This window comes from Pseudomonas sp. FW305-70 (assembly GCF_058783925.1).
On record NZ_JBYSYZ010000014.1, the window covers coordinates 51,197 to 106,916 of the forward strand.

The following is a 55,720-nucleotide window of genomic DNA, read 5'->3' on the forward strand; positions in this document are numbered from 1 at the left end:
CCCGCCAAGCGGAGTCGCAGCCGCTAGACAGAGACGATCACTGGATCAGGCCGAACTCTTTGGCCAGCACTTTGTAGTCCGCGACCTGCTTCTTCACATAGGTGTCCAGCTCCGGGCCGGTCATGGCGAACGGGAACAGTTCACGCTGGTCGCGCAACTTGGCGAACTCCGGTGAAGCCAGCAGTTTGTCGAAGGAATCCTTCCACCAGGCGTAGTCCTCGTCGCTGACCTTCGGCCCCAGGTAGAAACCGCGTACCACCGGCCAGACGATGTCGTAGCCTTGTTCGCGGGCGGTCGGGATGTTCTTCATTTCCGGCTCGTCCAGACGCTTGTCGGAGAACACCGCCAGCAGGCGCATATCACCACTGAGGATGTGTGGCATGGAGTCGGAAATGTCGGTGCTGCCAACCTGGATGTGACCGCCGAGCAGGGCCGTGGCGATCTCGCCGCCCCCTTCGAGGGCGACGTAACGCAGGTCACGCGGATTGATCCCGGCGGCCTTGGCGATCAACGCGGTCTGCATCCAGTCCTGGCTGCCGACGGTGCCGCCGGAACCGATCACCACTTTGCTCGGATCTTTCTTCAGGGCCTGGACCAGATCGTCGAGGGTCTTGTAGGGCGAATCGCTCTTCACCGCGATAGCGCCGTAGCTGGTGCCGACGGCGGCCAGCCAGCGCACATTGCTTTCATCAAAACGACCGAACTTGCCTTGGGCCAGGTTCAGCAGCGAACCACTGGACCAGGCCACCAACGTACCGGCATCGGCCGGACGCTGGGCGACCACCGCGTTGTACGCCACCGCACCGACACCGCCGGGCATGTAGGTCACCCGCATCGGTTTGGTCAGCAGTTTTTCGTTGACCAGCGCGCTTTGCGCCAGTTTGCAGGTCAGGTCGAAACCACCACCTGGCGAGGCCGGGGCGATGCATTCCGGGCGTTTAGGCTCGGCCATGAGTTGGCCGGCGAACAGCACACAGCTGGCGGCGAGGGCGAAACGGCGCATTGAACGATTCATTTTTGTCTCCAGTGGAGTTTTTGTTTTTGAGGATGATTCAGGTGCGACGATTTCGCGCGGTGCTGGCGTGTTCGAATCCGCACGGATCGAACGACGGGCAGCCGGCTTCGGCGCTGGCAAGCGTAAACATCGGGGAGCAAGAGAAAGGGCGGGGCGGGCAAGCCTGAAGCTGTGTGGACAGCATGGTGCAGTACCTCGTTTATTGTTCTTATTGGCGAAAACGCTTCGAGGCGTTTTTCGGTAGTTACATGTCAAAGCACGTTTTCAAACTACGATTCGATGGTCGGCAGTCGAAACCATCCGTGGGGCGACTCTAACCACCCAACCTTTCGCTAACCTTTCAGCGGGCTTTCACGGTTTTTCGGGCTTCACAGCGGTGATTGCGGCTGTAAACTCCGCGCCAAAGAATGGCGTCGGCCATCCCTGAACGAGGTATAGATCCATGCGTGTCCTGCTCGTCGAAGACCATTTGCAGCTCGCCGAAAGTGTCGCCCAGGCGCTCAAGAGCACCGGGCTGACCGTGGACGTCCTGCACGATGGCGTGGCCGCCGACCTGGCGCTGGGCAGCGAGGAATACGCCATGGCGATCCTCGATGTCGGCTTGCCGCGCATGGATGGTTTCGAAGTGCTGGCGCGCCTGCGGGCGCGGGGCAAGAACCTGCCGGTACTGATGCTGACCGCCCGCAGCGACGTCAAGGATCGGGTCCATGGCCTGAACCTCGGCGCCGACGATTACCTGGCCAAGCCGTTCGAACTGACCGAACTCGAAGCCCGGGTCAAGGCGTTGCTGCGCCGCAGTGTGCTGGGCGGTGAACGTATCCAGCGTTGTGGTGTGCTGGCCTATGACCTGGAAACCCGGCGTTTCACCCTCGGTGATGAATTGCTCACCCTGACCTCCCGCGAACAGGCGGTACTCGAAGCCCTGATCGCGCGCCCCGGGCGGGTGATGAGCAAGGAGCAACTGGCGTCGCAAGTGTTCGGTCTGGATGAAGAGGCCAGTCCCGATGCGATCGAAATCTACGTGCACCGCCTGCGCAAGAAACTGGATGGCCAGCCGGTCGCCATCGTGACCTTCCGTGGCCTCGGTTACTTGCTGGAAAGCCGCGATGCATAAGCCCAGCAGCCTGCGCTGGCGGTTGTTGTGGAACCTGGCGCTGTTGCTGGTGGTGTTGATGCTGGCCAGCGGGTTGAGCGCCTACTGGAACGGTCGTGAAGCCGCCGACACGGCCTATGACCGGACCTTGCTGGCCTCGGCGCGCACCATCGCCGCCGGCGTCTCCCAGCGCGACGGCACCCTGAGTGCCGACGTGCCCTACGTGGCCCTCGATACCTTTGCCTACGACAGTGCCGGGCGAATTTTCTACCTGGTCAACGATATCAATCAGAAGCTGATTTCCGGTTACGAAAACCTGCCCGCGCCACCGCCGGGAACGCCGCGCACCGACGACTACCCGGCGCTGGCACGTTTCTACAACGCCCAGTACCGCGGGCAGAACGTGCGCGTGGTGAGCCTGCTCAAGCCCGTGAGCGAGCCCAACATGAACGGCATGGCGGAAATCCGCGTGGCCGAAACCGATGAGGCGCGCGTCAGCATGGCCCGCAGTCTGGCGGCGGATACCTTGCTGCGTCTGGGCATGCTGGCAATCGGTGCGTTGATGCTGGTGTGGTTTGCGGTGAGTGCCGCGTTGCGCCCGCTGGAGCGCTTGCGCACGGCGGTGGAAGAGCGCCAGCCGGACGATCTGCGCCCCTTGCCATTGGTGGAAGTGCAGCGCGAATTGTGGCCGCTGGTGCGCGCCCTCAATCACTTTACCGAGCGTCTACGAGGACAGTTCGAGAAGCAGGCGCAATTCATAGCCGACGCCGCCCACGAGCTGCGCACGCCATTGGCAGCCCTCAAGGCGAGACTGGAGCTGGGCATGCGCTCGGGCGAGCCCGAGACCTGGCGCAGCACGCTGGAGACCGCCGCCCAGGGCACTGATCGCTTGACCCATCTGGCCAATCAGCTGCTTTCCCTGGCACGGGTCGAAAATGGCGCCCGGGCGATTGCCGAGGGGGGCGCGCAGTTGCTCGACCTCAGTCAATTGGCCCGGGAACTGGGCATGGCCATGGCGCCGTTGGCCCACAAGCGCGGCATCGCGCTGGCGCTGGAAGCGGATGAACCGGTCTGGTTGCGGGGCGAGCCGACGCTATTGAACGAACTGCTGAGCAATCTGGTGGATAACGCCCTGGCTCATACCCCGCCAGGCGGCAACGTGATTCTGCGGGTCTCGGCCCCCGCCGTGCTGGAAGTCGAAGATGATGGCCCCGGCATTCCTCTTGAGGAGCGCGACCGGGTATTCGAACGCTTTTACCGGCGCAATCAGCAAGTGGCCGGTTCAGGGTTGGGGTTGGCGATTGTCGGCGAGATCTGCCGCGCGCATCTGGCGCAGATCAGCCTGCACGATGGAGAGCGGGCGGGGTTGAAGGTGCGGGTGAGCTTTGTTGCAGGGGAGTGATGCAGCGTCTGTTCAGGCCCCTTCGCGAGCAAGCCCGCTCCCACAGGGATTTGTGGTGTTGCATAGATCCAATGTGGGAGCGGGCTTGCTCGCGAAGGGGGCGACGCGGTCTTTGATCAGTAAAACATCGACCGTGTTTCTTCCAGGTCGGCGCACATCGCCCCGTCGTCGATGTCGATGCCCAGTGCATTGAAGGCCGGCACGCTCAACGGATCAATACGAGCGAACGGATGGTCGGTGTCCTTGTGGCAATACAGGCTGGCCACCTGCACCAGATCCACATAGTCGACCTGCGCCGACTGGCGTTTGAAATTCAGGTAGAGCTGCGGTACCTGCACCAGCATGTCGGGAAAGTCCCAGACCTTGAGCAGTTTTTCGCCGATCAGGGGATGAATCCGGTCGATCACATGGTTGAGGCTGACCGGGTCGGACAGCAGTTCATAGTGATCTTCGGCGTAGGTCAGGATCGGCAGCACGCCGATCTGATGCACCAGCCCGCCAAGGGCGGCCTGGTCGGGCTTGAGCCGGGTGTAACTGCGGCACAGGGCATAGCTGACGCCGGCAATTTCCAGGCTTTTGCGCCAGACTTCGCGCATTTTCTGTTCCACCACGTCGGAGCGGGCGTGGAAAATCTGCTCCATGACCAGGCCGATCGCCAGGTTGCAGCTGTAGTTGATGCCCAGGCGAGTGATCGCGGTGTGCAGGTCAGTCACTTCCTGGGTCGCGCGCAACAGCGGGCTGTTGACCACTTTGATCAGGCGCGCCGACAGCGCGGTATCACGGCCGATCACTTTGCTCAGGGTACTGACGCTGACTTCCGGGTTTTCCGCGGCCTTGCGAATTTGCAGGGCCACTTCCGGTAACGTTGGCAGAACCAGGTCATCGTTGTTGATGGCCTCAACCAAATCCTGTTGGACCTTTTCCGCCAGTTCGCTCATTGAGTCTCTCTAGTGCTGCCGTTATTGCTGGATTTCGCGATCGCGATCCAGTTCATAAGGCAGGTCGAGCAGCTGCAAGGACGGCCCTTCGAGCGCCCCCAGGTGGATGTCTCCACTGTCTGCCGCTTCGGCTTGCAACACCGCCAGAAGCTCAATGCCTTGCCCGGCGCGGGCAGCCAGCACCACTTCGCCGATAGAGCTGCCATGGGTCGGGGAGAACAGCGCCATACCCGGTTCCGGCAGCTCGCCAGCAGCCAGTTGCAGGCGATACAGGCGACGCTTGAGTTTGCCCAGGTACTGCATGCGCGCGACGATTTCCTGGCCGGTGTAGCAACCTTTCTTGAAACTCACGCCACCGACCGCTTGCAGGTTGAGCATCTGCGGGATGAACAATTCGCGGGTGCCGGGCATGACCTGGCCGATCCCGGCACGGACCTGGCCCAGCAACCATTGATTCAGGTCACCTTCGCTCAGCACCGCCGACAGCTTGCCTTTGACTGCATCGGCAAGACTGGCGGCAACCCACAACTCGGCGCGTTGCGGCGAAACACGGATGGCGATCAGCCCGTCGTTGCGCACCACGCTGTCGGTTTCTGCCGGCAGGTCCAGGCCGAGGCTGGCCAGTGCGGCGTCGCCATGGTCAATGCCGAAGCGGACCCAGGCGGCACTTTCGTCGGTCAGTTTCGATTTGGAGAACACCGCGTACTTTTTCAGGTCCGCCAGTTGCGGTTCGAGCAATTCGCTGGCCATGGCCAGGACCACGCCGTCACCCTCGAGCAGGATGCGAAAGCTCGATTGCATCCGGCCTTTCTGCGTGCAGCGCGCGCCGAGGCTGGCCCGGGAATCGCTCAGGTAGTTGAGATTGCAGGTCAGTTGGCCTTGCAGGAATTTGCTGGCGTCCGCGCCGCGGACCGCGAGAACACCTTCATGAGAAAGCGTGCAGAAAAAAGCAGAATCGGCCATGGGTCATCGCAGGGTAAAAAGTCTGGTGGACATCATAAGGGGCCGCCTTCGAAATGGGTAGTTCACAAAGGATCACCGGTGCCCGACCAAAGCCGACTGTTCGACGGTGCGCGGGCCTGTATACTTGCGGCCTATTTGAGGAGCGCTCCATGGTCGAAGATGTTGAACTGAACCGCCTCTTTTGGCACAGCCGCCGTGGCATGCTTGAGCTTGACGTGTTGCTGGTGCCGTTCACGAAAGAGGTTTACGCAACGCTCAACGAGGTGGATCGCGCGTTGTACGTCCGACTGCTGACGTGTGAGGATCAGGACATGTTCGGCTGGTTCATGGAACGCAGCGAATCGGAAGATCCCGAGCTGCAACGCATGGTTCGCATGATTCTGGATCGTGTCCAGCCCAAGTAATTCGTTCGAATGCCGCTGGCATGCCTCACGGCAGTTGCTGGCGGCGTATCTGCTGGCCCAGCTGTTCGCGCTGGGTTCGTTGTTTTTACTGTCGATTCCGCTCTGGGCCAGTTCGCTCGGCGTTGTGCTGTGCGTGGCTCACGGTGTCTGGCTGTTGCCCCGGGGGATTCTGTTGACACACCCGCAGGCCATTTGCGGCTTGCGGCGCGATGCCGATGGTTGGCAGTTGTGGAGCCGGGCCAAGGGTTGGCAGCCCGTGCAGCTGAGGCCGGACAGCCTGGCGCTGCCGTTGGTGGTGGTCTTGCGTTTCCGTCTACGGGGCGAGCGCCGGGTCAGGGCCATTTGCGTGCCCCGGGATGCGCAGGCGGCGGATGTGCACCGACGCCTGCGGGTCCGGCTCAAATTCAGCCGACGTAGGTGGGCGGCACCAGAATAGTGTCCAGCGCGACCGGCAACATGTCGGGGTAGTCGAGGGTGTAATGCAGGCCACGGCTTTCCTTGCGCTCCATGGCTGACAGAATCATCAGCTCGGCCACCTGGGCCAGGTTGCGCAGCTCGATCAGATCCCGGCTGACCTTGTAGTTGCTGTAGAACTCGTCGATTTCATCCAGCAACAGTTGCACGCGGTGTTGTGCCCGTTGCAGGCGTTTGTTGGTGCGCACGATACCAACGTAGTCCCACATGAACCGCCGCAGCTCATCCCAGTTGTGCGCAATGATCACGTCTTCATCGGAATCGGTGACCTGGCTCGCATCCCAGGCGGGAAGGGGGGCGGGCATTGGAACCCGGGGCAACTGTTCGAGAATGTCCGTGGCCGCCGAGCGGGCATAAACGAAACATTCAAGCAGCGAGTTGCTGGCCATGCGGTTGGCGCCGTGCAGGCCGGTGAAACTGGTTTCGCCAATGGCGTACAGCCCCGGCACGTCGGTGCGGCCCTGTTGATCAACCATCACGCCACCGCAGGTGTAGTGCGCCGCCGGGACCACCGGAATCGGCTGTTTGGTGATGTCGATGGAAAATTCCAGGCAGCGTTCGTACACCGTCGGGAAGTGCGTCTTGATAAAGGATTCGGGCTTGTGGCTGATGTCCAGATAGACGCAATCGATACCCAGGCGTTTCATTTCATGGTCGATGGCCCGGGCGACGATGTCCCGTGGCGCCAGTTCTGCCCGTGGATCGAAGCGCTGCATGAAGCGCTCGCCGTTGGGCAGCTTGAGGTGGGCACCCTCGCCGCGCAGGGCTTCGGTGATCAGGAAGCTCTTGGCCTGCGGGTGATACAGGCAGGTGGGGTGAAACTGGTTGAACTCCAGGTTCGCCACCCGGCAGCCTGAGCGCCAGGCCATGGCGATGCCATCGCCGCAGGCGCCGTCGGGGTTACTGGTGTACAGGTAAACCTTGGCCGCTCCCCCGGAGGCGAGGATCACAAAGCGGGCGCCATAGGTATCGACTTCGCCGGTGCCGCGATTGAGCACATAAGCACCGAGGCAGCGATCACCTTCGAGTCCCAGGCGTTTCTCGGTGATCAGGTCTACCGCAACCCGCTGCTCCAGCAGTTCGATGTTCGGTCGTTTCCTGGCCTGCTCGAGCAGGGTTGTGAAAATGGCAGCGCCCGTGGCATCGGCGGCGTGGATGATGCGCCGATGGCTGTGACCGCCTTCGCGGGTCAGGTGGAACTCGAACCCGCCATCTTCATTGCCCGACTGTTCATCGCGGGTAAAAGGCACGCCCTGGTCGATCAGCCATTGAATCGCTTCCTTGCTGTGCTCGACGGTAAAGCGCACCGCGTCTTCATGGCACAGGCCGCCGCCGGCATTGAGCGTGTCGTCGACATGGGATTCAACGGTGTCGGTGTCGTCCAGCACGGCGGCAACGCCACCCTGGGCCCAGAACGTCGAGCCATTGGCGAGGTTGCCTTTGCTCAATACGGCAATGCGCAAATGACCGGGCAAGGTCAGCGCAAGGCTCAAGCCGGCAGCACCGCTGCCAATTACCAGAACATCGTGTTGAAACTGTTGGCTCATTTCAGGATTCCGCTCAAAGCGACCCGGGTCGGGGGTGGCGCAGCTGGATTGGCGAGTCAGGTCAGCCGCACAGCCCACTAGTATATAGAGGGGGGGGACGGCACAATACCCGAGCCAGCATGGCATTGTGAAACTACTGTGACGCAAAATGTCGGGCGCTTCGTCGGATGTTTTTCTGCCCGTTGCGCGCGAGAACGACTGTATCGCCGATTTAACAGTCTTTTTCGCTTCACGGTTGCACAATGTCGGTTCGGCGCAGCTATAAATATTTGGAACTTTTGCCAAAGTGCCAAGATCAATAGACCGTTGCCTGAAACAAGGGACAGCGTCGGATTCAGTACAGGATTGCAGTTCGATCCCTGGCGAAGAATCCGATGACAAGATTATTCGCGCAGCCGGGCCCACTCGCGCTGCGCTTTTCGTGCGTGCCAAATCAGAGCCCGCAGGAAACTTGCCTGGAGGGGGAGAACTTTTGCGAAAAGCCCGAGTCTATGTTTGCAAGTCTGGTGGTTTACTTCTGCAAGCCTCCTCCGAGCTCATCGAGGAGTGTTCATGCTAACCCAGGAAGAGGATCAGCAACTGGTCGAACGCGTTCAGCGCGGCGACAAGCGTGCTTTCGATCTGCTAGTGCTGAAATACCAGCACAAAATTCTCGGGTTGATCGTGCGTTTTGTGCACGACACCCATGAAGCCCAGGATGTGGCACAAGAAGCCTTTATCAAGGCGTACCGTGCACTTGGAAATTTTCGCGGAGACAGCGCGTTTTATACGTGGCTTTACCGTATCGCCATCAACACGGCGAAAAACTATCTGGTTTCACGCGGCCGTCGGCCGCCGGATAGCGATGTCAGTTCCGAAGATGCAGAGTTCTACGATGGCGATCATGGCCTCAAGGATCTCGAGTCGCCAGAACGGGCTTTGCTGCGGGATGAGATCGAAGGCACTGTCCATCGAACCATTCAGCAACTGCCGGAAGATTTGCGTACGGCTTTAACTTTACGTGAGTTTGATGGTCTGAGTTACGAGGACATTGCGAGCGTCATGCAATGTCCGGTAGGCACCGTGCGCTCCCGGATTTTCCGCGCCCGGGAGGCCATCGACAAAGCCCTGCAGCCGTTGTTGCAGGAAAACTAAAGACAGCGGCGACAGCCAAGAGAGGAACGCCATGAGTCGTGAAGCCCTGCAGGAATCGCTGTCCGCAGTGATGGATAACGAAGCGGACGAATTGGAATTGCGTCGGGTATTGAATGCCTGCGACGATGTTGAAACCCGTGAAACCTGGGCTCGTTATCAGATCGCTCGGGCAGTGATGCACAAGGATCTGCTGCTTCCACGCCTGGACATCGCTGCGGCTGTTTCTGCTGCCCTGGCTGACGAGGCCTCACCGGCAAAAGCTTCCCGCGGTCCATGGCGCAGCCTGGGTCGTCTGGCGGTCGCAGCTTCTGTGACCCTGGCGGTACTGGCCGGTGTGCGTCTGTACAACCAGGATGAGATCGCCGGTACCGAACTGGCCCAGCAATCCAGTCAACCCGCACTGGCCGCTCCTCAAGTAAAAGGCCCTGCTGTTCTGGCAGGCTACAATGAGAGTTCGGAAGCTACAGGCCCAATGGCCAATGGCGTTTTGCAAGGTCAGCCAGGCTGGCACGATCAGCGTCTGCCAGGCTACTTGCGCCAACATGCACAGCAGGCTGCACTGAAAGGTACTGAGAGCGCTCTGCCTTACGCTCGTGCGGCAAGTCTGGAAAACCGTTAAGGAGGATCATGCGCGCCATACCTCTACTTTCGCTTCTGCTCAGCGGCTGGTTCATCGTTCCAGCCCAAGCTGATGATGCCCAGGACTGGTTGACCCGCCTGGGCCAGGCAGAGCAGCAGCAAAGCTTTCAGGGTACTTTCGTCTACGAGCGTAACGGTAGTTTTTCTACCCATAACATCTGGCACCTCGTCCAGGATGGAAAGGTCCGCGAGCGATTGATCCAGCTCGACGGCTCCGCTCAGGAAGTCGTTCGCATTGATGGGCATACTCAATGCGTCAGCGGCACACTGATAGCAGGGCTGGGGGACTCCCCCAACTCCGCTGCCCGTGCACTCGATCCTCAAAAGCTCAAGAATTGGTATGACCTCGCCGTCATCGGCAAGTCGCGTGTTGCCGGGCGTTCGGCGGTGATCGTATCGCTGAAACCCCGGGATCAACACCGCTACGGTTTTGAACTGCATCTGGACAAAGAAACCGGCCTGCCTCTGAAGTCTTTGTTATTGGACGACAAGGGGCGGTTGCTGGAGCGCTTCCAGTTCACGCAACTGGATACGGCCGACGTTCCTTCCGAAAAGGATCTGCAGGCCAGCGATGATTGCAAGCCAGTCAACCTCGACAGTGACAAGGCTTCTGCCGTCAAGACTGCCCAGGTCTGGCATTCCGACTGGTTGCCTCCCGGCTTCGAGCTGACCAGCAGTACCGCTCGCAAGGATCCGCAGACCAAGACCCAGGTCAATAGCCTGATGTACGACGATGGTCTGGCGCGTTTTTCGGTATTCCTCGAACCGTTGAATGGCGCAACCGTCACCGACACCCGTACTCAGTTGGGGCCGACCGTTGCGGTTTCCCGGCGCTTGACCACGGCACAAGGCGACATGATGGTGACCGTCGTCGGCGAGATACCGGTAGGTACTGCTGAACGGATAGCGCTTTCAATGCGCACCGACGCCACTGCAACCAAGCAGTGAGCTAAATTCGAAATGTTTCGTGAGCATTTCAATTTGCAAAAAACCCTTAAATTTCTTATAGGTCAGAGCCCCTCGGCTCTGGCCTTGTTTGTTGTTCCCGGAACAAAAATACCGGCGTATTGTTCCCGGTGTTCCTTGCTCCATATCGCTTAACCCTGCTCGTCGTAACGGGAGCCGTATGTCGATACCACGCTTGAAGTCCTACCTTTCCATTATTGCCACCGTGCTGGTGCTCGGTCAGGCGGTCACCGCCCAAGCGGTCGAATTGCCTGACTTTACGCAACTGGTCGAACAAGCCTCGCCCGCGGTCGTGAACATCAGTACCACGCAAAAACTGCCGGATCGCAAAGTCAGCCAGCAAATGCCCGACCTCGAAGGCCTGCCGCCAATGCTGCGCGAATTCTTCGAGCGGGGCATGCCGCCGCAATCGCGTTCTCCTCGTGACCGTCAGCGCGAGGCAACTTCCCTGGGCTCGGGTTTTATCATCTCGTCTGATGGCTACATCCTGACCAATAACCACGTGATCGCCGATGCAGACGAAATCCTCGTCCGTCTGGCCGATCGCAGCGAAATGAAGGCCAAGCTGGTCGGTACCGATCCACGTTCCGACGTGGCGCTGCTGAAAATCGAAGGCAAGGATCTGCCGGTGCTCAAACTCGGTAAATCCCAGGACCTGAAGGCTGGTCAGTGGGTGGTTGCTATCGGTTCGCCGTTCGGCTTTGACCACACGGTGACCCAGGGCATCGTCAGCGCCGTCGGTCGCAGCCTGCCGAACGAAAACTATGTGCCGTTCATCCAGACCGACGTGCCGATCAACCCGGGTAACTCGGGCGGCCCGCTGTTCAACCTCAACGGTGAAGTGGTCGGGATCAACTCGCAGATCTATACCCGCTCCGGCGGCTTCATGGGCGTGTCGTTTGCAATCCCGATCGACGTGGCCATGGACGTTTCCAATCAGCTGAAGTCCGGTGGCAAGGTCAGCCGTGGCTGGCTGGGCGTGGTGATTCAGGAAGTGAGCAAGGATCTCGCCGAGTCGTTTGGCCTGGAGAAACCGGCGGGTGCGCTGGTGGCTCAGATCCAGGATGATGGCCCGGCTGCCAAGGGTGGCCTGCAAGTGGGCGACGTGATCCTGAGCATGAACGGTCAGCCAATCGTCATGTCGGCCGACTTGCCGCACCTCGTTGGCGCATTGAAGGCTGGCGCCAAGGCTGATCTGGAAGTGATTCGTGACGGCAAGCGCAAAAATGTCGAGCTGACCGTCGGTGCCATACCGGATGAAGACAAGGAAATGGGCGCCGAGCCGAAATCCAGCATCGAGCGCAGCAGCAATCGCCTGGGTGTTTCCGTGGTCGAGCTGACTGACGACCAGAAGAAAACCTACGACCTCAAAGGTGGTGTGGTGATCAAGGAAGTGCAGGACGGTCCTGCCGCCATGATCGGCCTGCAGCCGGGTGATGTGATCACCCACCTGAACAACCAGGCCATCGGTTCCGCCAAGGAGTTCGCGGACATCGCCAAGGCGCTGCCAAAGAACCGTTCGGTGTCGATGCGAGTACTGCGTCAAGGTCGTGCGAGCTTCATCACCTTCAAGCTGGCTGAATAACCCGGTTGATGGCTGAATAAAAAACCGCCTCGAAAGAGGCGGTTTTTTTATGTCCGGACTTTTTGTCTGCAAGGGCGTCAGCCCATCATGTCCTTGATCAAGCGCTCCTGTTCCATCAGCTCGCGTTGCCGCGCGTCGATCCGCGAAGACAGCGGGAAGTTGCTGCCGGCCTTGCGTTTGGCGAAGTCCAGTTGCTGAATGGCCTGTTTGTAGTCCCCGACCAGGGCAAAATATTCGGCGCGCGCCTGATGCAGGCCGATGATATTGCCCGACAGTCCGCGCGTCTCGGCAACCTGATACCACACGTCCGGGTCATCCGGCCGTGACTTGAGCAGGCTTTCGAGGGCTTTCTCCGCATCTGCGGTGCGGTTTTGCTTGAGCAGCAGGTCGACGCGCACCTGGTTCAGCGGGTAGTTGCCAGGGTACTGGGTCATCAAGCGGTCAACCCGGGACTGGGCATCCGCCAGGCGATTGTTGGTGATGTCCAGATCGACCTGAGCGAGGTTGTAGATGATTTCGTTAGGTGACTTGGCCAGCAACTGCTTGAGGTTCTCCCGTGCTTCGTTCAGTTGGCCGCCCTTGATCTGGGCGATCGCCAGGCCGTAGCGTGCCACGTCGTTTTTCGGGTTCTCGTCGAGTTGGGCGCGGAAGCGCTTGGCGCCCAGCCCCGGGGTTTCTTCATAGATCAGCTGTACGCGTGCGCGGATCAGCTGGTAGCGCATGCTGTCTTCAATGCCGCCCGTTGGAAACTGTTCGGCGCGGTTGCGGGTGTCGGCGATACGCGATTCGGTGACCGGGTGAGTCAGCAGGAACTCCGGTGGCTTGGCATCGTAGCGGTACTGACGCCCCAGGCGCTCGAACATGGTTGGCATCGAGCGGGGATCGTAACCGGCCTTTTCCAGATTGAGGAGGCCGATACGGTCGGCTTCCTGTTCGTTCTGGCGGGAGAATCGCCGCTGCTCCTGAATGGCTGCTGCCTGTGTGCCGGCAATGGCTGCGATCCCGGCGTCACCGCCACCTGCGGCCGCTACCACGATACCCGCCAGCAATGCAGCCATCATGGGGACTTGCATGCGTTTTTGTGCTTCGATACCCCGGGCAAAGTGGCGCTGCGACAAGTGAGCCAGTTCGTGCGCCAGTACCGAGGCGTATTCGCCTTCGGTCTGGGCGTTGAGGAACAAGCCACCGTTGACCCCGACGATCCCGCCCGGCGCCGCAAAGGCGTTGAGCTGCGGGCTGTTGATCAGGATGAATTCCAGGCGCCGGTCAGTGACCTGGCTGGTCTCCAGCAGGCGGTAAACGCTGGATTCCACGTAATTCTTGAGTTGCGGGTCGTTGAGTTGCGAAACCTGGCTGCGCAACATGGCCAGCCATGCGCGGCCGAGTTGGTATTCCTGTTGTGGCGAGACAATGGCAGAACTGGCGTCGCCGAGTGACGGCAGGTCGTCGGCGAAGCCCGGTGAGGCGAGCAGGCAAGCGAGCGTCAGCAGGGTAGGGCGCAAAAATGTCATGCACAAAGCCTTAGTCGACAAAGACCTTACTGTAGCCGGACACCGGCGTTGCGACCAGATATTCTAGGCATCTCAACCACCTGACCCGGAGTGATGCAATGACCGATGCTGTAGAGCATGACGTTGAACTGGACGCCAGCGGCCTGAATTGCCCGTTGCCGTTGCTCAAGGCCAAGATGGAGCTCAACCGGCTGGCCAGTGGCGCGGTGCTCAAGGTTATCGCCACCGATGCAGGTTCGCAGCGCGACTTTCGCACCTTTGCCCGATTGGCCGGTCATACCCTGCTTCGTGAAGAAGATGAAGCGGGTGTTTACCGCTACTGGTTGAAAAAAGCCTGAATTGTGCTGCGTTTGCTCCTAAGGATTATTGATGTTCAAAGTGTTACGCGACTGGATTCAGCGCTATTTTTCCGATGAAGAAGCGGTGGTGCTGGCTGTCCTGCTGTTTCTGGCGTTCACCGCCGTATTGACCCTGGGCGGCATGCTGGCGCCGGTGCTCGCCGGGATGGTGCTGGCGTACCTGATGCAGGGGCTGGTAGTGACGCTTGAGCGCCTGCGTGTGCCGGGCTGGGTCGCGGTGGGGTTGGTCTTTGCGTTGTTCATGGGGCTGTTGCTGGTGTTTATCGTGGTGGTCGTGCCGCTGCTGTGGCATCAACTGATCACCTTGTTCAACGAGTTGCCCGGCATGCTCGCCAAGTGGCAGTCACTATTGCTGCTGCTGCCCGAGCGCTATCCGCATCTGGTGTCTGATGAGCAAGTACTGCGGGCCATTGAAGTGGCGCGCGGCGAAATCGGCAAGTTTGGTCAGTGGGCACTGACGTTCTCGCTGTCGAGCCTGCCCTTGCTGGTGAACATCATGATCTACCTGGTGCTGGTACCGATCCTGGTGTTTTTCTTCCTCAAGGACCGGGCCATGATCGGCCAGTGGGTGCGCGGTTACCTGCCCCGTGAGCGGGCGCTGATCACCCGGGTCGCCCATGAGATGAACCGGCAGATCGCCAACTACATTCGCGGCAAGGTCATCGAAATCTTTATCTGTGGTGGGGTGACCTACATCGCCTTTGTCGTGCTTGAACTCAACTACGCGGCGTTGCTGGCACTGCTGGTGGGGATTTCGGTGGTCGTGCCTTATGTCGGCGCCGTGGTGGTGACAGTACCCGTATTTCTGATTGCGCTGTTCCAGTGGGGCTGGAGCGATCAGTTCATCTACCTGATGGCGGTCTACGGAATCATCCAGACGCTCGATGGCAACGTGCTGGTGCCCTTGCTGTTCTCGGAGGCGGTCAACCTGCACCCGGTGGCGATCATCTGTGCGGTGCTGCTGTTTGGCGGGTTGTGGGGCTTCTGGGGGGTGTTCTTTGCGATTCCCCTGGCGACGCTGTTCAAGGCGGTGCTGGATGCCTGGCCGCGCAAGGAGCCGGAGGTGGCGCCGTTGCTTTGAATCTTCGGTGAGGCTGACGGCCTCTTCGCGGGCAAGCCCGCTCCCACATTGGACCTTGTTCGCCTGAACAACTCGGTCAACTGTGGGAGCGGGCTTGCCCGCGAAGGCGTCCGGATAGGCGCTATATGAATCAGGCTTTGTCGAGGGCCTGAGCCGCCGCCAGAACCGCATCCACATGCCCCGGTACCTTCACGCCACGCCACTCCTGGCGCAGCAGACCATTCTTGTCGATCAGGAACGTGCTGCGATCCACGCCCATGTATTCCTTGCCATACAGCTTTTTCAGCTTGATCACGTCGAACAGCTGGCAGATGGCTTCGTCCTTGTCGCTGATCAGCTCAAAGGGGAATTCCTGTTTGCACTTGAAGTTCTCGTGGGATTTCAGGCTGTCGCGAGACACACCGAACACTTCAGTATTGGCGGCCTTGAACGCAGCATACTGATCACGAAAGCCCTGGCCCTCGGTGGTGCAGCCCGGCGTGCTGTCCTTCGGATAGAAGTAGATCACCACCTGCTTGCCCTTCAGGCCTGCGAGGCTGACGGTCTGCCCGCTGGTGGCGGAGGCTTCGAAATCGGCAACCGGTTGGTCGATGGCAACGGCCATGGAAAGCTTCCTTACATTGGGTTCTGTGGGCGCCAGGGTTCGATCAGGGCGTCCAGGTTCAGTGCGTCGGCGAAATCCAGGAACTGATCGCGCAGCCAGCTGATCTGCACGCCGGCCGGCAAGGTCACGGTGAACGTGGCATTGAGCATGGTGCCTCCGGTCTGCGGGGCCTGATAGGTGTCGCAGGTCAGGTTTTCCAGCTCGACATTGTGGTCCATGAAGAACTGGCACAGCTCGTTGATGATGTCCGAGCGGTAGGCCGAGCTGACATAAGCGACGTACGGCAGGGCCTGGGGGCGGTTTTCCAGGGCGGCGCTGCGCACCACGTTGACCGTGAACGCATGCCGCTTGGCCAGCACTGGCAGGCTGCCTTCCAGGCGCGCCAGGGCATCCCAGCTACCGGAGATTTCCAGCACCAGGGCGCTGCATTCGCCATGACGGGTCAGGCGAGAGGTGACAACGGCGCAGCGGTTTTCATGGCTGGCGCGGCACAGGACGTTGGTCAGCTCCATGGGGTTGGCGCCGAGGGCACTGATAACAAGGAATTGTTCGCGAACTGTGGGGGTGGACATGCAGCATTCCTAAAGCGATGAGCGGTCGGTACGTCTAAGGGCTGATTGGTCGGGAGCGAGCCTGCGGATGCGAACTCAGAAAGTCCCGAGTGACAGATTGCGAACAGGCTCCGCCGGGGCGGGAGCGAGACGTGGCAACGCTGGATCAGGACTTGTGATGCCGAAAATGGAGGCTGAAACCCGACGGACGAGCTTGTCTGTAACGATCAAAGTCTGAAGGGTAGCGAAAACCGGCGCCAAGGGGAATGGCGGCAGCACAGTACTTCGCTTGTGCAAGCAACTTGGCGCCAGTACCATTACGGCTCTCTTTTTCCGGCAGGAGCGGTTTCATGATTGCGGGCAGTATGGTGGCACTGGTCACTCCCATGGATGCACAGGGGCGTCTTGACTGGGACAGCCTCAGCAAACTCGTGGACTTCCACCTTGAAAACGGCACCCATGCCATTGTTGCCGTCGGTACCACCGGCGAATCGGCCACCCTTGATGTCGATGAACACATCGCCGTCATCAAGGCGGTAGTCAAGCAGGTCAATGGCCGCATTCCGGTGATTGCCGGTACCGGCGCCAATTCGACCCGCGAAGCCGTCGAGTTGACCCGCAATGCCAAGGAAGCCGGCGCCGATGCCTGCCTGCTGGTCGTGCCGTACTACAACAAGCCGACCCAGGAAGGCCTGTATCTGCACTTCAAGCACATCGCCGAAGCGGTCGACATCCCGCAGATTCTCTATAACGTGCCTGGCCGCACCTCCTGCGACATGCAGGCCGAGACCGTGATCCGCCTGTCCACCGTGCCGAACATCATCGGTATCAAGGAAGCGACCGGCGACCTCAAGCGCGCCAAGGCCATCCTCGATGGCGTCAGCAAGGACTTCATCGTGCTGTCCGGCGATGATCCGACCGCGGTCGAGCTGATCCTGATGGGTGGCAAGGGCAACATCTCCGTCACCGCCAACGTCGCGCCGCGTGAAATGGCCGATCTGTGCGAGGCCGCCCTCAAGGGGGATGCCGAGACTGCACGGGCAATCAACGAAAAACTGATGCCGCTGCACAAGGACCTGTTCATCGAAGCCAACCCGATTCCGGTGAAGTGGGCTTTGGTCGAAATGGGCCTGATGCACGAAGGCATTCGCCTGCCGCTGACCTGGCTGAGCGCACCTTGTCACGAAACGCTCCGCACGGCCCTGCGCCAGTGCAGCGTCCTGGTTTAATTGAGGAAGTACAACGCATGAAGCGAATGGCCGGACTTTCCGCACTTGCCTTGATTATCTCCAGCACCAGTGGCTGCGGATGGATCTGGGGCCCGGAAGGTTATTTCCGTGACCGTGGTAGCGATTACCTGGAAGCGCAACAGACTGCACCGATGCAAATTCCGCCGGATATCCATACCGCCAAGCGTCTGGATCCGCTGTTGCCGATCCCGCGCAACGTGGCCGATGACACCGCCACGGGCGAATACATCGTTCCACGTCCCCAGCCGCTGACGGCGGCTGCCGACGCCAGTCCCTATTCGCTGCAGAAGAGCGGCGGCACCAGCTCCATCCTGGCGCAGAACCCGCCGGCCGAAATCTGGCCTGTGGCCGTTCAGTTCTTCCAGGACAACGGTTTCCGTCTGGATGAGCAGCGCCCGCAAACCGGCGAATTCACCACGACCTGGCAGCATTCCGATGAGCTGTCTGCGGCCATGGCCAAGCGCCTGGGCGCGGCCGGCGTCAGCACCGACAGCGAAACCCGTGTGCGGGTGCGCATCGAGCCGGGCGTGCAGCGCAACACCAGTGAAGTCTACGTGGTCAGCGCCGAGCGTCCTGCCGGCAGCACCGCCGATGTCGAGTTCACCAACCGTTCGGTCAACACTGGCCTGGACGCGGCACTGGTCGACGACATGCTCGCGAGCATGAGCCGTATCTCGGAGAAGGGCGGTTCGGTCTCCATGCTGGCTTCGCGTGATTTCGACGCGCCCAGCCGTGTCAGCCTGACTGAAGACGGCAGCGGCAACCCTGTGCTGAACGTCGGTACCGACCTTGACCGTGCCTGGTCGAGCGTAGGTCGTGCGCTGGAACAAGGTGAGTGGCGCGTTGAAGACATCAACCGCAGCCTGGGCCTGTACTACATCAACCTGGCCGAAAAAGCCGAGAGCAAAGACGACAAGCCAGGCTTCCTCAGCGGCCTGTTCGGCAGTGCGCCGAGCAAGGAAGAGCTTGAAGCCCGTGCCGAGCGTTATCAGGTTCGCCTGAGCAAGGTTGGCGAGAACGTCCAGGTCACCGTCGAGAAGAACATCAACACCGTGGCGCCGGCAGATGTGGCGCGTAAAGTGTTGAGCAAGATTCAAGACAACCTGGGCTGATCCTATGCGTTTTGCCGTTCTCGGCAGCGGCAGTCAAGGGAACGGCACGCTGATAGCCAGCGCTGATACGTACGTGCTGGTGGATTGTGGTTTTTCCCTGCGGGAAACCGAAAAACGCCTGCTGCGACTGGGTGTGAACCCTGCGCAGCTGAGCGCGATACTTGTGACCCACGAACATGCCGACCACGTGCATGGCGTGGGTTTGCTGTCTCGGCGCTACAATCTGCCTGTCTACCTCAGTCGCGGGACCTTGCGCGGGATGCGCAAACCGATTGAACCCGCAGGCTTTCTGGCCGGCGGCGAGCAGTTGCAGATCGGCGACTTGAGCATCGGTGTCATTGCCGTGGCCCACGATGCACAGGAACCGACGCAGTATGTCTTCAGTGATGGTTCACGGCGTTTTGGCCTGTTGACCGACCTGGGCTCCTATTGCGACAAGGTACTGGACGGTTACCGGGACCTCGATGCATTGATGATCGAGTCCAACCATTGCAGGGACATGCTGGCTCGCGGTCATTACCCGTACTTTCTCAAGCAGCGGGTGGGCGGTGAACTGGGACATTTGAACAACCACCAGGCGGCATTCCTGGTGGCCGAGCTGGGCTGGAAGGACCTGCAACATCTGGTCCTGGCCCATCTGAGCAGCAAGAACAACCTGCCGCAGCTGGCCCGGCAATGTTTTGTCGACACCCTTGGGTGCGACCCGGACTGGCTGCAACTGGCCGATCAAGATTCAGGGCTCGACTGGCGTCACATCGCCTAGCCCATCTACTTAGCAAGCGGAGCCCATCATGGAAAAACGTGAAGAACTCTACCGCGGCAAAGCCAAGTCGGTTTACAAGACCGACGACGCTAACCGTTTGATCCTGCTGTTTCGCAACGACACTTCGGCGTTCGACGGCAAGCGTATCGAACAGCTCGACCGCAAGGGCATGGTGAACAACAAGTTCAACGCCTTCATCATGCAGAAGCTCGAAGCGGCCGGCGTGCCGACCCAGTTCGACAAACTGCTGGGCGACAACGAATGCCTGGTGAAGAAGCTCGACATGATCCCGGTCGAGTGCGTCGTGCGTAACTACGCCGCTGGCAGCCTGGTCAAGCGCCTGGGTGTCGAAGAGGGCATGAAGCTCAACCCTTACACCTTCGAACTGTTCCTGAAGGACGACGCCAAGGGCGACCCGTTCATCAACGAATCCCACGTCGTGGCTTTCGGTTGGGGCACCGCCGAGCAACTGGTTCGCATGAAAGAACTGTCGCTCAAGGTCAACGAAGTCCTGAGCAAACTGTTCGACGACGCCGGCCTGCTGCTGGTCGACTTCAAGCTGGAATTCGGCGTGTTCCACGATGGTTCCATCGTGCTGGGCGACGAGTTCAGCCCGGACGGCTGCCGTCTGTGGGACAAGGCTACCGGCAAGAAAATGGACAAGGACCGCTTCCGTCAGGGCCTCGGTGACGTCATCGAAGCCTACGAAGAAGTCGCCAACCGTCTGGGCGTACCGCTTTAACCGACGCAAGCATCTGAAAGCACAGAAATATTTCGCTTGGGGGGTTCGCTTCCGGCGAAAGTGTTGTTATGATGCGCGCCGTTGGAGAGATGCCAGAGTGGCCGAATGGGACGGATTCGAAATCCGTTGTACCTTCACCGGTACCTAGGGTTCGAATCCCTATCTCTCCGCCATTATTGAATACGACTAAGCCCCTGTAATCGTTGATTACAGGGGCTTTTTCGTTTCTGTCATATTGTTTAGGGCATTTCCAAGGCATAAAACATGCCCTGTATTCCGCTCTAGCCCGTTCTAAACCCCGGCATTTTCGAGACGATGCCCGCCATACTCTTGGAATCGCTTCTGGGCCATCGCTAGCGAAGATAGTCAACGCTAGCGATGGCTGAGTGCAATTTATAATTCAAGCTTGCGAAATTGGTTTATTGGCTGGCAAGGGCGTGGAGCGCGACCCGCGAAGCGGCCAGGTCCCAAGCCGCGGTACCAACGCTTTTAAACACAACGGGGCGTGACAAATCGATTGGGCCGCGAATGGCTGCGGCCAGCGATCTGACTTGAGACCAATCCACTCCTGCCCGCAACAGGTCGCCTGCTTCGTGCTGCGCTCCGGCAGTATCGTCAGCATAGAGAACGCTACCGTCCAGAGTGACTTTGCCGAGCTCTGCCATCTCCGGTTTGAAAGCACCTACACCGATAATCAATCGACCAGGTTTGGCTAGCTCGTTGTAGACCGGCTCTGTGCTGGTGGTTACGGTGATTACCACATCCACGTCGGGAATGCTGTCGCCGTACGGTTGCAAATGCTCGTGCAGGTCTCGATTTTTGTTGCAAAAGTCTGCCGTCGTCTGCGCGTCAATGCCCTTTACCCACAGCTTGCATAGTGGGTAAAGGGCATTGATAGCTTGTACGTGATAACGTGCTTGTGCGCCGGTTCCGAACAGTAAGATCTGTTTCGGCTCACGCTTCAACAGTGTCCGAATCGCCAGGAGGGTTACTGCCGCAGTACGACGCCCGGTGACCTCTGGGCCGTCGAGCAAGCACTTTATTTGTCCGGTTACGGCATCACATACGGTTACCGTGCCGTTGATCGTGGGCAGCTGACGCTGCACATTCCCCGGCTGGACGTTTACTAGTTTGTGGATGCCGATGTCCTGAGCGGTGGCGGGCATGCTCAGCAAAACACCGCCGTCACCCAGGGGTACAACCAAGCGCTCAGGGCTCAGAATTGAACCAGCTTCCAGTTCGGTTGCGGCTTGGGCAATAGCGTCAACGAGTTTTTTGAAATCCAGCAGTGCCGCTGTCTGCGCTTGATCACAGACGGTAACTGCAAGGTTTTTCGGGGCGGCATTATTCGCCAGCATATTAGTCATTGAATATTCCTTTTGCTGAGATCAGTAGTAGCAGATGTCGGAAAGAAACAGCTGTGCGCGCAAGTGCGTTGATTAACGGCCTACGCCTGGCGCAGCCATCGCAGACAAGCCGTGTTCGTATGTGGCCTCAATGTAAAATTTGCGAAAGAAAGGCCTTGGCCCGCGCGCTGTTCGGGGCGCTGAAGAAGTCCTGAGGCGGTGCGTCCTCAATGATCTGGCCGCCGTCGAGAAACAGCACGCGCTCGGCCACTTGCCGGGCAAAGCCCATTTCGTGGGTCACGCAGAGCATGGTCATACCGCTGCCGGCCAGGTTAACCATCACATCCAACACTTCGCTTACCATCTCCGGGTCGAGCGCCGAGGTGGGCTCGTCGAACAACATGATTTTGGGTTCCATGCACAAAGCCCGGGCGATGGCCACGCGCTGTTGCTGGCCTCCCGAGAGCTGGCTTGGGTACTTGCCGGCCTGGCTGGCGATACCGACTTTTTGCAGGAAGTGCTGGGCCAGCTCCTCGGCCTTCTTGCGGCTCAGGCCACGCACCGAAATCGGGGCCAGGGTGCAGTTATCGAGCACACTCATGTGCGGGAACAGATTGAAATGCTGGAACACCATGCCTATTTCACTGCGGACCTTGGCGGCCTCGCGGTTGGTCTGGGCCAAGTCGGTGTCGTTGACCAGGATGCGGCCTTTTTCGGCGATTTCCAGGCGGTTGATGCAGCGGATAAGCGTCGATTTTCCGGAGCCGGAAGGCCCGCAGAGCACGATGCGCTCGCCTTCGCGCACTTTCAAATCGATGTTTTTCAGCACATGGAAGGCGCCATAGAACTTGTTCAGGCCGGCGATATCAACCACCACCTTACGGGTGTCCGGGCTTGCGGCGAACGGAGTGTCTACAAGGGCAGAGAGAGCATGCATGGTCTTGACTCCGGCATTCAGTGAAAGCGCTCGGCGCTGTACGGGGCAGGGTTGGTAAAGGTCATCGCACCGGTCATCATCTCGGCCAGTAGCCGACCGCTGACAGGTCCAAGGGTCAGGCCGTGGTGGGCGTGCCCGAAGTTGAACCACAAACCTTTGTGTCGTGGCGCCGGACCGATCACCGGGCACATGTCCGGTAAGCATGGACGGCGTCCCAGCCAAGGCTCGGCATCCAGGCGTTCGCCCAGCGGGTAGAAGGCGCGCGCCAGCTCTTCGCAGCGACGTAGCTGGATTTCGTTGACCGGGTCCTGGCTGTCGGCGAACTCGATCCCGGTGGTCAGGCGAATGCCGCCGACCATCTGTGCCAGGACATAACCTCCCACCGGGTCAAGCAGCGGTTGTTGTAAGCGCGTGCCAGGCAGGGCGGCATAGTGCATGTGATAACCGCGCTTGATCGCCAGAGGAATGTCATACCCTAGTGGCTCGAAAATGCTCCGGGCTTGAGGGCCGAGGGCGACCACAGCTTCATCCGCAATCACCAGGCCCTGTTCGCTCTGCACTTCCCATTTGCCCACGCGCTGGCTCAAGGATAGGGCGTCACCAAGGACGAACACGCCGCCGCGTTTGACGAACAGTTTGGCATATCCGCGTGTCAGGCCGCCGGGGTCGCTAACGGTCTTGGGGTCCAGCCAGTGAATGCCGCCTACCACGCTGCTGTGCAAGCCCGGTTGACGGGCATGCATCAGATCGGGGTCGAGCACTTTGTAATTCAGGCCATAGTCCATGAGCGCAGCAGCGTCGCGTTGGGCCTTGGCAAACGCCGATGGAGAATTGTAGGCCTCGACCCAGCCACTGGCCTGGATCAAGTGATCCACGCCGGCCGGTGCAGAGAGTAGATCGTGTTCGCTGACGCAGTGCTCCACCAACGGCAACATGGCCCGGGTTGCGGCGGCCAAGCCCTTGGTCCCGGAGTGCCGCCAGTACTGCAGCAGCCATGGACTGGCCTTGGGTAGGTACTTCAGGCTGTAGCGCACGTCCGACTGCTGGTTGAGGGCGTAGCGCATCAGGCTCGACAACTGGCGCGGGAATGCGTAGGGAATTACGCTAGCGCGCTCGATCAGCCCGGCATTGCCGTGGCTGGTGCCGTTACCCGGTTGCTGGCGGTCGATGAGCACGACCTTACGGCCACGGGCCTGTAACTGGAGTGCGGTACTGACGCCGACAATCCCTGCGCCCAGAACGATGGTTTCGCAATGCATGGTGTATCCCTGATGCAGGGGCGCGCACGGCAGCCCGAGAGAATTTGGTTTACTGCAAGTGACGGCCGAGGCGGCCCTCGAGCGCTTTCAGGCTGCGCCGCACGACTTCCACAATCAGCAGATAGAGCACGGCGGCCCAGAGGTAGATCTGGAAGTCGAAACTGCGCGAGAAGGCCAGCTTGGTCACCCCCATCAAGTCGTAGATGGTCACCAGCGAGGCAATGGCGCTGGCCTTGATCATCAGGATCAGTTCATTTCCCAGCGGGCCAATGGCGACCAGCAGAGATTGCGGCAGGATGACTTTGCGAAAGGTGGTCCAGCGCGACAGGCTGAGGGCTTTCGAGGCCTCGCGCTGGCCTTGGGTCACGGCCAGGATGCTGCCGCGCAAAATCTCGGCCTGATAGGCCGCGGTGTTCAGGGTGAAGGCCAGCAGTGTGCAGAACCAGGCGTCACGGAAGAACCACCACAAACCCACGTCCTGCCAGAAGCCTTTGAACGAACCCAGGCCGTAATAGAGCATGAACAGCTGTGCCAGTAGCGGCGAACCGCGGAAGAAATACACGTAGACGCCGGTAAAACGGCTGATAAAGCGGTTACTCGACAACCGGCCCAAGGCGATCAGCAGACCGAGCAGGGCGCCAAGGGTGAAGGAAATGGTCACCAGCTTGGCAGTCACCAACAGGCCTTCGATGAAGCGGGGACCGTAACGCTCCAACAAGTCAGGGCTGAGGAACAGATTCTGCAATTCATCGAAGCTCATGGGTGGGCGCTCCGTTGATGGCGGCTGAAATGCTGCTCCAGGAGCTGGAACAACCGACCGGAAAGGGCCGAGAAAAACAGGTAGCCAAAGCAGGCCACGGCATAGAAGAACATGGGCTCTTTGGTGACACTGACGGCCAGGTTGGTCTGGCGCATCAGGTCGACCAAGGAAATGGTCGATACCAAGGAGGTGTCCTTGAGCAGCGACAACCAGTTGTTCGACAGGCCCGGCAAAGCAATGCGTGTCAATTGCGGCAGTATCACTTTGGTAAAGGTTGTGCGTCGGGACAGGCCAAGGGCCGCTGCCGCTTCGAACTGACCCTTGGGCACGGTTTTGAAGGCGCCCAGCCAAATTTCGCTGGAGAACGCGGCGAATACCAGGCTGAAAGCAATCATTGCGGCGGCGAAGGTATTGATCGTGACTTCGGCCTCGTAGCCCATGGCGGCCAACAGTTTCTGCGCAGCGATCTGGCAGCCGTAGTAGATGATCAACAGGGTCAGCAATTCGGGCAGTCCACGAAACACGGTGGAAAACAGAGTGGCCATGGCCCGCGACCAGCGCTGCCGGGAGCGGGCCGCCAACGCCACGCCCAAGCCCAGTGGCAAACCGATGGGTAAGCAGCTAAGGGCGAGGGCGATGGTCACCAGCGCGCCAGCCAGCAGTGCCGAACCCCAGCCACCGCTGGCGAAGGATAAAAGTGACAGATGTTCGAACATGCTCGAACCCTCTCGCAAAGTTAAGCCCGCACGCTGGCGCCGCACTCGGAGAGGGTGCAGGGCAGCGTGCATGGAAAGAAGGCCTTCAGTCTCGGCTGAAGGCCTGGCGATCAATAGATATCGAAGGCGAAGTAGCGGCTGGAGATCTTTTTGTAGGTGCCGTCGGCAACGATTTCAGCCAGCGCCGTGTTAAAGCGTTCGCGCAGGGCATCGTCGCCCTTGCGGATGGCGATGGAGGCATCGGCGGTGGTGCCGTTGACGTCACCAATGATTTTGCAACAGTCCTTGCCGGCGGCTTCGGCCCAGGCCAGCAGCGGGAACTTGTCGGCGATCACGCCATCGATCCGGCCTGCGGCCAGGTCACTGTTGGCTTCGTCCAAGGTCGGATAGAACTTCACGTCGGCACCGGCCGGGCCGTAATGCTCTTCGGCATAAATGGCCTGGGTCGAGGAAGACTGGGCACCCACTGACAGGCCTTTGAAGTTGGTTTGAGCGTCAGTGATCTTCGAGTCCTTGGCCACGGCCACGGACAGGGGAGTGCGGTAGTAGTGGTTGGTGAAATCGATTTTTTGCTTGCGTTCATCGGTAGCGATCATCGATGCCACGACCGCATCGTATTTCTTCGCCATTAGTGCCGGAATGATCCCTTCCCAATCCTGGGCGACGATCTTGCATTGGACTTTCATTCGCTCGCACAGCGCGTTGGCAATATCCACATCGAAACCGTGCAGCTTGTTGTCCGAGTCAACGTAGTTGAACGGAGGGTAAGCACCTTCGGTAGCAATCTTCAGTACTTCAGCCTGCGCGCTGCTGGCCCCGGCCAGGACCATTGCGCATACACCGGCAAAGCGAATGACGTGTTTCATCCAGCACCTCGTTTTATTGTTTTGAGTTTGGTGACGATGTGTATCCAACGAACTCGTTGTGTAAGGCCGCGATGGCTTCAAGACGCTTTTCGACCTCGGGACCCAGCTGTTTGCAGACGTCGTTGACCAGGAGGTGGACCAGCGACAGCATCGCCGCTGTCGATTCCCAGAACAGGTTGAACTCGGTGGGCACGCGGAACACTTCATCGGCGTTCTGTTCGGCCCAGTCGCAAAAGGTGTCGGTGATCAGCGTCACAGGGATTCCGGCATCGCGGGCCTTGCGGCACAGGGTCAGGGCGTGGCGGGAATAGCGACGGGCTTCGAATACCACCAGTGCACTGTCATCGGGGGCACTGAGTAACACGTCGGCATAATGCCCGGCGGCGCCATCGACCCAGTGCACGTCATCGCGCAGGTACTGCAACAGATGCACCATGGACGCCGCGATGCCACGCTCGGTCTGGAACCCGGCGACGAATACCTTGCGCCGAGTGGCCAGGCGCTGGCTGACGCTGTGCCAGGTCGGGGTGAGGCTATATTCGTAAACCTTGACCAGGGCCGCGACTTCCAACTCGAAGCTGCGCGGCAGGCCTTGCGGGCCCTGGCTGGCTTGATGGCGAAATTCCTGCAAGCGATCGCCCACCAGCCATGGGCCATCGCCCAGGTCGACCTTGAGGTCGTTTTTCAGGTCTTTGAAGTGGCTGTATCCGAGTGAGCGACAGAAGCGCCCCACACTGGATTCACTGACGTTCAATTTCGCGGCGATATCAGCGGCGGTCTGAAACGGCAGTTCATAGAGGTTGGCCAGCATATAGTTAGCAATCACCCTGCCAGAGGCGGAGGCGGTTGAAAGACTGCTTTCAAGGCGTTGTTTGATGGGCTGGCTCAAGGCTGCTTCCTGTTGTTTTTCAGCGCTTAGAAAGAAAATGAGTGTTTTCTGTCATTAAGTCAATACGTGACAGTTAGCTGTCACGACCGATGGTCGTCACTCTGGTACACAGCATCGATAACTCGGTTGGAGCTTCAGGATGCTCCAAGCACGACCTTGTATAGTGAAGAAGCCAAATATCCCATGTGTGCCATCTTCTTGGTCATCTAGCGCGACATCAGTCATTTTCTAATACATCGTTGGCAGGACGCCTGGGGGGAGCTGAAATGCAGCGGTAAAGCTGCTCGTTCGAGGCCGCTTTCTTTCGAGCTGGCAACGGTCCGCATTCCTGCTCAATCCATCAAGCGTGAACCCCATCAGGCTGTTGAACTTGAGTTGGATAGACGGCAGTTGCCCCGGCTACCTAAACTGTCAGCAGATTTGGGGAACGGGGACACTGGATGAATCGCAACGAACTTCGCAAGGCGGATATCAACCTGATGGTGGTATTCGAAACGCTGATGCTGGAGCGCAATGTCACTCGGGTGGCGGAGAAACTGTTTCTCGGTCAGCCGACCATCAGTTCTGCACTCAACCGCTTGCGTGCGATGTTCAATGATCCGCTGTTCATCCGTGTTGGCCATCGCATGGAGCCGACAGCACGGGCAGAGGAGATCATCAGGCACTTGTCGCCGGCGCTGGATTCCTTGTCTGTGGCCTTGAGCCTGACCCATGATTTTGACCCGGCCAGCAGCACGATGACGTTCCGCATCGGGTTGTCCGACGATGTCGAGTTCGGCCTGTTGCCGCCGTTGCTGCGAACGCTGCGCCAGGAAGCGCCAAAGGTGGTGTTTGTGGTGCAGCATGTCGATTACTGGCGGATTCCCGACTTGCTGGCGTCCGGCGATATCACGGTGGGTATCAGCCAGACCCGTGGCTTGCCGGCCAATGCCAAGCGCAAGTTGCTGCGGCATATCCAGCCCAGCATTTTGCGCGCCGATGCCTCCGATACTCCGCTGACGCTCGACGAATATTGCGCACGACCGCACGTGCTGGTGTCCCATACCGCCAACGTCAGTGGCTACGCCGACGAGTGGCTGGCGGAAATCGGCCGCACGCGCCAGGTGGTGCTCTCGGTACCGCAATACAGTTCGTTGCCGGCACTGCTCGCCGGGACGGACCTGATCGCCAGCCTGCCGGACTACACCGCCGAGGCGATGGCGGCTTCCGGAATGCTGTTCAAGGAGCCCTTTCCGTTCAAGACACCGACCCTGGATTTGTCCATGGTCTGGCTCAGTCATGTCGATACCGACCCTGCCGAGCGCTGGTTGCGTTCGCGCCTGGAGGCGTTCATGAGTGAGCGTGCCGTTTTGCCGCTGCCCGAATGAACAGGGCGTGTTATACGTACGACCTTTCCATCCCCTTCCAGGAGCCAACTCATGCCTCACCTGCACATGGAATACACCGCCAACCTGTCTGACCTGAATGCCGATGTGGCGTTGATGCGGTTGAACAATACGCTGGTGGGTTCCGGTCAGTTTGCTGCCGAATTCGACATCAAGAGCCGCGCGGTCAGGGTCGAAACGTTCAAGGTCGGTACTGCTCTGTCTGAGCGGGCATTCGTGCATGTGAAACTCGCACTGTTGAGTGGTCGTTCCGCACAGATCAAGAAACAACTTTCCGAAAGCCTGCTGGCGGTGGTTCAGGACCTGTGTGAGTGGCCGAGCGGCGTTGAAGTCCAGCTGTGCGTGGAAATTCTCGACATCGATCGCGACTCCTACAGCAAGACCGCCATCAGCCACTGAGTATCAGGCCGTTTCCTGCACGGTGCAGGCCTGGATCACTTGCGCTCGCAGCCAGGTGTTGGCGCTGTCCTGATCGACACGCTGGCTCCACTGCATGTCGAGGGTGAAACCCGGCAAACCCTCGGGCGCTTCACAGTGATTGAAGGTGTCGGTACTGGCCAGCAGCCGCTGGATGCGCCGGGGCAGGGTCAGGGCATAGTCGGTGCCGGTAATCAGCTTCAGCGCTGCACTGTAACTGTTGGCGCGCGCGACGATCTGGCGCTGTTTGGCCTGCTGCGCGAGCCAGCCGTCAACCATGTTGGTGGCGGACGTCCAGGGTGTCGGGAACACGTGTCGACGTTCAACATAGGTTTGCAGGCTCAAACGCGGTTCCGCCGGGGTGGCGCGTTTGTCGAACACGCAGACCAGATCATCATCGAGCAGCGTCCGGGATTTGAAATCGACGTGGCTGCGATGAAAGTTCGGGCCGAAACACATCACCAGGTCGAGATTGCCTTCGCGCAACGCTTCGGCCGGGATGTCGGCTTCGAGTTTGAGCACATTGACCGTCACCGGGAGATCGGCGAGGGCGAAGGTTTTCAACAGGCGCGGCAGGATCAACTGCTCGAAATACTCCGGTGCGCAGAGGTTGAACGTCACGGCTTGCAGGCCTGGGTCGAACGCGGGTGAGCCGGCGTGACACAAGTTGATGCTTTCCAGGATTTTCAGCGCGTGCGGGTACATCGCGCTGGCCTTGTCGGTGGGTTGCATGCCGCCGGTACGGGTATTGATGAACAGTTCGTCCTCGAAGCTGTTGCGCAGTTTTTTCAGGCAGTAACTCACTGTGGACTGGCTGACGCTAAGCATCTCGGATACGCCGGTGACGCTGTTCTGCTCGTACACGGCGACGAACACCGTGAGGTCCTGCATGTCGAGTTTTCTAAGCGAATTACTGTTCAGCATCCATTGCGTCTCGCTGCATCCCCTTGCACTGACCGTGTGCCAGGGTGAGTGAACGATCCTAGCGGAATGAGCGAACAGGGAAAATGCCTTGCAGGAAGTTTCGCCCTGGAGCCCTTCAACGCTGGACCATCGCCGACACGGCGCGGCGGCTGGAGATCAACAGCGCGAACATGCCGATGCCCACCAGCAGCGCGCCGGCCAACTCCAGCGGCAGCGGCATCTGGCGTCCCCAGAACCAATGAAACAAGGTGATGAACAGTGTGCTCAGGTAGATGTAGGAAATCACCGAGGATGGCGCGATCACGCCGATGGCCCGATGCAGCAGCCAGAACGTCGCCAGGGTGGCGAACACCGCCAGGTACATCAACCAATAGAAGTCCTTGAGCGTCAGTGATGATGCCGAGCGCCAACCGCCACTGAGTCCGCAGAACACCAGCAGAAACAGCGCGCCGAACAGCATGTTCCAGAACGTCATGGGCACCGGCCCGCGTCCCTTCAGGCTATTGGCTTTCAGGCGTTGGCTGAGCGGGGCATAGAGCGCCATCGCCAGGCAACCGATGCCGTACACGGTCAGTGCATACGGCGATGGCAACTCACCGGGGCCGGTGCCTTTCATGATCAGTAACACCGCCCCGGCAGCGGCGAGCAGCATCGGCACAATCCGTTGTTTCAGGCGGCTGTCAGGTATGAGCACGGCCTCGAAAGCCAGGGTCATCAGCGGTACCAGTGTAAACATCGTTCCGGTATTGACGGCCGAGGTGTAGCGCAATGCTTCGAACAGTGAGCCGAAGTACAACGCCAACAGCAGGCCGAGCACCCCATGACCTAGCAGCCCGCGGGCGGTCATGGCGGCGTTGCCTTCACGCAGCAACAGCGGCAGAAACACCACCGCGCAGAACAACAGGCGCAAACCGGTCAGCAGGATCGGGTCGATGGCCTGGCTGACTTGCGCCGCCGCGGAAAACGAGGCAGCGATCAGCAAGGCCCAAAGCAGCATGCTGACGTGAGCGGCGGCGAAACCGGTGGTTTTCATGGCAGGCTCCGGGTCAGTGGATGTGGCGGCTGTAGTGCCTTGGGTTGAAGCGCAAAACCATCAACATCATCAGCGCCATGACCGCCGTCAGTGACCACCAGGCCCATTCAAAGCTGCCGAGCCGGTCGCGGATGATCCCCGCCAGCAAAGGCGACAGGCTGGCGATCAGGTAGCCGATGCCTTGCACGAATGCGGTCAGGCCACCGGCGCGCAATGGATTGTCCAGGTGATCCAGCGATACGATCAGGCTCATCGGAAACAGCCCGCCAATGCCCAGCCCCAGCAGACATGGCCACATCAGGCTCAAGTGCCGCGGGCTCAGAATCAGTCCGCAGAAACCGGCGATGATCAGTGCCAGCAAGGCCATCAGCACGACTCGGCGGTCGCGGCTGCGATTGGCGATGAAGGGCGTCAGCAGGCCCGACAGCACTTCCATTGCGGTCAGAAACCCGAGCAGCAATCCGGCGTGTTGCTCGCTCCAGCCCTTTTCCACGTAGTACGGCGCCAGCCAGGCCAGAACACAGGTGTAGGACGCAGTGCCCAGGCCAAAGAAGATCGCGAGTAACCACGCGCGGGAATTGGCGAAGAACGATCCTTTGCTGGATGCCCTCGAATTCGGTGTCGGCATCCCGGTGCTTTGGCTGCGCCAGAAGAGCAATGCCAGCACGGCGAGTACGGCCCAGATCGCCAGGCCCATACGCCAGCTGCCGCTAGACGCCATCACCAGCGGGGCAAAGGACGCACCCAGGGCGGCACCGCCCATGATCGACGTGACGTAGAGCCCCATGCACAAGGCAACGTGGTCGCTGAAGCGGGATTTGATCAGCGCAGGCATCAGGGCCTGGATCAGGGCGATGCCGATACCTGCCAGTACGGCGCTGAGGATCAATTCGGCGACTGAATCGAGAAACAGGCGCGACACCGTGGCCATGCCTATGATCAGCAACGAAAGGACGACAGTGCGATGTTCACCGAGACGCTGGCTGACACGCAGTCCGAAAAACATCGCCAGTCCCATGGCCATGACCGGCAGCAGGGTCAGCAGTGATGCCAGGCTGAAACTCAGCGGGATGTCCTCGCGAATTGCCGAGAGCAAAGGTCCGACGGCGGCCATGGAGGGACGCAGGTTCAGGGCGACGAGAACAATGCTGAACATCAGCCAGAGGGCAGGGCGGGTAGTCGCGCGGGTGTTTTCCATGATCGGACCTTGAACGGTAGAGGTGCGATTAGGCGCGCGAGGCCGCAAGGCCGCAAATCAGAAAGTCTGGTGATGTATTTGGAAATTAAATAGGCGCGCGGTCATACGGACACCGTTGAATGTTTAGCCAGACGACATCCAAGGTTCTTCAAATCCTGATTTAACGACGGAACCCATCGTGTGACGCTGCCGGTCATCTGTTTTCTGCGGTTCTCTCTATGGACGGTTGGCCAGTCGCAATCCACTTCAAGGCAACCATCGGCGCTCGTGCGTCGAGCCTTGGTCGTCGATTCACGCCTGCCACCGCACCAAGCCTCTCTGCACTTCCTTCTGAACTGGCCTTCTGGGCGCTGTGGCATTGCCGACATGCGCGCCCGCCGGATTCCTGCTTTTTCCGCTGATCGTTCCTACATATTCCGGTAGGTACCGGAATTAAAGTGCGTGTGCCTTTGTGCACCCGTCAAACACGGAAAAAGAGAATTCCCATGAGTTGTGCCACGACCTCGTTCGCCACCCGGCTTGAAGCCCTGACCTTTCTGGAACAGAACCCGGATATTGAAATGTTCGAGCTGTTCATCCTCGACAACAACGGTGTGCCGCGGGGCAAGCTGCTGCACCGTGACGAGTTGCTGGCGGTGTATGAAAGCGGGCGGCCATTGCCGAGCACCATCCTCGGCCTGACCATCAACGGCGATGACGTGGAAAACTCCGGGCTGGTCTGGGATGTCGGCGATATCGACTGCCGGGCCTACCCGATCAGCGGCAGCCTCACGCGTATGCCGTGGCGTCTGATACCGACCGCGGCCGTGCAGATCAGCATGCACCCGACTGAGGGGATGCCCGCTACCATTGCCGATCCCCGTCACTTACTGGCGAAAGTCATCGAAGGGTTGCAGGCAGACGGCTATTACCCGGTCATGGCGGCGGAACTGGAGTTCTATCTGCTGGATCAGCAACGCGACAGCAATGGCCGGCCGCAACCGGCACGGGATGTCGATGGCGGGCGTCCGCGCGGCACACAGGTCTATGGATTGCGCGAGCTTGAGCAGATCGAACCCTTCCTGGCCGATCTCTACAGCGCCTGCAAGCTCCAGGGGATTCCGGCGCGCACGGCCATTTCCGAATACGCGCCGGGGCAAGTGGAAATCACCCTCGAACACCGCACCGACGCGTTGCAGGCCATGGACGAAGCGGTGCGTTACAAGCGTCTGGTCAAAGGGGTGGCGCACAAGCACGGCATGACAGCGTGCTTCATGGCCAAGCCATTCGATGACCTGGCCGGCACCGGGATGCATATGCACGTGAGTCTGGCGGACAAGGACGGCAACAACCTCTTTGCCAGCGAAGCCCCGGATGGAACGCCCCTGCTCAAGCAGGCTGTTGCCGGCATGCTCAGTACCTTGCTCGATTCGCTGTTGCTGTTCTGCCCCAACGCCAACTCCTACCGTCGATTCCAGGCCAACAGCTATGCGCCGCTGGCAGCCACCTGGGGTGTGGACAATCGCACCGTGAGTTTGCGTGTCCCTGGCGGGCCGGCGTATTCCCGGCACATCGAGCATCGAATTTGTGGCGCGGATGCCAACCCCTATCTGGCGGCTGCAGCGATTCTGGCCGGTATTCATCGCGGTATCCGCGAACAACTCGACCCGGGTGCGCCGGTGGAGGGCAATGGCTACGCCCAGGCCGCGAAACTGTTGCCGACGGACTGGCTGACCACATTGCGTTCGCTGGAAGGTTCCAGTTGGGCCAGGGAAGCCTTCGGCGGCGAGTTCCTCGGTGTCTACCTGGCGGTGAAACGCGCCGAGTACCGCCAGTTCATGGGGGAAGTGGGTGAGCAGGACTGGCGCTGGTACCTGCATCAGGCTTGAGCCGAAACTGAACCAAAGCTGAACTATTCTCAAATAGTCTGAAGTTTCAGGCAGGTGTTATAAGCCAACTAATTGTTGGCTTCTTTTTCACAAAAAATTGATGGTTGGCTTCCTAAAATTTGAACTGTCTCGGTCAATGAAATTTTCACATTGACCGAAGGCACTTCTTTTCAGGACTCGCCGAACCTCATGTTTAAGATTAAAGCCGTGCGCCCCGAATGGGTGACACTGATTGCCAGTGCATTTTTGTTGGTTGGCTTCAACTTTGTACTCTGGCAACACCTGTTCGAAATCACCACGTCCGATGGCAAAGGCATCGTCATGCGCGTGGCCTTCGGGATGATGATCTTCGCGGCTTTCAACATCGTGCTGACGCTGCTGGCCTTCCGGCCGGTGCTCAAGCCGGTCCTGACCCTGCTGTTCATGGTCAGCGCGGGCGTGGCGTATTTCATGAGCCAGTATGGTGTCCTGATCGACACCGGCATGTTGCGTAACTTCGCTGAAACCAATGCTACGGAAGTACGCGACTTACTGTCGCTCAAGTTGTTTGTTTATATTGTGCTGCTCGGTGTATTGCCGTCATGGCTATTGTGGAAGGCACCGATTAATTATCGTCGTTGGCACCGTGAGCTGCTTAGTAAAGTCCTGGTGATATTTGCTTCTGCGGCCGTCATTGGTGGTATTGCACTGGTTAACTATCAAGGCTTGTCTTCGCTGTTTCGCAATCACCACGAGTTGCGTTTGATGGTGGTGCCAAGCAACTACATTGGTGCCTCGGCTGGTTTATTGCGCGAGAAAGTAGCGACTGCGCGGCAACCCTTTGTCAAGATCGGTGAAGATGCTCAGCGCAATACGCTCTGGCAAACTCACGGGCGCAAATCCCTGACGGTGCTTGTCGTGGGGGAAAGTGCCCGGGCGGAGAACTTCGGCATCTTTGGCTATAGCCGCGACACCACGCCGAAACTGAGCAAGGAAGATGGCCTGATCGCTTTCACCGATGTGCACTCCTGCGGTACGGAAACCGCCGTATCGGTGCCTTGCATGTTTTCCAACATGGGGCGCAAGGACTACAACGCCAGCAAGGCCAAGAATGAAGAAGGCCTGCTGGATGTGCTCAAGCATGCGGGCATCGACGTGATCTGGCGTGACAACCAGTCGGGTTGCAAGGGTGCATGCGATCGCGTCACCCTCCAGGACGTCAGCAATCTGAAAGACCCGGCGCTGTGCGCCAACAGTGAATGCCGCGACGAAATCCTGCTGCAGGGACTTCAACATTTCATCGATACCCTGGACAAGGACACCGTGCTGGTATTGCACCAGATGGGTAGCCACGGTCCGGAGTACTTCAAGCGTTATCCGAAAGAGTTCGAGCGTTTCACCCCGGTTTGCGAGAGTAATGCCCTGAACAATTGCAGTCGCGAAAGTATCGTCAATGGTTACGACAATACCTTGGTCTATACCGACCATGTGCTGTCGACCTTGATCGATCTGCTGCGCGGCAACCAGGACAAAGTGGACACTGCGATGCTGTACTTGTCGGACCACGGCGAATCCCTGGGTGAGTACAACTTGTTCCTCCACGGCACGCCTTACATGCTGGCACCGGAGCAGCAAAAACATGTGGCCATGTTTGCCTGGTTCTCCGACAGCTATAAACAGTCGTTTGCGGTAGATACCCGCTGCCTGCAACAAAGTCGTGAAAAGCCCCTGAGCCAGGACAACCTGTTCCATTCGATGCTTGGGCTGCTGGAGGTCAACAGCAAGGTCTACAACCGGGATCTGGACATGTTTGCCGGATGTCGTGGCCCGGTGACCGACGGTGTGCTGGCCAAGGATTGAGTGCTCCGATTTTGTTTCACTCGATGGCTGCCGACCTGCGGCCTGTTGAACGTTTATCAAGAGCCATTGCACATGTCCGCTCAACCCCCATCCGCCATCGAGCTTGAGATTGCCCGGCGCTACGACCAGGAACACGCGCGCGTCTGCCTTCAGCCGCAAGCGCCGGGCCTGACCGGGCGTCTGCTGCTCTGGCGTGAGGCGCGTCTGGTGCGTAATGCGCTTAACGTCGCTGGCGAGCCGGGCCTGATCCTTGACGTTGCTTGTGGTGTAGGGCGTTTCTGGTCGGTGCTGGCCGAACATGCCAATCGGGTGATCCTCGCGACGGACCCGTCCCAGGACATCCTCGATCATGCCCGCACACATCACCCGCAAAGCCTGTTGAAGCGGATCAAGACCTTTCAAAGCTCCGCCTTCTCGATTGGTTTGTCGGAGAACGCGGTCGACTGCATTTTTTGCATGCAACTGTTTCAACGCCTTTACAGCCCGGAGCATCGTCTGGCGATGCTGGGCGAGTTTTACCGGGTCAGTCGCGATACGGTGATTGTCGCGGTGCGCCTCGACGGACGTTTCAAGGGCGCGCATTCAAGCCTGGAGGGGCCGTTACCGAGCAAGGCCGGGGTCGAAAGCGAGTTCAGGCAGGCGGGATTCCGTTTGCTCAGCCATCAGGATTTTTTCCCCGGTTGTGCACAAATGCGGGTCTACGTGCTGGGTAAGACCCGCTAGGCCAACCTTGTCGGACTATTCTTCATGTCACGCAGCAGTTTTCGCTAACGCTCTTGTTCAGTGGATGCGCGGAAATCGCCGGGGGCGATATATACTGCGCGCCATTCTTCAAGGGAGAGCCGTGTGGCCATCGATATTCACTGGATTCGCGACAACGATAGCCTCGGTCGGTTTTGTGCCGAGTGGCAGCAACTGCCATTCGTTGCCCTCGATACCGAATTCATGCGGGTCGACACCTTCTACCCGATCGCAGGCCTGCTGCAGGTCGGCGATGGCGAACGTGCCTACCTGATTGATCCGCTGACCATCGACAACTGGCAGCCTCTGGCCGCGTTGCTGGAAAATCCGGCCGTGGTCAAGGTTGTCCACGCGTGCAGCGAAGACCTCGAAGTCCTGCTACGCCTGACCGGTAGCCTGCCGGCGCCACTGTTCGATACGCAATTGGCGGCCGCTTACCTGAACCTCGGTTTCTCCATGGGCTATTCACGCCTGGTGCAGGAAGTGCTCGGCATCGACCTGCCCAAGGGTGAAACCCGTTCCGACTGGCTGCAACGTCCGCTCTCCGAAACCCAGATCAGCTATGCCGCCGAAGACGCCGTGCACCTGGCCGAAGTCTTCGTAAAGCTGCGTCCAAAGCTGTCTGACGAGAAATACGCCTGGGTTCTGGAAGACGGTGCCGAACTGGTGGCCAACCTGCGTCGCGAGATAGATCCGTACGAGGTCTATCGCGATGCCAAGCTGGCCTGGAAGCTGTCCCGCGCCCAACTCGCGGTATTGCGTGAACTTTGCGCCTGGCGCGAAAAGGAAGCCCGTGCCCGCGACCTGCCGCGCAACCGGATCATCCGCGAGCATTCGTTGTGGCCGCTGGCGCGTACGCAACCGGATAATCTCGGCGCCCTGGCGAAAATCGAAGACATGCACCCGCGTACCGTGCGTCAGGATGGTGAGTTTCTGCTTGATCTGATCAAGCGCTCTGGCAGTGTGTCGCCAGATCAATGGCCGCCAGCCGTGCCGGAGCCGCTGCCGGTGGACGCTGCCGTGTTGCTCAAGCAGCTCAAAGCCATCGGCCAGGCTGAGGCCGAGCGCCTGAGCATTGCGCCGGAACTGATGCTGCGCAAGAAAACCCTGGAAGCGCTGCTCAAGAGCGGCTTCCCCAATGGTCCCTACCAATTGCCTGATTCGCTGCGTGGCTGGCGCCGCGAATTGATGGGCCAGGCGCTGCTAGACAGCCTGGTCACCGCCGGAGAACAGCCTTGAAACGTATTTGCTCCATCTATCGCAGCTCGAAGAAAAACGAAATGTACCTGTATGTGCTCAAGAGCGATGCTCTGGAGCGTGTGCCGGATGCCTTGATGGCCGCCTTCGGCAAGGCTATCCATGCCTTCGACCTGGTACTGAGCCCGGAGCGCAAGCTGTCGCGCGAGGACATCACGGTCGTGCTGGATAACCTCGAGAAACAGGGTTATCACCTGCAAATGCCGCCTGCCGAAGACGAGTACATCGAGCACTTGCCGGAAGAATTGTTGCGCCGCAACGATCCGGTGTGAATGGCAGACAGGCTCTGTTCAGCGTGGTTATGAAACACTGATTGATTTTAGCGATGGCAGCATCGACCGAGCAGCGCTCTGTCGGCTGCCGTCTGCACCGTTTTTGAAAGGTTTGAAGCATGCGCGTCCTGATTGCTGAACACGACCACCCCGTGTACGCCCAACTGTTGCGCGAGGCGGCACCGGACCTGGAGGTGCTGACCAGCGGTGATTCCGCCGAACTGGCCGGCCAGGCCGCCGATTGTCCGGTATGGCTCGGCCAGCCTGATCTGCTGGCGACCCTGTTACGCCAGGGCCATCAACCGCAATGGCTGCAATCGACCTGGGCCGGCATTACGCCGCTGCTGGCCGATGGCTTGCCACGGCACTATCGATTGACCCGTGCAGTGGGCATCTTCGGGCAAGTCATGGCCGAATACGTGCTCACCTATATGCTCGGTCACGAACGTGAAGTGCTGGCGCGACTGGTCAGTCAGGTCGAGCGCAAATGGGACAGCCGCCATGGCCAGAGCCTGGCGGGGCGCAAGGTGTTGATCGTCGGCACCGGTGATATCGGTCAGAGTGTCGCGCAGTTCCTCGTGCCGTTCGGTGTCGAGCTGTATGGCGTTGCCAGCAGCGCGCGGGAACAGGCACCGTTTATCGAAGTCGGTTCACTGGCGGATCTGCCGCGGCTGGTCGGTGAAGTCGATTACGTGGTCAATCTGCTGCCGAATACGCCGCAAACCCACGATATCTACGACGCGGCGCTGTTCAAGCAATTCAAGCCGACCGGGTTGTTCATCAATGCCGGGCGCGGTGTGGCGGTGGTCGATGCGGATCTGGTGGAAGCCTTGAAGGAAGGGCATCTGGCGGGCGCGGTGATCGACGTGTGCCGTCAGGAGCCATTGCCCCAGCGGCATCCGTTCTGGACAGCCTGGGGCCTGCTGCTCACCGGCCACAGTTCGGCACCGACTTCGCCGTCGATGATGGTGAAGCTGTTTGTCGAAAACCTGCGGGCGTTTGAGGCGGGAGAGGCGTTGCGCGGGGAAGTGGATTTCGATCGCGGGTATTAAATCCAATGCGATCAAAGTGTGGGAGCGGGCTTGCTCGCGAATGCGGTGTGTCAGTCGACAATCACAGTGACTGATACACCGCATTCGCGAGCAAGCCCGCTCCCACATTGGTTTTTCGGTGTGGCTTAGAGAGTGAAGTCGCCTTCAGCCGCCAACTCGCTCAACGGACGACGCGGGCTTGGCACTTCGCGGGCCTGCAGGTAATCCGCCAGGCTGGCCTTGTCTCCCAGCTTGCCCACCGCGACGGCGGCGTGCAGGGCGTAGCCTTCAGGAATGTTCAGCTCTTTGCGGGTCAGTTCCTGGTCGAAGCCGGCCATGCCGTGGGTGTGCCAGCCGCTCAGGCTCGCTTGCAGGGCCAGGTGGCCCCAGGCGGAACCGGTGTCGAAGGTGTGCCACAGGGCCGGGGTTTCTTCGGTGGCGCCAGGCGCGGTGAAGGTGGTTTTCGAAATCACGATCACCAGGGCCGAAGCATGTTGCGCCCAGCTGCGGTTGAATTCGTTCAGCAGTCCCAGGTAGCGTTCCCAGTTCGGCGTATCGCGACGTGCGTAAAGAAAGCGCCAGGGTTGCGAGTTGTAGGCCGAAGGTGCCCAGCGCGCGGCTTCGAAGAAGCTCAGCAGGGTTTCTTCGGCAATGGCTTCGCCCGTGAAGGCGCGGGGCGACCAGCGATCGGTGAACTGAGGGTCAATGGTGTAATCGGCAACGCGTGGGTTGGCACTCATCAAGAGATTCCTTGCAGGTTTTGAAAGTGGGAGCGACGAAAAACCCTACTTGGCAGCGCAGAAACTGACAAGCCCGTTCTACCGACAGTCGCCAATGCTTGGCCCACGGGGTTTCGGGCACTAGACTGGCGGCCTTTTCACCACCTGATGTCGATGCTCGAACCATGGCCGCCAAAGTAGAACCGTTCTGGATACGCAAGACCCTCGATCAACTCGATCAGGAGGAATGGGAGTCGCTGTGCGACGGCTGTGGATTGTGCTGTCTGCAAAAGCTTGAAGACGAAGACGACAACAGCGTCTATTACACGCGCATCGCCTGCAAACTGCTGGACCTGAAAACCTGCCAGTGCACGGATTATCCTAACCGTCGCAACACTGTGCCGGACTGTATCCAGCTCACGCCGGGCAAGGCCGACGAATTCAAATGGCTGCCGCCGACGTGCGGCTATCGTCTGGTCAGCGAAGGCAAGGACCTGCCGTTGTGGCATCACCTGGTGTGCGGTGATCGCGATGCCGTGCATCACGAGCGGATTTCCCAGTCCGGGCGCATGCTCGCCGAAGGCAGCGTGCCGGAAGACGACTGGGAGGATCACCTGATTTTCCGCGCGGGCTGACTGCCTGAGGTTCAACCTTCCACGAAGGAGTGTGTATGGCTGTGGGATGGCGGCAGGCGTGGGGCGTTGGATTACTGGCCGTGAGTGCGCCCGTATGGGCAGCGAACAAGGTCGATCTGGATTATCACGTGCGCCTGTTGCCGAAGAACGATCAGGCCGAAGTGCGCCTGACGCTCGCCCAGGGCTCGGCGGTACGCAGCCTGGATTTCGACTTGGGCGACGGCAGCCACTACAGCGATTTCAAGGCCGACGGCCAATGGCAACTGACCCCGGGCAAAGCGGCGCGGGGTGTCTGGCGTCCAGCGACTGACAAGGCCAGCCTGACGTATCGGGTGAGTATCAACCATGGGCGCAAGAACGGCAGCTTTGATGCTCGCATGACGCCAAACTGGGCATTGATGCGCGGCGACGATCTGGTGCCGCCTGCCAGGCTCGATCAACAGGATGGCATCGAACTGGTTTCACGCCTTGAATTCGAGCTGCCCGGTGGCTGGAAAAGCGTCGAAACCGCGTGGCCACGGATCGGCCAGAACAAGTTCCGTATCGATAACCCTTCCAGGCTGTTCGACCGGCCCACGGGCTGGATGCTCGCCGGCCAGCTTGGCAGTCGCCGTACCCGTCTGGGCGAGACTGAAGTTACCGTCGCCTCGCCGCTGGGGCAGGGCATGCGGCGTATGGATGTGCTGACGCTGCTGACCTTTGTTTGGCCGCAAGTGCAGGCGCTGTACCCGCGACACCCGGGCAAACTGCTGATCGTCGGGGCCAATGATCCGATGTGGCGTGGCAGCCGGTCGGCGCATGAGTCGATCTACCTCAACAGTCGCCTGCCATTGGTCAGCGAAAGCGGCTCCAGTGCCCTGGTCCGCGAGTTGGCTCAGGTGTTCGGGCGGATCAACGGCACAAAGCGCAGTGACTGGATCAGCGAAGGCTTTGCCGAGTATTACGCCATCGAACTGGTGCGCCGGGCCGGCGGCATGAGCGATGAACGCTACGAGAGCCTGCACGGCACACTGGTCGGGACCAGCCAGAAAGTCACCACGCTGCGCAGTGATCGGGTCAATCCGGTGCAGGTGGCCAGGGCGGTGGTGTTGCTGCAGGAACTGGATCGCGAGATTCGTCTGAAAACCCACAACAAGCGTTCACTGGACGACGTGTTGCGCGGGGCGATGCAGCAGGGGGAAATCGATACCCAGGCGTTTGTTCAGCTCAGCGAGAGCGTGATAGGTGGGTCTTCAAAAGTACTCAGTACCGAGTTGATTCAGTAACACCGTCATTCGCGAGCAAACCCGCTCCCGCATCAGATTTCTGATTTCTTCAAAAAATCAAATTGACACCAAATCGTATGATGATTAGCGTAGTCCTCCATCGCATACGGCTTGGAGGTGCTCATGTCCAACAGCTTTCATGCTACGACGGTCGACTGGCTGGGATGCTGGCTGGCCACGGGGCAGGTCAGGCCGGGTGAGTCACTCAAGGTCGAAGCCGACCTCGGCGAACAACTTGGCGTGAGCCGTACGGTCATCCGCGAAGCGATCAAAACCCTGGTTGCCAAAGGCATGCTCGAAGTCGGCCCGAAAGTCGGCACGCGGGTGTTGCCGGTGCGGCGCTGGAACCTCTTCGATCCGCAAGTCGTCGGCTGGCTGTCGCGCAGCGGCTTGCCGGAAAACTTCGTCGACGATCTGCTCGATCTGCGTCGCACCATCGAACCGATGGCCGTGCGTTGGGCCTGCGAGCGCGCAACCGGCGAACAGGTGGACGCGATCCTGTTGGCCTGCAACGCACTGGAACGGGCGGTGGACAGCGGCATCGATTACAACCGTGCCGACCAGCTCTTCCACGAGTGCATCCTGGCCGCCAGCCACAATCAATTCATCGAACAAATGGTTCCCGCCCTCGGCGCGTTGCTGGCGGTGGCCTTTGAAGTGTCCGCCGCCGACCCGGATGAACTGCGCCGCACCTTGCCGATTCACCGGGACCTGGCCGAGGCTATTGCGGCCCGTGATACCGCTCGGGGCGTCTGGGCCTGCATGACCCTGATCGATAACGCCGCCCTGGCGATCAAGCGTTACTACCCGCAAGTCATGGCCGATAAAAAGGCCAGCTGAGAACTTGAACCCCTGTAGGAGCGAGCTTGCTCGCGATGCTTTATCAGCTACCACGAGACCGACTGACACACCATCGCCAGCAAGCTGGGTCCTACATCATAAAAACAAGAACCATGCAGGAGGTTTCATGACGTTGACGGCGGTTACCGGGCATCGGGCGAAACTGGGCGAAGGTCCGTTCTGGGATGCGCCGACCCAGGCCCTGTATTGGGTGGATATCGCGGGTAAACAGGCGTTGCGGTTGATCGGCGCCAACGTGCAGATCTGGCAGATGCCGGAACATGTGTCAGCCTTCATCCCCTGTGAAAGCGGCGACGCGCTGGTGACATTGAGCAGTGGCGTGTATCGGCTCGATCTCGATTCACCGGGCCTGGCGCCGCGCCTGACCTTGTTCTGCGTGGCCGATCCGCAACCGGGCAACCGCCCCAACGAAGCCCGCTGCGACGCCCAGGGCCGGCTCTGGCTCAGTACCATGCAAAACAATATCGGAGAACAGGGTGAAGACCTGCCCATCGTGCGCCGTTCGGGTGGACTGTTTCGCATCGATCGTACCGGGCGGGTTGTGCCGTTACTGCGCAACCTGGGCATTCCCAACACGCTGTTGTGGAGCGATGACGCCACCCGCGTTTATTTCGGCGACAGCCTCGATGGCGCCATGTATCGACACTTCATCCGCAGCGACGGCGCCCTCGATGCGCCGCAGGTCTGGTTTGGCCCGCACGGGCGCGGCGGCCCGGACGGCTCGGCGATGGATGCCGAGGGTTTTATCTGGAATGCCCGTTGGGATGGACACTGTCTGCTCAGGTTGAGCCCTGACGGCAAAGTCGACCGGACCATCGAACTGCCGATCAGTCGTCCCACCAGTTGCGTGTTCGGCGGTGAGGACCTGAAAACCCTGTACATCACCAGTGCGGCGAGTCCGCTGGGCCATCCCCTGGATGGGGCGGTGCTGTCGATTCCAGTGGATGTGCCCGGGAAGCGTTGCACGCGTTTTGCGGCTTAGCTCCCACAATATGGGATGCAAATATATATATTGAGATTTGTCGCGGGCCGGGTTTATAGTCGGCCTCACCAGTTACATGCACTCACACTCAAAAAAACAAAACAGGTGAAGTGATGCAGCGAAATTCCCCCGTGCTCCCTTGCGCAGACAGTGCCGCAGAGCGTTTTCAAGCTGAAACGTTTTCGCTTTCACCTGTTTTCTTCCACAACGCCTTTTGACCGGCCATCGACTGATGTCCGGTTTTCGTCGTGTTTTCGAACAGGAGTCTTGAACCATGGCTGAACCGCTGTCATTGCCCCCGGTGCCCGAGCCGCCCAAGGGTGAGCGCCTCAAAGACAAAGTCGTGCTGCTGACCGGTGCCGCCCAGGGCATTGGCGAGGCCATTGTGGCGACCTTTGCGTCCCAGCAGGCCAGGCTGATCATCAGCGACATCCAGGCCGAGAAGGTCGAGAAGGTCGCGGCGCACTGGCGCGGACAGGGCGCCGACGTGGTGGCGATCAAGGCTGACGTCTCACAACCGCAGGATTTGCAGGCGATGGCCAGGCTGGCGGTCGAGCGACACGGGCGGATCGATGTGCTGGTCAACTGCGCCGGGGTCAACGTGTTCCGTGATCCGCTGGAAATGACCGAGGAAGACTGGCGTCGCTGCTTTGCCATTGACCTCGATGGTGCGTGGTATGGCTGCAAGGCGGTGCTGCCGCAGATGATCGAGCAGGGCATCGGCAGCATCATCAATATTGCCTCGACCCATTCCTCCCACATCATACCGGGCTGCTTTCCCTACCCGGTGGCCAAGCACGGCTTGCTCGGTCTGACCCGCGCGCTGGGCATCGAATATGCGTCCAGGGGCATTCGTGTCAACGCCATCGCACCGGGCTATATCGAAACCCAGATCAATATCGATTACTGGAACGGTTTCGCCGATCCTCACGCTGAGCGCCAGCGTGCGTTTGACCTGCATCCACCCAAACGCATCGGCCAGCCGATTGAAGTGGCGATGACTGCGGTGTTCCTGGCCAGTGATGAAGCGCCGTTCATCAATGCCTCGTGCATCACCATCGATGGTGGGCGCTCGGTGATGTACCACGACTGAGTGGCCGGGCTTTCAGGCGTCCTGGTTCGCCTGAAAGTCAATCATCATACGATATGACTATTGGCAGTACGGTTTACCGCCCAGGCTTTACAGAACGCTTTCAAAGAACGCTCAACAAAAATAACAAGGAGTCAGCTTATGAATCGTCGTCATGCTATCCGTTCCCTGTGCTGTGCCGCGTTGGCGGTCTCGGCAGTCAGCCTGAGCAGCACGCTGCTGGCGGCCGAGGAAGTGAAAATCGGGTTTCTGGTCAAGCAAGCGGAAGAGCCCTGGTTCCAGACTGAGTGGGCGTTTGCCGAAAAGGCCGGGAAAGAGAAGGGCTTCACCCTGATCAAGATCGCCGTGCCGGACGGTGAGAAAACCCTGTCGGCCATCGACAGCCTCGCCGCCAACGGCGCCAAAGGTTTCGTGATCTGCCCGCCGGACGTGTCCCTCGGCCCGGCAATCATGGCCAAGGCCAGGCTCAACGGGTTGAAGGTGATCGCCGTCGATGACCGTTTCGTCGATGCCAGCGGCAAATTCATGGAAGACGTGCCGTACCTCGGCATGGCTGCGTTCGAAGTCGGCCAGAAGCAAGGCCATGCCATGGCCACCGAGGCGAAGAAACGCGGCTGGGACTGGAAAGACACGTACGCGGTGATCAATACCTACAACGAACTCGACACCGGCAAGAAGCGCACTGACGGTTCGGTCAACGCCCTGGAAGACGCCGGCATGCCGAAGGACCACATCCTGTTCTCGGCCCTCAAGACCCTCGACGTGCCGGGCAGCATGGACGCCACCAACTCGGCGTTGGTGAAACTGCCGAGTGCAGCGAAGAACCTGATCATCGGCGGCATGAACGACAACACCGTGCTCGGCGGTGTGCGCGCCACCGAGAGCGCCGGGTTCGCTGCGGCCAACGTGATCGGCATCGGCATCAACGGTACCGACGCCATCGGCGAGCTGAAGAAGCCCGACAGCGGCTTTTATGGTTCGATGCTGCCGAGCCCGCACATCGAGGGCTACAACACCGCAAGCATGATGTACGAGTGGGTCACCACCGGCAAAGAACCGGCGAAGTACACCGCCATGGATGACGTGACGCTGATCACCCGCGACAACTTCAAGCAGGAACTGGAAAAGATCGGCCTGTGGAACTGACGGCCATTGGTTTCAGCGGCGGCCTCGGCGACGAGGCTGCCTGTCCGGTTTGAAGAGGTGGGTTATGCACGCGCAAACACATACACAACAACACAGCGGCAGCTTGCGTTTCAACGGGATCGGCAAGACCTTTCCCGGGGTGAAGGCGCTGGACAGCATCAGCTTCGTCGCCCATCCGGGGCAGGTTCATGCCTTGATGGGCGAGAACGGCGCCGGCAAATCGACGCTGCTGAAAATCCTCGGCGGGGCCTACATACCCAGCAGCGGAGCCTTGCAGATCGGCGAGCGGACGATGGACTTCAAGTCCACCGCCGACAGCATCGGCAGTGGCGTCGCGGTGATCCACCAGGAGCTGCATCTGGTGCCGGAAATGACCGTGGCGGAGAACCTGTTTCTCGGGCATCTGCCGGCCAGTTTCGGCCTGATCAATCGCGGCACCCTGCGCCAGCAGGCGCTGGCCTGCCTCAAAGGGCTGGCCGATGAGATTGACCCGCAGGAGAAAGTCGGGCGCCTGTCCCTGGGGCAACGGCAACTGGTGGAAATCGCCAAGGCGCTGTCCCGTGGCGCCCATGTGATTGCCTTCGACGAACCCACCAGCAGCCTTTCGGCACGGGAGATCGACCGCTTGATGGCGATCATCGGCCGGCTGCGGGACGAGGGCAAAGTGGTGCTCTACGTCTCCCACCGCATGGAAGAAGTGTTCCGCATCTGCAATGCGGTGACGGTGTTCAAGGACGGACGATACGTGTGCACGTTCGACGACATGAGCGAGCTGACCCATGATCAACTGGTCACCTGCATGGTCGGGCGCGACATCCAGGACATCTACGATTACCGCCCGCGCCAGCGCGGTGCGGTGGCGCTCAAGGTCGACGGTCTGCTTGGGCCGGGGTTACGCGAGCCCGTGAGTTTCGAGGTGCACAAAGGCGAGATTCTCGGGTTGTTCGGGCTGGTGGGCGCGGGTCGCACCGAGCTGCTGCGCCTGCTCAGCGGCCTGGCGCGAAACCGCGCCGGACAGCTGAAACTGCGTGGCCATGAACTGAAGCTGCGTTCACCCCGGGATGCGATTGCCGCCGGGATCCTGTTGTGCCCCGAGGACCGCAAGAAGGAAGGCATCCTGCCGCTGGCCAGCGTCGCCGAAAACATCAACATCAGCGCCCGCGGCGCCCATTCCACCTTCGGCTGCCTGTTGCGTGGCCAGTGGGAGAAAGGCAACGCCGACCAGCAGATCAAGGCGCTCAAGGTAAAAACACCACACGCCGGGCAGCCGATCAAGTTTCTATCCGGTGGCAATCAACAGAAGGCCATTCTCGGTCGCTGGCTGTCGATGCCGATGAAAGTGTTGCTGCTCGACGAACCGACCCGCGGCATCGACATCGGTGCCAAGGCCGAGATCTACCAGATCATCCATAACCTGGCGGCCGAGGGGATCGCGGTGATTGTGGTGTCCAGCGACTTGATGGAAGTCATGGGCATTTCCGACCGCATCCTGGTGCTGTGCGAAGGCGCGCTGCGTGGCGAACTGAGCCGCGACCAGGCCAACGAATCCAACCTGCTGCAACTGGCTTTGCCGCGCCAACGCGCTGACGGCGTGGCGAACTGAGAGGTGACTATGATGACAACCCAAAACGACACCCTGCCGACCACGCGCAAACCACTGGACCTGCGGCGCTTCCTCGATGACTGGGTGATGCTGCTGGCCGCCGTCGGAATCTTCGTGCTCTGTACCCTGATGATCGACAACTTCCTGTCGCCGCTGAACATGCGTGGCCTGGGCCTGGCGATTTCCACCACCGGGATCGCTGCGTGCACCATGTTGTATTGCCTGGCGTCCGGGCATTTCGACTTGTCGGTGGGCTCGGTGATTGCCTGTGCCGGGGTGGTTGCGGCGGTGGTGATGCGTGACACCGACAGCGTGTTTCTCGGTGTCTGTGCAGCGCTGGTGATGGGCCTGATCGTCGGGCTGATCAACGGCATCGTCATCGCCAAACTGCGGGTCAACGCGCTGATCACCACGCTGGCGACCATGCAGATAGTGCGCGGCCTGGCTTACATCTTCGCCAACGGCAAAGCGGTGGGGGTGTCTCAGGAGTCGTTCTTCGTGTTCGGCAACGGCCAGATGTTCGGCGTGCCGGTACCGATCCTGATCACCATCATCTGCTTCCTGTTCTTCGGCTGGCTGCTGAACTACACGACCTACGGGCGCAACACCATGGCCATCGGCGGCAATCAGGAGGCGGCGTTGCTGGCCGGGGTCAATGTCGACCGGACCAAAATCATCATCTTTGCCGTGCATGGCGTGATCGGCGCGTTGGCCGGGGTGATCCTGGCGTCGCGCATGACCTCCGGGCAACCGATGATCGGTCAGGGTTTCGAGCTGACCGTGATCTCGGCCTGTGTACTGGGCGGGGTCTCGTTGAGTGGCGGGATCGGCATGATCCGGCACGTGATTGCCGGGGTGTTGATTCTGGCGATCATCGAGAATGCGATGAACCTGAAGAATATCGATACGTTTTATCAGTATGTGATTCGCGGTTCGATCTTGCTGCTGGCGGTGGTCATTGACCGACTGAAGCAGCGCTGACATTCATTTCCTCTGTAGGCGCGGGCTTGCCCGCGAAGGTCTGTCTGAAATGTAAATGTTGGATATGACGACGCCTTCGCGGGCAAGCCCGCTCCCACAGGGTTCTGCCTTCACACATTGAGTGCTGGTGTGGCATAGATCCTGTGGGAGCGGGCTTGCTCGCGAAGGGGCCATCAGCTTCAGTACATTTATCCTGGCTTCACTATTGGCTGATGTTGCTGTCCTCGTCCTCGGTGGTGCTCGAGCCGAGACCACCGCTGCCGGGCGTTTTTTTGTCCGGCAAATCCGCCCCGCCCTGACGCCCCATGTCATTGCCCTGGAGGCGCGGGTCGGTGCCGGTGGACGGAGGCAGGTTGTGGTCGATCGTGGTGCCGTCGGTGTTCATGCCGGGGGCACTCTGGATGGCTGGCGCCCTGGGCTTTTCCACCGGATTGGTCGGGCCGGTGCTCGAGCCGAGGGTCCCGGCGAACGAGGCACAAGACAGCAGGGCGGTGAGGGCGAGGGCGGTCAACCTGGACAGGATCATGGTGTTGTCTCCAACGGGTAGAGTCCTTACCTGATTAGTCCGTCCTCGCCCGGGATAGGTGCGTTGTTAGCGACGGACGGCTCAGGCCTGTGTCAATGCCCTGACCGCTGCTGCCCTTCGCCAGATCAATCGGCCTGCGGTGATCAACCAGTTGAGCGCAGCAACCGCCAGCACGGTGAGCAGCAGTGTGGCCATGCCTTGCTCGACGATGATTTTCCCGGCCAGCAAGGGGAAGCCGAACACACCGATGAAATACGACAGGCTGAACAGCAGCAAGGATTGCGCGGTGTTGCCGGGCGGCGCCTCATTGGCGGCCAGGCCGTTGATCACCGAGTAGGTCAGGCCGTAACCGGTCCCGAGCATCACCGCCGCGAGTACGTAGCTGAAGCTGCTGTCGACGACAAAACCGAACATGACGATCGATGCCAGCATCAGCCCCGAAAGCAGGCACGAGGCACGCAATGGATCGCGCTTGACCACAAACCCGGCAACCAGCATTCGGCCACTGATCGCCGCGCTCATGAAGCCGAGGAAGAACAGCGAGTAGTCGAGCGAGCGCGCTGCGGCATAACTGGTTTGAAAGCTCGACAGCCCGCCGAACACGCAGCCGCCAAGACCGACCATGATGATCGCAAAGACAGCCCTGGACGACAGCACCTGACCCGCGGCACGCCACGAAATCCGCGACACGCTGCCCGATGGCAGAGGGGCCTGATTCAATTTCCGCTGCAGGCACCAGAACAGCAGCACACCGACCAGGCTGGCCAGCGCCGCCAGATAAAACGCAGCGGTCACCGGGTACCCGAGGGCACTCGCGGCGCGGCCGAGCAGTGGGCCGCTGCCGATCCCGGTCATCATGCTGCCCGACAGCAGGGCGAAGTATCTGGCGCGCTGTGCGGGTGTCACCAGGCTTGCCACGATGATCGGCCCGAGGGTGTAGAACACGCCCCAACCCAGGCCCAGCAGTAGGCCAAAAAACAACAGCAGAGGGCCGAAGCCCGGGGTCAGGGCGAAGCCCAGGCTGGCCGCTACCAGCAACACACCGAACAGCGTCACCGACCGGGCGGCACCGAGCAAGTCGGACAAATGACCGGAAACGATCACTGCCGCAAAGGTGCTGAGCATCGCCGCCGAAATCACACTGCCGGCGTCGTGTTCGTTGCCGCCACGCGCGTTGATCAGCAGCGACAGCAGGAAGGTCGAGCCATAGGGCAATGACAACAGGTAACTGGCAAGGCAAAACAGGCCGAACAACTTGCTTGAGACTGGGGGTGTTGCGGTAGACATGACGCGGTTCCTTGACCGGATAAGTGAGCAGCGCCTCTATCTAACCACGCAGTGCCTGATTGTCAGGTTCAAGGTTATCGATGCCAGGGTTAGTGGCGGCCGGAGTGAAGCCTCTGCGCTGTTGTGGCGAGGGAGCTTGCTCCCGCTGGCCTGCGAAGCAGGCCCTTTCTCAATGACTGCGTTCCACCAGAAAGACTCAAGTGTTCTTTTTGGGGTTGCTGCGCAACCCGGCGGGAGCAAGCTCCCTCGCCACAGGCAAGCCCCCTCGCCACAGGCCACGTGTCGCCTTAGTATGGCGTTTTCAACTTTTGACAAGGCACGTCCATGACGATCGAAATCCGCCCGGCGACCCCCAGTGATGCACCGCAAATCCTCGCGTTCATCACTGAACTGGCCGACTACGAACGTGCCCGCCATGAAGTCATCGCCAGCGTTGCCGATATCGAACGCAGCCTGTTCAGCGAAGGCGCCACGGCCCATGGCCTGATCTGCCTGCGCGACGGCGCAGCCATCGGTTTCGCGGTGTTCTTCTTCAGCTATTCCACCTGGTTGGGCAGCAATTGCCTGTACCTCGAAGACCTTTACATCACTCCGGAGCAGCGCGGCGGTGGCGCAGGCAAGACCCTGTTGCGGCATCTGGCGAAAATCGCCTGCGCCAACGACTGCGGCCGTTTCGAATGGAGCGTGCTGGAGTGGAATACGCCGGCCATCGACTTCTACAAATCCCTGGGTGCGCAGCCGCAGGAGGAGTGGGTCCGGTATCGGATGGACGGGAAAGTATTGCGCGAGTTCGCCGAGGGCAGTTGAGCCGTATCCCCTGTAGGAGCGAGCCTGCTCGCGAAGAAATCGAAAGCACCACGGGGTGTCAGGTTTTCCGCTTAATCGTTGACGACCATCGCTAGCAAGCTAGCTCCTACAGGGGAATGCGTTCCAGGGAGCTACCGTAAGCGGTGGTTTTTTTTGTCTTTTTCTCAATATATGGGATTGCTATTTATATATTGAGATTTTACACCGCATGGGTTTATAGTCCCGCTCACTCACTGCCAAAAACCAAAACAGGTGAAGCGATGCAGGCGCAATTGATCGCGCTCGACTGGGGGACAACCTCATTACGTGCTTACAAACTGGCCGAAGGCGGGCAGGTGCTCGAACAGCGTTCGCTGGCGTCGGGGATCATGCAGTTGCCCAAGACGCCGCGAATCATCGGCGGCCGGGAATGCACCGACGGTTTTGAACTGGCTTTCGATGAGGCATGCGGTGACTGGCTCGATGCCCAGCCGCAATTGCCGGTGATTGCCTGTGGCATGGTCGGCAGCGCCCAGGGCTGGTGCGAAGCGGCGTACCGCGACACGCCGGCGAACGTCGCCACGCTCGGCACTTCCTTGCAAACCGTTCGCAGCCTGCGTGGCGTCGATGTGCACATCGTGCCCGGCGTCATCGAGCGTTCACGTCTGCCGAACGTGATGCGCGGCGAAGAAACCCAGGTGCTCGGTGTGCTGCAAAACCCGGCGGGCGAGGCGAGCGCGGACCTGCTGATCGGCCTGCCGGGCAGTCATTCGAAATGGGTGGAAGTGGCCGACGGCTGCATCGTGCATTTCGACACTTTCATGACCGGCGAAGTCTTCGCCGTGCTCAGCGAGCACAGCATTCTCGGGCGCACCCAGCAGCGTGGCGGGTCTTTCGAGGGGGATGCGTTTGATCGTGGCGTGCAGGTCGCGTTGTCGGCGGACGGTGAAACCGGTCCGCTGTCGACGCTGTTCAGCGCCCGTAGCCTGGGCCTGACCGGCGAATTGAGCGCCTGCGCCCAGGCCGATTATCTGTCCGGCCTGCTGATCGGCCACGAGTTGTCGGCCCTGGCCAATGTCCAGCGGCGTCGGCGCAACAGCGTGCACCTGCCGTCGATCATCCTTATCGGTAATTCCCAACTCTGTGCCCGCTACCACCGTGCGCTCGACGCCTGCGGTTTTACCCGGGTGACCCTGGCCGAACAGGCCACCGAACGCGGATTGTGGCAACTGGCGCTCGCCGCCGGTCTGGTCTCGTCCACCGCATCCCGTTAAACCTGCCTGGAGGTCTGACATGCTCAAACAAGCGCTGGCGCAAAACGGCTTGATCGCGATCCTGCGCGGCTTGCGTCCACAGGAAGCTGCCGCTATCGGCGAAGTCCTGTACGCCGCCGGATTTCGCGTCATCGAAGTGCCGCTCAATTCCCCTGAACCGTACGACAGCATCCGCATCCTGCGCAGTACCTTGCCTGCCGATTGCCTGATCGGTGCCGGCACGGTGCTGACCCCGGAACAGGTCGAACGGGTGAAAGCGGCGGGGGGCCAGGTGATCGTCATGCCCCATAGCGACCCGAAGGTCCTGCGTGCGGCGAAAGCGGCGGGGCTGTCTCTGTCGCCCGGTGTCGCCACACCGACCGAAGCCTTCGCGGCGCTGGCCGAAGGCGCGGACATCCTCAAGCTGTTCCCGGCCGAGCAAATGGGGCCGGCAGTCGTCAAGGCTTGGCTGGCGGTACTGCCGGCCGGGACGATCCTGGCGCCGGTCGGTGGCATTACCCCGGACAACATGCAGGTGTTTATCGACGCGGGCGTCAAAGGTTTCGGCCTCGGCTCCGGTCTGTTCAAACCGGGCATGACGCCTGCGCAGGTGGCGGCCAATGCCAAGGCCTATGTCGCTGCCTGGAAAGCCCTTCGCTAAGACTTTTTGGCGCTGCGAGCGCTGCATCCATAAGAGAGACAACAGATGAAAATCACCAAATTGACCACCTTCATCGTTCCGCCACGCTGGTGCTTCCTCAAGGTCGAAACCGACGAGGGCGTCACCGGTTGGGGCGAGCCCGTGGTCGAAGGCCGCGCCCACACCGTTGCCGCTGCCGTCGAAGAATTGTCCGACTACCTGATCGGCAAGGACCCGCGCAACATCGAAGACATCTGGACCGTGCTCTATCGCGGCGGATTCTACCGTGGCGGTGCGATCCACATGAGCGCCCTGGCCGGTATTGACCAGGCCTTGTGGGACATCAAGGGCAAGGCGCTGGGCGTGTCGGTCAGCGACCTGCTGGGTGGTCAGGTGCGGGACAAGATTCGCGTCTATTCGTGGATCGGCGGCGACCGTCCGGCGGACACGGCGCGTGCTGCCAAAGAAGCTGTCGAACGCGGTTTCACTGCGGTGAAAATGAATGGCACCGAAGAGCTGCAATTCCTCGACACCTTCGACAAGGTTGACCAGGCCCTGGCCAACGTCGCTGCCGTGCGCGATGCGGTTGGCCCGAACGTCGGTATCGGCGTGGACTTCCATGGCCGGGTGCACAAACCCATGGCCAAGGTGCTGATGAAGGAGCTTGATCCGTACAAGCTGATGTTCATCGAAGAGCCAGTGCTCAGCGAAAACTACGAAGCGCTGAAAGAACTGGCACCACTGACCAGCACACCGATTGCCCTCGGTGAGCGCCTGTTCTCGCGCTGGGATTTCAAGCGCGTGCTCAGCGAAGGCTATGTCGACATCATCCAGCCGGATGCGTCCCACGCCGGTGGCATCACCGAAACCCGCAAGATCGCCAACATGGCCGAAGCCTACGACGTGGCGCTGGCGCTGCATTGCCCATTGGGTCCGATTGCCCTGGCGGCCTGCCTGCAACTGGACGCGGCTTGCTACAACGCATTCATCCAGGAGCAGAGCCTGGGCATCCATTACAACGAGAGCAACGACCTGCTCGACTACGTGAAAGACCCACGGGTGTTCGACTACGACCAGGGCTTCGTGAAGATCCCGAACGGCCCGGGCCTGGGCATCGAGATCAACGAGGAATACGTGATCGAACGCGCTGCCATCGGCCACCGCTGGCGCAACCCGATCTGGCGCCATGCCGATGGCAGTTTTGCCGAGTGGTGAGTGATCTCTAACCCACCACATATCCCTGTGGGAGCGGGCTTGCTCGCGAAGAGGGCGGCACATTCAACATAGATGTTGACTGACACTCCGCTTTCGCGAGCAAGCCCGCTCCCACACTCGATCTCCATCGGCAGTGGATCCGAGTACACACAAGACTTCAATCGACCTCAATAACCATAAGAAGAGGCACCCCCCATGCAACCGCAAACCCTCACCGGGCAGGCGTCCTTGGTGACGCCCAGCCGCAAGCGTTTTTTCATCATGGTGCTGTTGTTCATCACGGTGGTGATCAACTACCTGGACCGCAGCAACCTGTCGATTGCCGCCCCGGCATTGACCAGTGACCTGGGCATCGACCCGATTCATGTCGGCCTGATCTTCTCTGCCTTCGGCTGGACCTACGCCGCCATGCAGATCCCCGGCGGCTGGCTGGTAGACCGCGTACCGCCACGCATCCTTTACACGGCAGCGCTGTTGCTGTGGTCGATTGCCACCGTGATGCTCGGTTTCGCCGGCAGCTTCATCGCGCTGTTCGTGCTGCGCATGGCGGTCGGGGCCCTCGAGGCGCCGGCCTATCCGATCAACAGCCGCGTGGTCACCACCTGGTTCCCCGAGCGCGAGCGCGGCACGGCCATCGGTTTCTACACCTCCGGGCAATTCGTCGGCCTGGCCTTCCTGACGCCGGTGCTGGCCTGGCTGCAGCACGAATTCGGCTGGCACATGGTGTTTGTCACCACCGGCGCGGTAGGCATTCTGTGGGCCGTGATCTGGTACGCGGTGTATCGCGAGCCGCGGGACTTCAAAGGCGTCAATCAGGCGGAGATCGACTTGATCCGCGAGGGCGGCGGGCTGGTGGATATCCAGGCCGAACAGGCCAAGGTCAAAGCCAGATTCAGCTGGACTGACCTTGGCATTGTCCTGACCAAGCGCAAGCTCTGGGGCATCTACCTCGGCCAGTTCTGCCTCAACTCGACCCTGTGGTTTTTCCTGACGTGGTTCCCGACCTACCTGGTGAAATATCGCGGTATGGATTTCATCAAGTCCGGCCTGTTGGCGTCGCTGCCGTTTCTCGCGGCCTTTGTCGGCGTACTGTGCTCCGGTTTCTTCTCGGACTTTTTGATCCGTCGCGGTTACACGGTGGGTTTCGCCCGCAAGTTGCCGATCATCAGCGGCTTGCTGATTTCAACCTCGATCATCGGCGCCAACTTCGTTGAGTCGACGCCACTGGTGATTGCCTTCCTCGCGCTGGCATTCTTCGGCAACGGCCTGGCTTCGATCACCTGGTCACTGGTGTCGACGCTCGCCCCGGCGCGTTTGCTCGGGCTGACCGGCGGGGTGTTCAACTTCATCGGCAACCTGGCGGCCATTGCCACGCCGATCGTGATCGGCTTCCTCGCCACGGGTGATTCCTTTGCCCCGGCGATCACCTACATCTCGGTGTTGGCATTGATTGGCGCACTGTCCTACATCTTGCTGGTGGGCAAGGTCGAGCGTATCAAGTTGTAGTCGTGGCACGCGGGCGACCATAATGCCGCCCGTTCACTCGCTCAACGGTAAAGGCTGGATATGCAGGAAGACGCCCCAAAAATCGCCAAGGACGCCGCACCGACCGGCACCCAGACCCTGCTTCGCGGTTTGGGTGTGGTTCATGCCGTGGCCAGTGGCGCCCGCGATCTCAAGGAAATCGCCCGGCTGATCGGCACCACGCGCAGCACCACCCATCGCCTGGCCAGTTGCCTGGTGGACGAACGTTACCTGCGGGTGGTGCCGCAAGTCGGTTATCTGCTGGGGCCGAAACTGATCGAGCTGGGGTTTCAGGCCCGCGAAGAGTTGCCGTTGGTGACCCTGGCCGGGCCGTAT

General features: G+C 60.1%; 56 protein-coding genes and 1 tRNA gene (1 of these 57 only partly in view). 37 read left to right on the forward strand and 20 right to left on the reverse strand.

Annotated elements, in window-relative coordinates:
- Positions 1–37: 37 nt before the first annotated feature.
- Complete coding sequence (locus AC3WN7_RS13320) at positions 38–1,015, reverse strand: Bug family tripartite tricarboxylate transporter substrate binding protein (RefSeq protein ID WP_095966274.1); 978 nt, start codon at positions 1,013–1,015, stop codon at positions 38–40.
- A 442-nt stretch (positions 1,016–1,457) separates the two neighbouring features.
- Here AC3WN7_RS13320 and AC3WN7_RS13325 point away from each other — a divergent pair, with 442 nt between their 5' ends.
- Together AC3WN7_RS13325 and AC3WN7_RS13330 are read left to right on the forward strand one after the other, a co-directional pair.
- On the forward strand, positions 1,458–2,129 hold the full coding sequence (locus tag AC3WN7_RS13325) for a response regulator (RefSeq protein ID WP_095966275.1): 672 nt from the start codon (positions 1,458–1,460) through the stop codon (positions 2,127–2,129).
- On the forward strand, positions 2,122–3,510 hold the full coding sequence (locus AC3WN7_RS13330) for a sensor histidine kinase (RefSeq protein WP_095966276.1): 1,389 nt from the start codon (positions 2,122–2,124) through the stop codon (positions 3,508–3,510). The genes AC3WN7_RS13325 and AC3WN7_RS13330 overlap by 8 nt, the downstream gene beginning before the upstream one ends.
- 116 nt (positions 3,511–3,626) lie before the next feature.
- On the opposite strand, the gene AC3WN7_RS13335 is transcribed toward AC3WN7_RS13330, so the two are convergent.
- Positions 3,627–4,448, reverse strand: coding sequence for an HDOD domain-containing protein (locus tag AC3WN7_RS13335; RefSeq protein ID WP_102674433.1), 822 nt, complete (start codon positions 4,446–4,448; stop codon positions 3,627–3,629).
- Positions 4,449–4,469: 21 nt separating this feature from the next.
- On the reverse strand, positions 4,470–5,411 hold the full coding sequence (gene ygfZ, locus AC3WN7_RS13340; RefSeq protein ID WP_095966278.1) for a CAF17-like 4Fe-4S cluster assembly/insertion protein YgfZ: 942 nt from the start codon (positions 5,409–5,411) through the stop codon (positions 4,470–4,472).
- Between the two features lie 149 nt (positions 5,412–5,560).
- Here ygfZ and AC3WN7_RS13345 point away from each other — a divergent pair, with 149 nt between their 5' ends.
- Together AC3WN7_RS13345 and AC3WN7_RS13350 are read left to right on the forward strand one after the other, a co-directional pair.
- Entirely contained in the window at positions 5,561–5,815 is a 255-nt protein-coding gene (locus AC3WN7_RS13345) for an FAD assembly factor SdhE (protein WP_007979797.1), read from the forward strand.
- Positions 5,799–6,251, forward strand: coding sequence for a protein YgfX (locus AC3WN7_RS13350; protein WP_095966279.1), 453 nt, complete (start codon positions 5,799–5,801; stop codon positions 6,249–6,251). The genes AC3WN7_RS13345 and AC3WN7_RS13350 overlap by 17 nt, the downstream gene beginning before the upstream one ends.
- Here AC3WN7_RS13350 and nadB read toward each other — a convergent pair.
- A complete protein-coding gene (gene nadB / locus AC3WN7_RS13355; protein WP_102674434.1) occupies positions 6,220–7,836 on the reverse strand; it encodes an L-aspartate oxidase in 1,617 nt (538 codons plus the stop codon). The two genes, AC3WN7_RS13350 and nadB, sit on opposite strands and share 32 nt — an antisense overlap.
- Positions 7,837–8,388: 552 nt before the next feature.
- Here nadB and rpoE point away from each other — a divergent pair.
- From rpoE to AC3WN7_RS13375, 4 genes are all read left to right on the forward strand, one after another.
- Positions 8,389–8,970: an RNA polymerase sigma factor RpoE/AlgU gene (gene rpoE / locus AC3WN7_RS13360; protein WP_003172477.1), complete on the forward strand. Its 582-nt coding sequence runs from the start codon at positions 8,389–8,391 to the stop codon at positions 8,968–8,970.
- Between the two features lie 31 nt (positions 8,971–9,001).
- A complete protein-coding gene (locus AC3WN7_RS13365) occupies positions 9,002–9,589 on the forward strand; it encodes a sigma-E factor negative regulatory protein (protein WP_015093912.1) in 588 nt (195 codons plus the stop codon).
- A gap of 8 nt (positions 9,590–9,597) precedes the next feature.
- Positions 9,598–10,557, forward strand: coding sequence for a MucB/RseB C-terminal domain-containing protein (locus tag AC3WN7_RS13370; protein ID WP_095966281.1), 960 nt, complete (start codon positions 9,598–9,600; stop codon positions 10,555–10,557).
- 178 nt (positions 10,558–10,735) lie between these two features.
- Entirely contained in the window at positions 10,736–12,160 is a 1,425-nt protein-coding gene (locus AC3WN7_RS13375; protein WP_095966283.1) for a DegQ family serine endoprotease, read from the forward strand.
- A 77-nt stretch (positions 12,161–12,237) separates the two neighbouring features.
- Here AC3WN7_RS13375 and AC3WN7_RS13380 read toward each other — a convergent pair whose 3' ends face one another.
- Positions 12,238–13,671, reverse strand: coding sequence for a M48 family metalloprotease (locus tag AC3WN7_RS13380; protein ID WP_095966284.1), 1,434 nt, complete (start codon positions 13,669–13,671; stop codon positions 12,238–12,240).
- Between the two features lie 98 nt (positions 13,672–13,769).
- Between AC3WN7_RS13380 and AC3WN7_RS13385 the strand changes: the two genes are divergently transcribed.
- A complete protein-coding gene (locus tag AC3WN7_RS13385) occupies positions 13,770–14,009 on the forward strand; it encodes a sulfurtransferase TusA family protein (RefSeq protein ID WP_007979782.1) in 240 nt (79 codons plus the stop codon).
- A 31-nt stretch (positions 14,010–14,040) separates the two neighbouring features.
- Positions 14,041–15,111, forward strand: coding sequence for an AI-2E family transporter (locus AC3WN7_RS13390; RefSeq protein ID WP_095966285.1), 1,071 nt, complete (start codon positions 14,041–14,043; stop codon positions 15,109–15,111).
- A 130-nt stretch (positions 15,112–15,241) separates the two neighbouring features.
- Here the strand turns inward: AC3WN7_RS13390 and AC3WN7_RS13395 are convergent, their stop codons facing one another.
- Entirely contained in the window at positions 15,242–15,715 is a 474-nt protein-coding gene (locus AC3WN7_RS13395) for a peroxiredoxin (protein WP_102674435.1), read from the reverse strand.
- Positions 15,716–15,726: 11 nt separating this feature from the next.
- On the reverse strand, positions 15,727–16,287 hold the full coding sequence (locus tag AC3WN7_RS13400; protein ID WP_007979776.1) for a glycine cleavage system transcriptional repressor: 561 nt from the start codon (positions 16,285–16,287) through the stop codon (positions 15,727–15,729).
- Between the two features lie 329 nt (positions 16,288–16,616).
- Between AC3WN7_RS13400 and dapA the strand changes: the two genes are divergently transcribed.
- The 5 genes from dapA to AC3WN7_RS13425 all read left to right on the forward strand — a co-directional run bounded on the left by dapA (position 16,617) and on the right by AC3WN7_RS13425 (position 20,306).
- Complete coding sequence (gene dapA / locus AC3WN7_RS13405; RefSeq protein WP_007979774.1) at positions 16,617–17,495, forward strand: 4-hydroxy-tetrahydrodipicolinate synthase; 879 nt, start codon at positions 16,617–16,619, stop codon at positions 17,493–17,495.
- Between the two features lie 17 nt (positions 17,496–17,512).
- Entirely contained in the window at positions 17,513–18,628 is a 1,116-nt protein-coding gene (gene bamC / locus AC3WN7_RS13410) for an NlpB/DapX family lipoprotein (protein ID WP_102674436.1), read from the forward strand.
- 4 nt (positions 18,629–18,632) lie between these two features.
- Positions 18,633–19,391, forward strand: a complete 759-nt coding sequence (locus AC3WN7_RS13415; RefSeq protein WP_102674437.1) for an MBL fold metallo-hydrolase — start codon at positions 18,633–18,635, stop codon at positions 19,389–19,391.
- A gap of 28 nt (positions 19,392–19,419) precedes the next feature.
- Positions 19,420–20,133: a phosphoribosylaminoimidazolesuccinocarboxamide synthase gene (gene purC / locus AC3WN7_RS13420; protein WP_007944067.1), complete on the forward strand. Its 714-nt coding sequence runs from the start codon at positions 19,420–19,422 to the stop codon at positions 20,131–20,133.
- An 83-nt stretch (positions 20,134–20,216) separates the two neighbouring features.
- Positions 20,217–20,306, forward strand: a tRNA-Ser gene (locus AC3WN7_RS13425).
- A gap of 246 nt (positions 20,307–20,552) precedes the next feature.
- Here the strand turns inward: AC3WN7_RS13425 and lhpI are convergent.
- The 7 genes from lhpI to AC3WN7_RS13460 form a co-directional block, all read right to left on the reverse strand.
- On the reverse strand, positions 20,553–21,500 hold the full coding sequence (lhpI, locus tag AC3WN7_RS13430; protein ID WP_102674438.1) for a bifunctional Delta(1)-pyrroline-2-carboxylate/Delta(1)-piperideine-2-carboxylate reductase: 948 nt from the start codon (positions 21,498–21,500) through the stop codon (positions 20,553–20,555).
- 127 nt (positions 21,501–21,627) lie between these two features.
- The gene (locus AC3WN7_RS13435; protein ID WP_259334562.1) at positions 21,628–22,416 is read right to left on the reverse strand and encodes an amino acid ABC transporter ATP-binding protein; all 789 of its coding nucleotides are present in this window, start codon (positions 22,414–22,416) and stop codon (positions 21,628–21,630) included.
- A 17-nt stretch (positions 22,417–22,433) separates the two neighbouring features.
- Positions 22,434–23,675 (reverse strand): NAD(P)/FAD-dependent oxidoreductase, encoded by a 1,242-nt coding sequence (locus AC3WN7_RS13440; protein ID WP_102674439.1) that lies wholly within the window; start codon positions 23,673–23,675, stop codon positions 22,434–22,436.
- 49 nt (positions 23,676–23,724) lie between these two features.
- A complete protein-coding gene (locus tag AC3WN7_RS13445) occupies positions 23,725–24,435 on the reverse strand; it encodes an ABC transporter permease (protein WP_095966292.1) in 711 nt (236 codons plus the stop codon).
- Entirely contained in the window at positions 24,432–25,151 is a 720-nt protein-coding gene (locus AC3WN7_RS13450) for an ABC transporter permease (RefSeq protein ID WP_095966293.1), read from the reverse strand. Before AC3WN7_RS13450 ends, AC3WN7_RS13445 begins: the two co-directional genes overlap by 4 nt.
- Before the next feature lie 110 nt (positions 25,152–25,261).
- The gene (locus AC3WN7_RS13455) at positions 25,262–26,017 is read right to left on the reverse strand and encodes a transporter substrate-binding domain-containing protein (RefSeq protein WP_095966294.1); all 756 of its coding nucleotides are present in this window, start codon (positions 26,015–26,017) and stop codon (positions 25,262–25,264) included.
- A 13-nt stretch (positions 26,018–26,030) separates the two neighbouring features.
- Complete coding sequence (locus AC3WN7_RS13460) at positions 26,031–26,906, reverse strand: MurR/RpiR family transcriptional regulator (RefSeq protein ID WP_102674440.1); 876 nt, start codon at positions 26,904–26,906, stop codon at positions 26,031–26,033.
- Positions 26,907–27,346: 440 nt separating this feature from the next.
- On the opposite strand from AC3WN7_RS13460, the gene AC3WN7_RS13465 reads away from it, so the two are divergent.
- On the forward strand, positions 27,347–28,273 hold the full coding sequence (locus AC3WN7_RS13465) for a LysR substrate-binding domain-containing protein (RefSeq protein WP_102674441.1): 927 nt from the start codon (positions 27,347–27,349) through the stop codon (positions 28,271–28,273).
- Positions 28,274–28,324: 51 nt separating this feature from the next.
- The gene (locus tag AC3WN7_RS13470) at positions 28,325–28,690 is read left to right on the forward strand and encodes a 5-carboxymethyl-2-hydroxymuconate Delta-isomerase (RefSeq protein ID WP_015093921.1); all 366 of its coding nucleotides are present in this window, start codon (positions 28,325–28,327) and stop codon (positions 28,688–28,690) included.
- A 3-nt stretch (positions 28,691–28,693) separates the two neighbouring features.
- On the opposite strand, the gene AC3WN7_RS13475 is transcribed toward AC3WN7_RS13470, so the two are convergent.
- From AC3WN7_RS13475 to AC3WN7_RS13485, 3 genes are all read right to left on the reverse strand, one after another.
- Complete coding sequence (locus AC3WN7_RS13475) at positions 28,694–29,632, reverse strand: LysR family transcriptional regulator (protein ID WP_102674442.1); 939 nt, start codon at positions 29,630–29,632, stop codon at positions 28,694–28,696.
- Between the two features lie 115 nt (positions 29,633–29,747).
- Positions 29,748–30,665 carry a DMT family transporter gene (locus AC3WN7_RS13480; protein WP_102674443.1) on the reverse strand — a complete coding sequence of 306 codons (918 nt, stop codon included), beginning with the start codon at positions 30,663–30,665 and terminating at the stop codon, positions 29,748–29,750.
- 13 nt (positions 30,666–30,678) lie between these two features.
- Positions 30,679–31,863, reverse strand: a complete 1,185-nt coding sequence (locus AC3WN7_RS13485; RefSeq protein ID WP_102674444.1) for a cyanate transporter — start codon at positions 31,861–31,863, stop codon at positions 30,679–30,681.
- A 485-nt stretch (positions 31,864–32,348) separates the two neighbouring features.
- Between AC3WN7_RS13485 and AC3WN7_RS13490 the strand changes: the two genes are divergently transcribed.
- From AC3WN7_RS13490 to AC3WN7_RS13515, 6 genes are all read left to right on the forward strand, one after another.
- On the forward strand, positions 32,349–33,731 hold the full coding sequence (locus AC3WN7_RS13490; RefSeq protein WP_102674445.1) for a glutamine synthetase family protein: 1,383 nt from the start codon (positions 32,349–32,351) through the stop codon (positions 33,729–33,731).
- 189 nt (positions 33,732–33,920) lie between these two features.
- Entirely contained in the window at positions 33,921–35,570 is a 1,650-nt protein-coding gene (locus AC3WN7_RS13495) for a phosphoethanolamine transferase (protein ID WP_102674470.1), read from the forward strand.
- A gap of 72 nt (positions 35,571–35,642) precedes the next feature.
- Positions 35,643–36,293: a class I SAM-dependent methyltransferase gene (locus AC3WN7_RS13500; protein WP_095966301.1), complete on the forward strand. Its 651-nt coding sequence runs from the start codon at positions 35,643–35,645 to the stop codon at positions 36,291–36,293.
- Positions 36,294–36,416: 123 nt separating this feature from the next.
- Positions 36,417–37,550 carry a ribonuclease D gene (gene rnd / locus AC3WN7_RS13505; protein ID WP_095966302.1) on the forward strand — a complete coding sequence of 378 codons (1,134 nt, stop codon included), beginning with the start codon at positions 36,417–36,419 and terminating at the stop codon, positions 37,548–37,550.
- Complete coding sequence (locus AC3WN7_RS13510) at positions 37,547–37,840, forward strand: YcgL domain-containing protein (protein WP_095966303.1); 294 nt, start codon at positions 37,547–37,549, stop codon at positions 37,838–37,840. Before rnd ends, AC3WN7_RS13510 begins: the two co-directional genes overlap by 4 nt.
- 119 nt (positions 37,841–37,959) lie before the next feature.
- Positions 37,960–38,892: a D-2-hydroxyacid dehydrogenase gene (locus AC3WN7_RS13515; RefSeq protein ID WP_102674446.1), complete on the forward strand. Its 933-nt coding sequence runs from the start codon at positions 37,960–37,962 to the stop codon at positions 38,890–38,892.
- A gap of 125 nt (positions 38,893–39,017) precedes the next feature.
- Here the strand turns inward: AC3WN7_RS13515 and AC3WN7_RS13520 are convergent, their stop codons facing one another.
- Positions 39,018–39,611, reverse strand: a complete 594-nt coding sequence (locus tag AC3WN7_RS13520) for a nitroreductase family protein (RefSeq protein WP_095966305.1) — start codon at positions 39,609–39,611, stop codon at positions 39,018–39,020.
- 164 nt (positions 39,612–39,775) lie between these two features.
- Here AC3WN7_RS13520 and AC3WN7_RS13525 point away from each other — a divergent pair, with 164 nt between their 5' ends.
- The 8 genes from AC3WN7_RS13525 to araH all read left to right on the forward strand — a co-directional run bounded on the left by AC3WN7_RS13525 (position 39,776) and on the right by araH (position 48,153).
- A complete protein-coding gene (locus tag AC3WN7_RS13525) occupies positions 39,776–40,225 on the forward strand; it encodes a YcgN family cysteine cluster protein (RefSeq protein ID WP_102674447.1) in 450 nt (149 codons plus the stop codon).
- A 35-nt stretch (positions 40,226–40,260) separates the two neighbouring features.
- The gene (locus tag AC3WN7_RS13530; RefSeq protein ID WP_102674448.1) at positions 40,261–41,490 is read left to right on the forward strand and encodes a hypothetical protein; all 1,230 of its coding nucleotides are present in this window, start codon (positions 40,261–40,263) and stop codon (positions 41,488–41,490) included.
- Positions 41,491–41,613: 123 nt separating this feature from the next.
- Positions 41,614–42,330, forward strand: coding sequence for a FadR/GntR family transcriptional regulator (locus tag AC3WN7_RS13535; protein ID WP_095966307.1), 717 nt, complete (start codon positions 41,614–41,616; stop codon positions 42,328–42,330).
- A gap of 127 nt (positions 42,331–42,457) precedes the next feature.
- A complete protein-coding gene (locus AC3WN7_RS13540) occupies positions 42,458–43,333 on the forward strand; it encodes an SMP-30/gluconolactonase/LRE family protein (RefSeq protein WP_102674449.1) in 876 nt (291 codons plus the stop codon).
- A gap of 274 nt (positions 43,334–43,607) precedes the next feature.
- A complete protein-coding gene (locus AC3WN7_RS13545; RefSeq protein ID WP_007977027.1) occupies positions 43,608–44,426 on the forward strand; it encodes an SDR family oxidoreductase in 819 nt (272 codons plus the stop codon).
- 138 nt (positions 44,427–44,564) lie between these two features.
- The gene (locus AC3WN7_RS13550) at positions 44,565–45,569 is read left to right on the forward strand and encodes a substrate-binding domain-containing protein (RefSeq protein WP_102674450.1); all 1,005 of its coding nucleotides are present in this window, start codon (positions 44,565–44,567) and stop codon (positions 45,567–45,569) included.
- A gap of 64 nt (positions 45,570–45,633) precedes the next feature.
- The gene (gene araG, locus AC3WN7_RS13555) at positions 45,634–47,172 is read left to right on the forward strand and encodes an L-arabinose ABC transporter ATP-binding protein AraG (RefSeq protein ID WP_102674451.1); all 1,539 of its coding nucleotides are present in this window, start codon (positions 45,634–45,636) and stop codon (positions 47,170–47,172) included.
- Between the two features lie 12 nt (positions 47,173–47,184).
- Entirely contained in the window at positions 47,185–48,153 is a 969-nt protein-coding gene (gene araH, locus AC3WN7_RS13560; RefSeq protein WP_102674471.1) for an L-arabinose ABC transporter permease AraH, read from the forward strand.
- A 202-nt stretch (positions 48,154–48,355) separates the two neighbouring features.
- Here araH and AC3WN7_RS13565 read toward each other — a convergent pair whose 3' ends face one another.
- Positions 48,356–48,679, reverse strand: coding sequence for a hypothetical protein (locus AC3WN7_RS13565; RefSeq protein WP_102674452.1), 324 nt, complete (start codon positions 48,677–48,679; stop codon positions 48,356–48,358).
- 81 nt (positions 48,680–48,760) lie between these two features.
- Positions 48,761–49,966, reverse strand: a complete 1,206-nt coding sequence (locus tag AC3WN7_RS13570; RefSeq protein ID WP_102674453.1) for an MFS transporter — start codon at positions 49,964–49,966, stop codon at positions 48,761–48,763.
- A 324-nt stretch (positions 49,967–50,290) separates the two neighbouring features.
- On the opposite strand from AC3WN7_RS13570, the gene AC3WN7_RS13575 reads away from it, so the two are divergent.
- From AC3WN7_RS13575 to AC3WN7_RS13600, 6 genes are all read left to right on the forward strand, one after another.
- Positions 50,291–50,773: a GNAT family N-acetyltransferase gene (locus AC3WN7_RS13575; protein ID WP_007977016.1), complete on the forward strand. Its 483-nt coding sequence runs from the start codon at positions 50,291–50,293 to the stop codon at positions 50,771–50,773.
- Positions 50,774–51,033: 260 nt separating this feature from the next.
- Positions 51,034–52,026, forward strand: a complete 993-nt coding sequence (locus AC3WN7_RS13580) for a 2-dehydro-3-deoxygalactonokinase (protein WP_102674455.1) — start codon at positions 51,034–51,036, stop codon at positions 52,024–52,026.
- A gap of 19 nt (positions 52,027–52,045) precedes the next feature.
- Positions 52,046–52,666, forward strand: a complete 621-nt coding sequence (locus AC3WN7_RS13585; RefSeq protein WP_102674456.1) for a 2-dehydro-3-deoxy-6-phosphogalactonate aldolase — start codon at positions 52,046–52,048, stop codon at positions 52,664–52,666.
- Between the two features lie 45 nt (positions 52,667–52,711).
- Entirely contained in the window at positions 52,712–53,860 is a 1,149-nt protein-coding gene (dgoD, locus tag AC3WN7_RS13590) for a galactonate dehydratase (RefSeq protein WP_007977010.1), read from the forward strand.
- 195 nt (positions 53,861–54,055) lie between these two features.
- A complete protein-coding gene (locus AC3WN7_RS13595; protein ID WP_102674457.1) occupies positions 54,056–55,366 on the forward strand; it encodes an MFS transporter in 1,311 nt (436 codons plus the stop codon).
- 60 nt (positions 55,367–55,426) lie between these two features.
- Positions 55,427–55,720: the beginning of an IclR family transcriptional regulator gene (locus tag AC3WN7_RS13600; RefSeq protein WP_095966318.1), read on the forward strand. Its footprint extends 510 nt past the window's final position; 294 of the gene's 804 nt are visible here — the first part of the coding sequence; its start codon is at positions 55,427–55,429; the stop codon falls past the right edge of the window.

Excerpts from the sequence above, each read along its gene's own strand:
- AC3WN7_RS13320 (WP_095966274.1), bottom strand. The coding sequence starts at position 1,015 with ATGAATCGTTCAATGCGCCGTTTCGCCCTCGCCGCCAGCTGTGTGCTG.
- AC3WN7_RS13325 (WP_095966275.1), top strand. The coding sequence starts at position 1,458 with ATGCGTGTCCTGCTCGTCGAAGACCATTTGCAGCTCGCCGAAAGTGTC.
- AC3WN7_RS13330 (WP_095966276.1), top strand. The coding sequence starts at position 2,122 with ATGCATAAGCCCAGCAGCCTGCGCTGGCGGTTGTTGTGGAACCTGGCG.
- AC3WN7_RS13335 (WP_102674433.1), bottom strand. The coding sequence starts at position 4,448 with ATGAGCGAACTGGCGGAAAAGGTCCAACAGGATTTGGTTGAGGCCATC.
- ygfZ (WP_095966278.1), bottom strand. The coding sequence starts at position 5,411 with ATGGCCGATTCTGCTTTTTTCTGCACGCTTTCTCATGAAGGTGTTCTC.
- AC3WN7_RS13345 (WP_007979797.1), top strand. The coding sequence starts at position 5,561 with ATGGTCGAAGATGTTGAACTGAACCGCCTCTTTTGGCACAGCCGCCGT.
- nadB (WP_102674434.1), bottom strand. The coding sequence starts at position 7,836 with ATGAGCCAACAGTTTCAACACGATGTTCTGGTAATTGGCAGCGGTGCT.
- rpoE (WP_003172477.1), top strand. The coding sequence starts at position 8,389 with ATGCTAACCCAGGAAGAGGATCAGCAACTGGTCGAACGCGTTCAGCGC.
- AC3WN7_RS13365 (WP_015093912.1), top strand. The coding sequence starts at position 9,002 with ATGAGTCGTGAAGCCCTGCAGGAATCGCTGTCCGCAGTGATGGATAAC.
- AC3WN7_RS13370 (WP_095966281.1), top strand. The coding sequence starts at position 9,598 with ATGCGCGCCATACCTCTACTTTCGCTTCTGCTCAGCGGCTGGTTCATC.
- AC3WN7_RS13375 (WP_095966283.1), top strand. The coding sequence starts at position 10,736 with ATGTCGATACCACGCTTGAAGTCCTACCTTTCCATTATTGCCACCGTG.
- AC3WN7_RS13380 (WP_095966284.1), bottom strand. The coding sequence starts at position 13,671 with ATGACATTTTTGCGCCCTACCCTGCTGACGCTCGCTTGCCTGCTCGCC.
- AC3WN7_RS13385 (WP_007979782.1), top strand. The coding sequence starts at position 13,770 with ATGACCGATGCTGTAGAGCATGACGTTGAACTGGACGCCAGCGGCCTG.
- AC3WN7_RS13390 (WP_095966285.1), top strand. The coding sequence starts at position 14,041 with ATGTTCAAAGTGTTACGCGACTGGATTCAGCGCTATTTTTCCGATGAA.
- AC3WN7_RS13395 (WP_102674435.1), bottom strand. The coding sequence starts at position 15,715 with ATGGCCGTTGCCATCGACCAACCGGTTGCCGATTTCGAAGCCTCCGCC.
- AC3WN7_RS13400 (WP_007979776.1), bottom strand. The coding sequence starts at position 16,287 with ATGTCCACCCCCACAGTTCGCGAACAATTCCTTGTTATCAGTGCCCTC.
- dapA (WP_007979774.1), top strand. The coding sequence starts at position 16,617 with ATGATTGCGGGCAGTATGGTGGCACTGGTCACTCCCATGGATGCACAG.
- bamC (WP_102674436.1), top strand. The coding sequence starts at position 17,513 with ATGAAGCGAATGGCCGGACTTTCCGCACTTGCCTTGATTATCTCCAGC.
- AC3WN7_RS13415 (WP_102674437.1), top strand. The coding sequence starts at position 18,633 with ATGCGTTTTGCCGTTCTCGGCAGCGGCAGTCAAGGGAACGGCACGCTG.
- purC (WP_007944067.1), top strand. The coding sequence starts at position 19,420 with ATGGAAAAACGTGAAGAACTCTACCGCGGCAAAGCCAAGTCGGTTTAC.
- lhpI (WP_102674438.1), bottom strand. The coding sequence starts at position 21,500 with ATGACTAATATGCTGGCGAATAATGCCGCCCCGAAAAACCTTGCAGTT.
- AC3WN7_RS13435 (WP_259334562.1), bottom strand. The coding sequence starts at position 22,416 with ATGCATGCTCTCTCTGCCCTTGTAGACACTCCGTTCGCCGCAAGCCCG.
- AC3WN7_RS13440 (WP_102674439.1), bottom strand. The coding sequence starts at position 23,675 with ATGCATTGCGAAACCATCGTTCTGGGCGCAGGGATTGTCGGCGTCAGT.
- AC3WN7_RS13445 (WP_095966292.1), bottom strand. The coding sequence starts at position 24,435 with ATGAGCTTCGATGAATTGCAGAATCTGTTCCTCAGCCCTGACTTGTTG.
- AC3WN7_RS13450 (WP_095966293.1), bottom strand. The coding sequence starts at position 25,151 with ATGTTCGAACATCTGTCACTTTTATCCTTCGCCAGCGGTGGCTGGGGT.
- AC3WN7_RS13455 (WP_095966294.1), bottom strand. The coding sequence starts at position 26,017 with ATGAAACACGTCATTCGCTTTGCCGGTGTATGCGCAATGGTCCTGGCC.
- AC3WN7_RS13465 (WP_102674441.1), top strand. The coding sequence starts at position 27,347 with ATGAATCGCAACGAACTTCGCAAGGCGGATATCAACCTGATGGTGGTA.
- AC3WN7_RS13470 (WP_015093921.1), top strand. The coding sequence starts at position 28,325 with ATGCCTCACCTGCACATGGAATACACCGCCAACCTGTCTGACCTGAAT.
- AC3WN7_RS13475 (WP_102674442.1), bottom strand. The coding sequence starts at position 29,632 with ATGCTGAACAGTAATTCGCTTAGAAAACTCGACATGCAGGACCTCACG.
- AC3WN7_RS13480 (WP_102674443.1), bottom strand. The coding sequence starts at position 30,665 with ATGAAAACCACCGGTTTCGCCGCCGCTCACGTCAGCATGCTGCTTTGG.
- AC3WN7_RS13485 (WP_102674444.1), bottom strand. The coding sequence starts at position 31,863 with ATGGAAAACACCCGCGCGACTACCCGCCCTGCCCTCTGGCTGATGTTC.
- AC3WN7_RS13490 (WP_102674445.1), top strand. The coding sequence starts at position 32,349 with ATGAGTTGTGCCACGACCTCGTTCGCCACCCGGCTTGAAGCCCTGACC.
- AC3WN7_RS13495 (WP_102674470.1), top strand. The coding sequence starts at position 33,921 with ATGTTTAAGATTAAAGCCGTGCGCCCCGAATGGGTGACACTGATTGCC.
- AC3WN7_RS13500 (WP_095966301.1), top strand. The coding sequence starts at position 35,643 with ATGTCCGCTCAACCCCCATCCGCCATCGAGCTTGAGATTGCCCGGCGC.
- AC3WN7_RS13515 (WP_102674446.1), top strand. The coding sequence starts at position 37,960 with ATGCGCGTCCTGATTGCTGAACACGACCACCCCGTGTACGCCCAACTG.
- AC3WN7_RS13520 (WP_095966305.1), bottom strand. The coding sequence starts at position 39,611 with ATGAGTGCCAACCCACGCGTTGCCGATTACACCATTGACCCTCAGTTC.
- AC3WN7_RS13525 (WP_102674447.1), top strand. The coding sequence starts at position 39,776 with ATGGCCGCCAAAGTAGAACCGTTCTGGATACGCAAGACCCTCGATCAA.
- AC3WN7_RS13530 (WP_102674448.1), top strand. The coding sequence starts at position 40,261 with ATGGCTGTGGGATGGCGGCAGGCGTGGGGCGTTGGATTACTGGCCGTG.
- AC3WN7_RS13535 (WP_095966307.1), top strand. The coding sequence starts at position 41,614 with ATGTCCAACAGCTTTCATGCTACGACGGTCGACTGGCTGGGATGCTGG.
- AC3WN7_RS13540 (WP_102674449.1), top strand. The coding sequence starts at position 42,458 with ATGACGTTGACGGCGGTTACCGGGCATCGGGCGAAACTGGGCGAAGGT.
- AC3WN7_RS13545 (WP_007977027.1), top strand. The coding sequence starts at position 43,608 with ATGGCTGAACCGCTGTCATTGCCCCCGGTGCCCGAGCCGCCCAAGGGT.
- AC3WN7_RS13550 (WP_102674450.1), top strand. The coding sequence starts at position 44,565 with ATGAATCGTCGTCATGCTATCCGTTCCCTGTGCTGTGCCGCGTTGGCG.
- araG (WP_102674451.1), top strand. The coding sequence starts at position 45,634 with ATGCACGCGCAAACACATACACAACAACACAGCGGCAGCTTGCGTTTC.
- araH (WP_102674471.1), top strand. The coding sequence starts at position 47,185 with ATGACAACCCAAAACGACACCCTGCCGACCACGCGCAAACCACTGGAC.
- AC3WN7_RS13565 (WP_102674452.1), bottom strand. The coding sequence starts at position 48,679 with ATGATCCTGTCCAGGTTGACCGCCCTCGCCCTCACCGCCCTGCTGTCT.
- AC3WN7_RS13570 (WP_102674453.1), bottom strand. The coding sequence starts at position 49,966 with ATGTCTACCGCAACACCCCCAGTCTCAAGCAAGTTGTTCGGCCTGTTT.
- AC3WN7_RS13575 (WP_007977016.1), top strand. The coding sequence starts at position 50,291 with ATGACGATCGAAATCCGCCCGGCGACCCCCAGTGATGCACCGCAAATC.
- AC3WN7_RS13580 (WP_102674455.1), top strand. The coding sequence starts at position 51,034 with ATGCAGGCGCAATTGATCGCGCTCGACTGGGGGACAACCTCATTACGT.
- AC3WN7_RS13585 (WP_102674456.1), top strand. The coding sequence starts at position 52,046 with ATGCTCAAACAAGCGCTGGCGCAAAACGGCTTGATCGCGATCCTGCGC.
- dgoD (WP_007977010.1), top strand. The coding sequence starts at position 52,712 with ATGAAAATCACCAAATTGACCACCTTCATCGTTCCGCCACGCTGGTGC.
- AC3WN7_RS13595 (WP_102674457.1), top strand. The coding sequence starts at position 54,056 with ATGCAACCGCAAACCCTCACCGGGCAGGCGTCCTTGGTGACGCCCAGC.